We start from the raw sequence: 56,669 nt of genomic DNA on the forward strand, positions 1-56,669 counted from the left end.
CATCAATCGGCAGCGAAGCGCTGATCTACCTTGCTCGCGAAAACAAGTGGGTAGAGCACACCGTGGTCGGCTATTACGTTTGGGAAAACCATCGCCCGGACCCAAGCGTGCACCGCGTTTTCGTTCGCGTTCGCGACCACCAGGGCCACCTAAACGCACGCATGCTTGGCGATATACGCCCGGTCGACGCCGCTCTGGAGTGCAAGCCATGAAAGAGCGCCCAATCCTATTCAACGGCACCATGATCCGCGCGCTGCTGGAAGGCCGGAAGACGGTCACGCGCCGGGCGGTCAAGCATCAGCCTGGCGTACCGGTAACCGACGCAATCCCGCGCCGTGACTATCCTCACGGTCCCGCAACCGTTAATTGGTACTGGAGGCCCAAGCATGGTCACTTGAACAGAGTGCCCAGCAATGGCTGGGAGTTCAAATGCCCATTCGGCCAGCCAGGCGACCGCCTGTGGGTGCGCGAAAGCTGGCAAGACGTTCATCCCGTACAGGTGGCGGACGGCCGCTACTCACAAGCTGGACAAGCAGGTATTCCTGGCCCGCCCGGCGTCACCTACCGAACAATCTATCGAGCTGACGGGCCTTACCCAGTGGTCTATCACAGCCATGCCCACCCCTACCGCTGTCTGCAGCCCGACCCAGAACACGGCAGCAACTGGGCAGCCGAGAATGGCTACACGGGCTGGACCCCGAGCATCCATATGCCACGCTGGGCCAGCCGCATGCTTCTTGAAATCACCGACGTGCGCGTTGAACGCCTGCAGGCAATCACACCTGACCAGGCGGTAGCTGAAGGGGTCGACGGCGAGATCTGCCGCCAGCACCTGGAGACATCACCTGTCCGACACCTGTGCCGGGAAGCGGAAATCCTTGGGTTTGCGGGCCTCTGGAATTCAACGGGTGGCGACTGGGATGCCAATCCCTGGGTCTGGGTGGTCGAATTCAAGAGGGTGACGCTATGAGCCCGCGCTGGGTATTGATCAACCGTGCCGCCGAGCTCACCGGCTACTCCGAAGACGCAATTCGGCACAAGGTGAAGAACGGGACCTGGGCACAGGGCCGAATCTGGCGAAAGGCGCCCGACGGCCGCATTACCATCAACATTGCTGAGTACGACAAGTGGGCCGAGAGCGCATCACAAGTGGCCTAGAGGCCGAGCTGGCCAAACACACTGGCATCGAGATACACGGCGGCAACTTGCGGATCGTCTTCATGTGGCGCCGCATCCGCTGCCGTGAGTCCCTTGGCCTGCCGGTGACCAAGGCCAACATCAAACACGCCGCCCTGCTCAGGGCGGCAATTCTTCATGAGATCAAGACCAACACCTTCGAGTACGGGCGCCACTTCCCGAACTCGAAGCATGCCGGGAACTACAGCAGCGCGAAGGACGAGCGCCTGGAAGCCTTAGCGGAACGCTACAAGCCGCTCAAGGCGATCGACATCACCCCCATGACTGAGGAGAAATATGCCTACGCCATCGATATATGCGTCGAGCTGGTGGGTAAGGATCGACTGGCAGGCGTCCTGCTGCCCGAGGATATCCACTTACTCCGCGCACGACTGATTGAGACCCGCGCACCATCGACCGCCAACCATTACTTGGCCACCTTCGCCGGCTTTCTCACCTGGTGCGAGAGCAACAAGTATTGCGTGGCCGGGCTCGCTGCTGCGTGCACACGCTTTGCCATGAGCGAGAAAGAGCCGGATCCACTGACGCATGAAGAGTTCGACCTGCTCATAACGAAAGGCTGCCTGCACCCTCAAGATGTCGCGGCAACCACGCTTGCCATCTACACCGGCCTGAGACCTGGTGAACTCTGCGCGCTGGCCGTGGAAGACATCGACCTGCAAGCCGGAAAGATCGAAGTAACCAGGGCGATCACCGCCGACGGCACATTCAAGCTCCCCAAGACAGGCAAGCCCCGCACGGTGCTGTTGATGGAGCCCGCGATCGAGGCGTGCCGAACACTGATTGCCATCGTGGCCAAGCACCCCCAGCGGGACATTCGCGTGTACCACAACCGGCATGAATGGCGAGACGATTCGGTCACCCCACTTCTATCGCCAAGCACTCAGGCGAGGAAACGGGTAATCAATGAGTGGTTCGTTTCAACCGCGTGGAATACCAAGTGGGCAGGGATACAACGGCGTGCCGGAATTCGCCCGAGGCGGCCGTACCAGACCCGACACACCTACGCATGCTGGTGTCTGACAGCCCGTGGCAATCTAGCATTCATTGCGAAGCAGATGGGGCACAAAGACTTCACGATGCTGGTGGAGGTCTACGCAAAATGGATGGACGATGAATCGGAGGAGGAATTACGGCAAATCTGGGAAGGAATAAAACGCGCTCAACGGTAGCTGGATTAGTAAAGCCCGCAACGCGGGCTTATTTTTGAAACGTTTTAGCGTAAGCAGCCTCTAACGAGGCAATCAACTCTGCAAACGCAACATTAACTTGATAAATTGTGACGCAGTCGGGCGCAAGCGCAGTTTTCTGTGCAGCCCTCCATGCATTATGCCCAGTCACCTTATCACGGACCACAGTCGCGTCTATGCACGCACCCTGCCCTCCTGGAAGCTTGAGATGAGAAAGGGCAGTCTCAACTCGCATGAGCGCAGGATCAATTTTTGAGCTTAATTTTTGCGCCTCAGCCTGATCGTCCGTTAAGAAATACGAAACGGAGTCACCTTGAATATCTTCTAAAAGCTTAATAGTCCTATCTAAGAATTGACGCTTCTCCTTTCGCGTCTCACGCTTATCATTATCTCTGGAAACAAAAAACCATCCAATCATGACTAGAGCCGCAGGAACCAAAACCCTAGCCAGCTCCCAGTACTCAAATTGCACCGCAACACTCGCTGCCTGATCAGCCACTCTTTAAGCTCCCCGAGCGCTATCGATGCGGCGCCATATATCATCAATATAGCTCTGCAACTCGAACTTCACTTCAAGACGCTTATGTAGATCTTTAGCGGTAAATCCATGATTCCGCACAAGTCCCGCAAAGGCTTCATCTAGAAACGAAGAACCCAATGCCAAAACACCTCGCAAATCGACGATTACCTTCGATCCGGTACTGAGTGCTGGAACCAGCACGTCCTCTCGAAACTCTTGACCTGAAAAATCACCATCATCCCTGTTACGAACGCATGGCATTTTCGTAAAAGACTGGCTCACATTGATCATAATATCACTCATTTATCCCGTCCTGACCAGCGAGATTGAAGGCCGCTACAGGGACCCTCCATTGAACCACTGTACCCATGATACTTTCTGGTTCGCTGCAACCAAAAGTTCGTGCGGTAGGGCCGTCATGATTATAGACGCCCTTATTACTGTAAATACCCAAGCTTCCCACCCTTTGGGTTGTAACCACTTTCAAAATATCCTTGAGACCTTGACCACGGTGATTAAGATTGGTTCTCGACCTTCCCAACTTCATCGCAAACTTAATAAGCTGGTGATCCTCACGCTTTTTGCCAATCATGGTCTTTACAAAATTCTCCAACTCTTCGCCACGTGTCTCGGGAAGAGAGCCAGGGATGCCAACCCCGAGATCACAGATAACTAAGAATATCTCGTCATTCTCTTGCTTCGCGAAGATCCACCACTTGGTTGGAGAATCAATCTCCATACCATCTGGCCGCTTGCTTATATACGCGTGCTCGCTGGAGTTAGCCACCGCCTCCGCCATTCCGCTATTCACGGCAATACGGAGTTCCATATTTCGACCACTAGTAAGCAAGGCTGGCAAATTGCCAACAACCGAGTCTAAGTTACCCTCAGTGCCACTCTGATAGAGCCAAACTACAACCTTCTCACTGTCAATTTTTTTAATACGAGGTGGGCATCCAAGCTTTTCCAGAATAGATACGTGCTGGAATAACTGCTCGACCACTTCATCCTCTGGGTAGGTAGCAGTTATTCTTGACTTGTACCTGGGGTCCTCCAGGAATCGCTCCAACTCCGCTATCAAGAGGATGGTTCCACAAGGTAGAAGCTGGGTCACCTTGGAAAAGTCAATGGTGACCATAGAGACATCTTCGTTGCATAGATGCTCTCTAAGCGACCTCAACGCCTCCAACAGCAACCCTCTGTGAGCTGCACGGTTCAGACTGATTTCTGCCGGCAATACAACCTTACGATTGCTGAACTTTCTATTCGTTCGATCAGAAACACGCTCGCGGGCCCTCTCGCTACGGGAGCTCGATTTAGCTTTCCGCGCGAAACGCCTCCACTCCCTGAGGGGAGCAAGCCTAGTCAACCGTTTATGGCGATTCCGTTCACATTTATCGAGGCGTCTCATACGCTAACCAAGGCAAAGAAGGGTGGACTAAAATGTGCTCAATCCTACCATGCCGATTGAGGTTTGTAGCTCCCGGAGCCCCCCCTTCTCAGCTTTGCGCAAAAGAAAAGATAGCCGGTCATGGTATGATCCCCAGCCAAGCCGGAGCTTGGTCAAAAATGCAGAGCCTGAAGCTCGATACTACTCGAGCACTGCCCGCCTTAAGGTTTTTGCCCCATAATTGCCCCACGAAACCCCGAGAAAGCTTCTAAACCGCTGATGAACAAGGCAATTTCCGATTTCTCCGCACACACCCCGATGATGCAGCAGTACTGGAAGCTGAAAAACCAGCACCTGGACCAGCTGATGTTCTACCGCATGGGCGATTTCTACGAGATCTTCTACGAAGATGCGAAGAAAGCCGCGAAACTGCTGGATATCACCCTGACCGCCCGCGGCCAGTCGGCGGGCCAGTCGATCCCCATGTGCGGGATTCCGTTCCATTCGCTGGAAGGCTACCTGGCCAAGCTGGTCAAGCTCGGCGAATCGGTGGTGATCTGCGAACAGATCGGCGACCCGGCCACCAGCAAGGGCCCGGTGGAGCGCCAGGTGGTGCGTATCATCACCCCCGGCACGATCAGCGACGAGGCCCTGCTCGACGAGCGCCGGGACAACCTGATCGCCGCCCTGCTGGGCGATGAGCGCCTGTTTGGCCTGGCGGTGCTGGACATCACCAGCGGCAACTTCAGCGTGCAGGAAATCAAGGGCTGGGAGAACCTGCTGGCGGAGCTTGAGCGCATCAACCCGGTCGAACTGCTGATCCCCGATGACTGGCCCCAGGGCCTGCCGGCCGAGAAGCGCCCGGGCGCTCGCCGCCGTGCGCCGTGGGACTTCGACCGTGACTCGGCGCGCAAGAGCCTGTGCCAGCAATTTGCAACCAAGGACCTCAAGGGCTTCGGTTGCGACAAGCTGACCCTGGCCATCGGCGCTGCCGGTTGCCTGCTGACCTACGCCAAGGAAACCCAGCGTACCGCCCTGCCCCACCTGCGCAGCCTGCGCCACGAGCGCATGGACGACACCGTCATCCTCGACGCCGCCAGCCGCCGCAACCTGGAGTTGGACATCAACCTGGCCGGTGGCCGCGACAACACCCTGCAGTCGGTGCTCGACCGTTGCCAGACCGCCATGGCCAGCCGCCTGCTGACCCGTTGGCTGAACCGCCCGCTACGCGACCTCAAAGTGCTCAAGGCGCGCCAGGACTCGATCCGTTGCCTGCTCGACGGCTACCGCTTCGAAAAGCTGCAGCCGCAGCTCAAGGAGATCGGTGACCTCGAACGCATCCTGGCGCGTATCGGCCTGCGCAACGCGCGCCCACGAGACCTTGCGCGCCTGCGCGACGCCCTCGGCGCCCTGCCCGAGCTGCAGAACGCCATGGCCGAGCTTGAGGCACCACACCTCGCGCGCCTGGCCGCCATCACCGGTACCTACCCCGAACTGGCGGGCATGCTGGAGCGGGCGATCATCGACAACCCGCCGGCGGTGATCCGCGACGGCGGCGTGCTCAAGACCGGCTACGACAGCGAGCTCGACGAGTTGCTGGCGATGAGCGAGAACGCCGGCCAGTTCCTCATCGACCTGGAAGCCCGCGAAAAAGCCCGTACGGGCCTGGCCAACCTCAAGGTCGGCTATAACCGCGTGCACGGTTACTTCATCGAACTGCCGACCAAGCAGGCCGAGCAGGCGCCGGGCGATTACATTCGTCGCCAGACGCTCAAGGGCGCCGAGCGCTTCATCACCCCCGAGCTCAAGGCTTTCGAGGACAAGGCGCTGTCGGCCAAGAGCCGCGCCCTGGCCCGCGAGAAGATGCTCTACGACGCCCTGCTCGAAACCCTGATCGGCCACCTGGCACCGCTGCAGGACAGCGCTGCCGCCCTGGCTGAACTGGACGTACTGAGCAACCTCGCAGAGCGCGCGCTGAACCTGGACCTGAACTGCCCAAGCTTCGTCGACGAACCTTGCCTGCGCATCGAGCAGGGCCGCCACCCGGTGGTCGAGCAGGTACTGACCACGCCGTTCGTGGCCAATGACCTGGGGCTCGACAACAGCACGCGCATGCTGATCATTACCGGCCCGAACATGGGCGGTAAGTCCACCTACATGCGCCAGACCGCCCTGATCGTGCTGATGGCCCATATCGGCAGCTTCGTGCCTGCCGCCCGCTGCGAGCTGTCGCTGGTCGACCGCATCTTCACCCGCATCGGCTCCAGCGATGACCTGGCCGGTGGTCGCTCGACCTTCATGGTCGAGATGAGCGAGACCGCCAACATCCTGCACAACGCCACCGACCGCAGCCTGGTACTGATGGACGAAGTGGGTCGCGGCACCAGCACGTTCGACGGCCTGTCGCTGGCCTGGGCCGCCGCCGAGCGCCTGGCCCAGCTGCGCGCCTATACGCTGTTCGCCACGCACTATTTCGAGCTGACCGTGCTGCCGGAGAGCGAGCCGCTGGTGGCCAACGTGCACCTGAACGCCACCGAGCACAACGAACGTATCGTCTTCCTGCACCACGTACTGCCTGGCCCTGCCAGCCAGAGCTACGGCCTGGCCGTGGCGCAACTGGCGGGTGTACCAGGGCCGGTGATCCAACGTGCCCGTGAGCACCTGGGCCGGTTGGAAACCACCAGCCTGCCCCATGAAACGCCGATTGCCAGCAAGAGCAAGGGCGAGCCGGGCGTGCCGCACCAAAGCGACCTGTTCGCCAGCCTTCCACACCCGGCCATCGAAAAGCTGGGTAAGCTGGACCTGGACGACATGACCCCGCGCCAAGCTATCGAAATGCTATATCAACTGAAGAACCTGTTATAACGGCCACCCAAACAAGCTGGTAGAATCCGGCGCGGTTCGCGAGCGCTGCAGGTTATTAGCCTGGCCTGCAGCCACCACCGTGAACCGCGCTGCCCTGGAAGGAAGGGCAAGCTGCCGTCGCCTGAGGAGAGAATTAGAAATGACCTTCGTCGTCACCGACAACTGCATCAAATGCAAGTACACCGACTGCGTGGAAGTCTGTCCGGTGGACTGCTTCTACGAAGGCCCGAATTTCCTGGTGATTCACCCGGACGAGTGCATCGACTGTGCACTGTGCGAGCCAGAGTGCCCGGCCCAGGCCATCTTCTCTGAAGACGAAGTGCCGGCAGGCATGGAGAACTTCATCGAGCTGAACGCCGAACTGGCGGAGATCTGGCCGAACATCACCGAGCGCAAGGACGCCCTGCCCGACGCTGAAGAGTGGGACGGCAAGCCAGGCAAGATCGCCGATCTGGAGCGCTGATCGTCCAGATACGAAAAAGGCCCGCAACGGGCCTTTTTTGATTTTCAGCGGGCAAAAAAAAGGGGCGGTATGACCCGCCCACATTTTTTCCGTAGTCCCTGTATATCCCACTCATCATCCTGATGAATCGCCTCCTGCGATGTCCTGGTACTCATCCTGAGCGCCTGTGCCTGTCCGTCGGCACAGTTCGAATACTAGCGATTCCCACGGGGTCGGCAAGCGACGAATCTCTCAAGAGATTTCAGGCGACACAATCGTTAACACCAGAAAATAGCCTAATATTCAGCTACTTAGAAAAAGTACGTCAGTGAAAACGACATTGATTTACTAACCCCTACAACGATTACTTACACAACAAGTAAGCGATCGCTTACACGCGATAGCACAAGGGTAGATAACTAAACATTTAGCCTCCACGAACAAAAACGCCCCGAGATTATCGGGGCGTTTCTTGTGGCTACGTCAGTGCTACTGGAACAAGGACTCGCTGGACAAACCGTTCTTCTCGAGGATTTCGCGCAGGCGCTTGAGGCCCTCTACCTGGATCTGCCGCACCCGCTCACGGGTCAGGCCGATCTCCAGGCCTACGTCCTCCAGGGTACTGCTTTCATGGCCACGCAAGCCGAAACGACGCACCACGACCTCACGCTGCTTGTCGGTCAACTCGCCCAGCCATTGATCGATGCTTTGCGACAGATCATCGTCCTGCAGCAACTCGCAAGGGTCGGTGGGGCGGTCATCGGTGAGCGTGTCCAGCAGCGTCTTGTCGGAGTCCGGGCCCAGCGAGACGTCCACCGACGAGACCCGCTCGTTGAGACCGAGCATGCGCTTGACCTCGGCAACCGGCTTCTCCAGCAGGTTGGCGATCTCTTCCGGCGACGGCTCATGGTCGAGCTTCTGCGTCAGCTCCCGCGCAGCACGCAGGTAGACGTTGAGCTCCTTGACCACGTGAATCGGCAGGCGGATGGTGCGGGTCTGGTTCATGATCGCCCGCTCGATGGTCTGGCGGATCCACCAGGTGGCATAGGTCGAGAAGCGGAAGCCGCGCTCGGGGTCGAACTTCTCGACCGCACGAATCAGGCCCAGGTTGCCTTCCTCGATGAGGTCGAGCAGCGACAGGCCACGATTGACGTAACGACGAGCGATCTTCACCACCAGGCGCAGGTTGCTTTCGATCATGCGCTTGCGCCCTGCGGGGTCGCCTTTCTGCGACAGGCGCGCGAAATGCACTTCTTCCTCTGGCGAGAGCAAAGGCGAGAAGCCGATTTCGTTGAGATACAGCTGGGTGGCATCGAGCGCCCGGCTGTAATCGATGTACTTGTGCTGCTTGAGCGATGCGCTCTGTTTCGACTTGGTCCGAACCGAAGGTACAGCAGGTTCGTCTGACACCACATCCGTTTCCAAAACGATGCCCGTCTCCATCAGGAGGAGCTCATCGTCGATGTCAAACTCCGGCACTTCTTTACTGAGAGCCATTGTTATAGTCCTTTGCTGAGTTCGAACTCAGACTCGAGCGTCACCTCTCCGTGGCAGCGCTGGAGCCTGTCCCCTCTACGTCGGAGGAACAGGCTGGGACAAAGATCAACGGCGTGGCAGGAACTGGAGTGGGTCGACGGGTTTACCCTGGCGGCGAATCTCGAAATGCAGCTTCACCCGATCAGTGCCCGTGGATCCCATCTCTGCGATCGTCTGCCCTGCCTTGACCTGCTGCCCCTCCCGAACCAAAAGCCTGCGGTTGTGGCCGTAGGCACTGACGTAGGTATCGCTGTGCTTGATGATGATCAGCTCGCCGTAGCCCCGCAAGCCACTCCCCGCGTAAACCACTGCACCATCAGCGGCAGCAAAAACAGGCTGTCCCAAATCACCGGCGATATCAACGCCTTTATTCAAACTGCCGTTTGAAGCAAATTTTCCAATCAACACGCCGTTCGCCGGCCACGTCCAGCCGCCAACGGCGCGCTCTGCGGCGGGCACCTGGGCAACCGTTTGCGAGGAAGACGAAGACGCCGAAGTGGCCGATTTGCCATTGTTCGCCGGAGCTGGAGTGGTGCCGACAGGGCGGCGGATGACCGTGGTCTTGCTCGACGACGAGGGGCTGCTGGTGACCACCGTAGTGCTGCCACCGGTACCGCTGCTGAAGCGAATCGGCTGGCCCGGGCGAATGGTGTAGGGCGCGGGGATATTGTTGCGCGCCGCCAACTCCTTGTAATCCCAGCCGTAGCGGAAGGCGATGGAGAACAGCGTGTCGCCGGGCTTGACGACATACTGCCCCGAGGTGACGGCCGGGCGCTTGGGCGCTGCGTTGTTACGGTCGACCACACGTGCACCACTCGAGCCGGTACTGGAGCAGCCAGCCAACAGGGTTCCCATGGCCAGCGCAATCACCACAAGCTTCAAAACCGATCGTTCCTTGCGCTGCCCAATGCCTGTGTGACCCACCCGCGCTCCCCTCATGGTGCCGAAAGATGACGATGCAAAATGCAATAATGTTGCAATTATACCCGAGCCGCCTCGCTTGGGGTGGCTCGCGGTGAACCGGCGAACGCCAGATACCTCGCCAGATAGACAGGGCCCGGGCGCGGGAATTCGTTGCTGACGTAAATATTCCGTGTATTCGTCAGGCCAACGGGCCGTTGAGCAACGGCACGAAGCGCACCGCCCCCAGCACCCGGCGCGAAAAGCCGTGCTCTTCGCGCACGATCAGCATCAATTGCTGCACCTCCCCTGCCGGCCCGACCGGGATCACCATGCGCCCGCCAGGTGCCAGTTGGTCCAGCAGCGCCTGGGGCACCTCCGGCGCCACGGCAGTGACGATGATGCCGTTGTACGGCGCCAGCGCCGGCCAGCCTTCGCAGCCATCGCCCCAGCGGAACACCACGTTGCGCAGGTTGAGTTCGACCAAACGCTCCTTGGCACGGTCCTGCAGGACCTTGATGCGCTCCACCGAGAACACCCGCTCCACCAGTTGCGCCAGGATCGCGGTCTGGTAACCCGAACCGGTGCCGATCTCCAGCACCTTGTCCAGCGGCCCCGCCTCCAGCAGCAGCTCACTCATGTGCGCAACCATGAACGGCTGCGAGATGGTCTGGTTGTGGCCGATTGGCAGCGCGGTGTCTTCATAGGCACGGTGCGCCAGTGCCTCGTCGACGAACAGGTGGCGCGGGGTACGGCGAATCACGTCGAGCACCTTGGGGTTCGACACACCTTCCTCGCACAGGCGCTGGATCAGCCGCTCCCGGGTACGCTGGGAGGTCATGCCGATGCCACGGCGCATCAGATCGTCCTGTTCGCGCATCAGAGCACGCCCTCCAGCCAGCCCTCGAAGCGTTCGAAGGCGTCGTTGAAGGTGCGGTCCAGCTGCAACGGGGTGATCGACACATAGCCTTGCATCACCGCGTGGAAGTCGGTGCCCGGCCCGCCGTCTTCGGCATCGCCGGCCACGGCGATCCAGTAGCCTTCCTTGCCCCGCGGGTTGACCACCTTGGTCGGTGCCGCCGCGCGTGCCCGATGCCCCAGCCGGGTAAGCTGGATGCCGCGGATATGCTCCAGCGGCAGGCTGGGGATGTTGATGTTGAGCACGGTGCGTGGCGGCAGCTCCAGGCGTGCCTGCGCCTCGACCAGGCGACGGGCGATGTAGGCCGCCGCCGGCAGGTTGTCGGTTTGCCGCGAGAGCAGCGAGAAGGCCAGTGACGTACCACCCAGGAAGCGCCCTTCGAGGGCGGCGGCGACCGTGCCGGAATACAGCACGTCATCGCCCAGGTTGGCGCCCAGGTTGATACCGGACACCACCATGTCAGGGGTGTGCGGCAACAGGCCGTTGAGCCCCAGGTGCACGCAGTCGGTCGGCGTGCCGTTGAGGCTGATGAAGCCATTGGCCAATGTCTGCGGGTGCAGGGGCCGGTCCAGCGTCAGCGAACTGCCGGCGCCGCTCTTGTCTTGATCCGGGGCAATCACCGCGCACTCGGCGTAATCCACCAGCGCAGCATGCAGCGCGGCGAGGCCGGGTGCGGTAACACCGTCGTCATTCGAAATCAGAATACGCATGGGCTGTCCGTCTGCCCTGCCGGCACCAGATCGACGAGTTCGCGCACCACCACGGTGGCGAAGCATCCGGCCGGAAGGACGAATTCCAGTTGCAGGATATCAGGCTCGGGATAATGCCACGTCAGCCGCCCAATAGGGAGCCGCAGGATGCGCCGTTCGTGATCCATGCCCGCACGGGCCAGCCATTGGCACAGTGCCGGGTGCTGTTCGGCGAGGGCCGATTCGACCGCCAGCGTGGCGCCACTGCTCGGGGCATCGCCCTCGCCCCACAGCGGGCCGGTGGGGTGCAGGTCGAGAATCGCCAGGCGCGGATCGCTGCACTCGGCCTCCCCCGCCGGGAAGAAGCTGCGGCTGTCGGTGAAGGCCAGCAGGTCGCCAACCTGGGCACGCTGCCAGCTGCCATCGGCCACGCGGGTGGCCAGCACCTGGTTGAACAGGTAGCTGCGCCCCGCCGAAAGCAAGCGTGAACGCACGTTGCGTTGCTCCGGCAGCGCCTGGCGCGCCGCCCAGTCCTGGGCATCGTAAACGTTGCCACCGGCATGGCCGAAACGTTGGCTACCGAAGTAGTTGGGCACACCCTGCTGCTTGAGTTGCTCGAGGCGCGCATCGAGGGCCTGGTGGTCGGCCTGCAGGGCGGTCAGGCGCAGCGTGAAACCGTTGGCCGCATGGGCGCCGCGCTGCAGCTTGCGCTGGTGGCGCACTTGCTTGAGCACGCGCAGGGTTTCGTCTTCGGCACGGGACAGGTCGGGGTCGGCCTTGCCCGGCAAGTGCAGGCTGAACCACTGGCGGGTCAGGGCCTGGCGATCCTTGAGGCCGGCATAGCTGATCGAACGCACCGGCACACCGGCAGCGCGCGCCAGGCGGCGGGCGGCTTCCTCGGTGTTGAGGTCACGCTTCTCGACCCACAGCCACAGGTGCTCGCCCTGGCCGGACAACGGGATGTCGAGCACTTCGTCGACCTGGAAGTCTTCGGCCACCGCCTTGAGCACCGCGGTGCCCAGCGCGTCACCCGAGGCACGCGGCCCCAGCAGTTGCATCTCGTTCATACCGACAGCAACAGGGCAACCGCGTGCACGGCGATCCCCTCCTCACGGCCGGTGAAGCCCAGTTTTTCTTCGGTGGTGGCCTTGACGTTGACCTGGTCGAGCTCGACCTGCAGGTCTTCGGCGATGCGCTGGCGCATGGTCTCGATATGCGGGGCCATTTTCGGCGCCTGGGCGACGATGGTGGCGTCGACGTTGCCGACCTTCCAGCCCTTGTTGCGCACGACGCCGACCACATGGCGCAGCAGCACGCGGCTGTCGGCGCCCTTGAACTGCGGGTCGGTGTCCGGGAAGTGCTTGCCGATGTCACCCAGCGCCGCAGCGCCAAGCAGGGCATCGCTCAGGGCGTGCAGCAGCACGTCACCATCGGAATGGGCCAACAGGCCGTATTTGTGGGGGATACGCACCCCGCCCAGGGTAATGAAATCACCGTCGGCGAAACGGTGGACATCGTAGCCATGGCCAATACGCATAGAAAAACGCCCTGATTGAGACAGGGCGTGATTCTACCTGCTTTATGCACTATTGGGGCTGCTGTGCAGCCCTTCGCGGTGGTCCGGCACACCGGTGAACCCGCTCCCACAGGAACCGGAAAATTCTGATGCCGGCAAAATCCTGTGGGAGCGGGTTCACCCGCGAAGAATCCAATGTGTTTTTGACCTGTTACACCCTGCCCAGTGCCACCGCATGATGGCGCAGGTGCTCATCGATGAAGCTGGCGATGAAGTAGTAGCTGTGGTCGTAGCCCGGCTGCATACGCAGGGTCAGCCCATGCCCACCCTTGCGGGCCGCCTGCTCCAATGCCTCTGGCTTGAGCTGTTTCTCAAGGAAGTCGTCACGGTCACCCTGGTCCACCAGCAGCGGCGGGCATTCACCCGCCTCGGCCAGCAACGCACTGGCATCCCACTCGCGCCAGCGCGCCCGGTCTTCGCCCAGGTAGCGGCTGAAGGCCTTCTCGCCCCAAGGGCAGTCCATCGGGTTGCTGATCGGCGAGAACGCCGACACCGAGCGGTAACGCCCCGGGTTGCGCAAGGCGCAGACCAGCGCACCATGCCCGCCCATGGAGTGGCCGCTGATGCTGCGCTGATCGGACGCCGGGAAGTGCGCCTCGATCAGTGCCGGCAGCTCGTCCACCACGTAGTCATGCATACGGTAGTGCTGGGCCCAGGGCTGCTGGGTGGCGTTGAGGTAGAAGCCGGCCCCCAGGCCGAAGTCCCAGGCACCCTCCGGATCACCTGGCACCCCTTCGCCACGCGGGCTGGTATCAGGCGCAACGATGATCAGCCCAAGCTCTGCGGCCAGGCGCTGGGCGCCGGCCTTCTGCATGAAGTTCTCGTCGGTGCAGGTCAGGCCGCTGAGCCAGTACAGCACCGGCAGTCTTTCGCCCTGCTCGGCCTGGGGCGGCAGGTACACGGCGAACACCATGTCGCAGCCGAGCACCTTGGAGCTGTGCCGGTAGCGCTTGTGCCAGCCGCCGAAGCTCTTCTGGCAGGAGATGTTTTCCAGCGTCATGGCAAGGGCCTCAGAAGTGGATAACGCTACGGATGCTCTTGCCTTCGTGCATCAGGTCGAAGGCCTTGTTGATGTCCTCCAGGCCCATGGTGTGGGTGATGAAGGTATCCAGCGGGATCTCGCCCTTCTCGGCCATGTCGACGTAGCTCGGCAGTTCGCTGCGGCCACGCACGCCACCGAACGCCGAACCGCGCCACACGCGGCCGGTGACCAGCTGGAACGGACGGGTGGCGATTTCCTGGCCGGCACCGGCCACGCCGATGATCACCGACTCGCCCCAGCCCTTGTGGCAGCACTCCAGCGCCGCACGCATCAGCTGCACGTTGCCGATGCACTCGAAGGAGAAGTCCACGCCGCCGTCGGTCAGGTCGACGATGACTTCCTGGATCGGGCGGTCGTAGTCCTTGGGGTTGATGCAGTCGGTGGCGCCCAGCTGGCGGGCGATCTCGAACTTGGCCGGGTTGATGTCGATGGCGATGATGCGCGAGGCCTTGGCCTTGACGGCACCGATCACCGCCGACAAACCAATGCCGCCCAGGCCGAAGATGGCCACGGTGTCACCTGGCTTGACCTTGGCGGTGTTGAGCACGGCACCGATGCCGGTGGTCACGCCGCAGCCGAGCAGGCAGACCTTCTCCAGCGGCGCTTCCTTCTGGATCTTGGCCACGGAGATTTCCGGCAGCACTGTGTACTCGGAGAAGGTCGAGGTGCCCATGTAGTGGAACAGCTGCTGGCCCTTGTGGCTGAAACGGCTGGTGCCGTCGGGCATCAGGCCCTTGCCCTGGGTGGCGCGGATCGCCTGGCACAGGTTGGTCTTGCCCGACAGGCAGAATTTGCACTTGCCGCATTCCGGGGTGTACAGCGGGATCACATGGTCACCGACCGCTACCGAGGTGACGCCCTCGCCTACCGCCTCGACGATCGCCCCGCCCTCATGGCCGAGGATCGACGGGAAGATGCCCTCCGGGTCGGCACCGGACAGGGTGTAGGCGTCGGTGTGGCAGACCCCGGAGGCGACCACGCGCAACAGCACTTCACCGGCCTTGGGCATGGCCACGTCGACTTCGACGATTTCCAGGGGTTTCTTGGCCTCGAAGGCTACGGCAGCACGGGACTTGATCATCATGGGTCTCCAGACAGAGTGTCGATATCAGTCCCGCAGTGTAATTCATGCCTATTTGATGAATAATCCGGCCAACTAAAAAACATTATTGCCATACAGGGATAATCCATGAGCAGTCGCTGGGAAGGCATCGACGAGTTCGTCGCCGTGGCCGAGTCAGGCCAGTTCACGGCGGCCGCCGAGCGCCTGGGGGTTTCCTCGTCCCATGTCAGCCGGCAGATCGCCCGCCTTGAAGAGCGCCTGCAGACCCGCCTGCTGTACCGCAGCACCCGGCGGGTGACCTTGAGCGAGGCTGGGCAGACCTTCCTCCAGCATTGCCAGCGTCTGCAGGATGGCCGTGAAGAGGCGTTGCGCGCCATGGGCGACCTGGCCAGCGAACCGAAGGGCTTGCTGCGCATGACCTGTGCGGTGGCTTATGGCGAACGCTTCATCGTGCCGCTGGTGACGCGATTCATGGCGCAATACCCGCAATTGCGGGTCGAAGTGGAACTGAGCAACCGCACCCTCGACCTGCTGCATGAAGGCATGGACATGGCGATCCGCCTGGGCCGCCTGCAGGACTCGCGGCTGGTGGCCACGCGCCTGGCGCCGCGGCGCATGTACCTGTGTGCCTCGCCTGCCTACCTGGAACGCTATGGCCGGCCACACAGCCTGTCGGAGCTGGCGCGGCACAATTGCCTGATCGGCAGTTCCGACCTGTGGGCGCTGCAGCAGGATGGCCGTGAATTCAGCCAGCGGGTGCAGGGCAACTGGCGCTGCAACAGCGGGCAGGCGGTGCTGGATGCGGCGTTGCAAGGGATGGGCTTGTGCCAACTGCCGGACTACTACGTGCTGGAGCACCTGCACAGTGGCGCGCTGGTGTCGTTGCTGGAAGGGCATCAGCCGCCGAATACGGCGGTGTGGGCGCTGTATCCGCAGCAGCGGCATCTGTCGCCGAAGGTGCGACGGTTGGTGGACTATCTCAAGGAAGGATTGGCGCAGTTGCCGGAGTACCGGCAGGGCTGAATGACATGTGCTGGTTTTACCGGCCTCTTCGCGGGCAAGCCCGCTCCCACAGGGACCACACAGATTTCAAAACAAGTGGAGATCCCGTGGGAGCGGGCTTGCCCGCGAAAGGGCCATTGCTGCACTGAAACTTCAGCGTCGAGCGGCCCATCGCTGGCGCAACCACTCCAGGTCTTCCGGCCGGGTCACCTTGATGTTGTCGCTGCGCCCTTCGATCAAGCGTGGCGCATAGCCGGCCCATTCGATGGCGGAAGACTCATCAGTGACCGCCACATCCGACACCAGGCACTCGGCCAGCGCGCGATGCAGCATCCCCAAACGGAACATCTGCGGGGTATAGGCCTGCCAGACGGTACTGCGGTCCACCGTGGCGCTCACCCGGCCATCGGCGCCGGCACGCTTGAGCGTGTCCCGCGCCGGAACGGCCAGCAGGCCACCCACCGGGTCATCGGCAAGCTCTGTCAACAACCGGTCCAGATCGCTGCGCGCCAGGTTCGGCCGCGCCGCATCGTGCACCAGGACCCAGTCGTCGTCCGACGCCCCCTGGGCATGCAGCAACAGCAAGGCATTGAGCACCGAATCGGCACGCTCGCGCCCACCCGGGGCACGCTGGATGCGCCCGTCGCTGGCACAGGGCAGGCCGGGCCAGTACGGGTCGTCGTCGGCAATGCTGACCACCACGCCCTTGAGCGCGGGGTGGCCTAGAAAACAGTCGAGGCTATGCTCGAGGATCGTCTGCCCGCCCAATTGCAGGTACTGCTTGGGCCGGTCGGCAGCCATGCGGGCACCAACGCCCGCGGCGGGAATCACGGCCCAGAAGGCCGGCAATTGCTGGGTCATTTTTGCGGCAGCTGGTAGAGGGTTTCGCCCTCCTTGACCATCCCCAGTTCATGACGAGCCCGTTCTTCCACGGTCTCCATACCTTTCTTCAGCTCCAGGACTTCCGCATCGAGCACGCGATTACGCTCCAGCAGCCGTTCGTTCTCGGCGTGCTGTTCGTCAATCTGCTGCTTGAGCTCGGTCACTTGCGCCAGGCTGCCATTACCCACCCAAAGGCGATATTGCAGGCCGCCGAGCAGCAGGAGCAGAACGAGAAACAACCAATAGGGACTGCGCATGAAGATATCCAGGGTATAAGGCCGCCGCAGCGAGCTTCCGATAGCACGAAGCCTGGCCGAGGCCAGGCTTCGTCGACAGAAACCCGTGTGAAGCATCTGAACATTCAGTACGAATGTTCAGGCTGCCTCGGCTGCTGCCTTTTTACCATCTCTTGCTCAGCCGCGAAACTCGGCGCGGCCACGGTAGACGGCCTTGGCACCCAGTTGCTCTTCGATACGCAGCAGCTGGTTGTACTTGCTGACGCGGTCGGAGCGGCACAGCGAGCCGGTCTTGATCTGGCCAGCAGCGGTACCGACGGCCAGGTCGGCAATGGTCGAGTCCTCGGTTTCACCCGAACGGTGCGAGATCACCGCGGTGTAGCCGGCGGCCTTGGCCATCTGGATGGCTTCCAGGGTTTCGGTCAGCGAGCCGATCTGGTTGAACTTGATCAGGATCGAGTTACCGATGCCCTTCTCGATACCTTCCTTGAGGATCTTGGTGTTGGTGACGAACAGGTCGTCGCCCACCAGCTGGACCTTCTTGCCGATCTTGTCGGTGAGGATTTTCCAGCCAGCCCAGTCGGACTCGTCCAGGCCGTCTTCGATCGAGATGATCGGGAAACGCTCGGTCAGGCCTTTGAGGTACTCGGCGAAGCCTTCGGCGTCGAACGACTTGCCTTCACCGGACAGGTTGTACTTGCCGTCTTCGTAGAACTCGGAAGCGGCGCAGTCCAGGGCCAGGGTCACGTCGGTGCCCAGCTTGTAGCCGGCTTTCTCGACGGCTTCGGCGATGGCGGCCAGGGCGTCTTCGTTGGATGCCAGGTTCGGCGCGAAGCCACCTTCGTCACCGACGGCGGTGTTCAGGCCACGGGCCTTCAGTACAGCCTTGAGGTGGTGGAAGATCTCGGTGCCCATGCGCAGGCCGTCGGAGAAGGTCTTGGCGCCAACCGGCTGCACCATGAACTCCTGGATGTCGACGTTGTTGTCGGCGTGCTCGCCGCCGTTGATGATGTTCATCATCGGAACTGGCATGGAGTACTGGCCAGGGGTGCCGTTGAGGTTGGCGATGTGGGCGTACAGCGGCAGGTCCAGGTCCTGGGCGGCGGCCTTGGCGGCAGCCAGCGAGACGGCCAGGATGGCGTTGGCGCCCAGCTTGGCCTTGTTCTCGGTACCGTCCAGTTCGATCATGGCGCGGTCCAGGGCTTTCTGGTCCGATGGGTCCTTGCCCAGCAGCAGCTCGCGGATCGGGCCGTTGATGTTGGCGACGGCCTTCAGCACGCCCTTGCCCAGGTAACGGCTCTTGTCGCCATCACGCAGCTCCAGCGCTTCGCGCGAGCCAGTGGAAGCACCCGACGGCGCGCAGGCGCTGCCGATGATGCCGTTGTCGAGCAGCACGTCGGCTTCCACGGTGGGGTTGCCACGGGAATCGAGAACTTCACGACCTTTGATGTCGACGATCTTTGCCATTGTTGTAAGCACTCCAGAATTGACGAAACGAACGCAACTTTTGGGAATTCTTGCCGTTCACCAGGCGACATGGCACGGGCAGGCCTGGCGAAGGGAGCCCCTGACCGATAGGTCAGGGGGTGGAACGGGCGGTACTTTACCCGAGAAATGAGCTTTACGCGGTTTCTACCGTCGGAAAACTTTTCACCAGGTCGTCCAGCTGCTTGAGCTGGGCGAGGAACGGCTCGAGCTTGTCCAGGCGCAGGGCGCACGGGCCGTCGCACTTGGCGTTGTCCGGGTCCGGGTGGGCTTCGAGGAACAGCCCGGCCAGGCCCTGGCTCATGCCGGCCTTGGCCAGGTCGGTGACCTGGGCACGGCGGCCACCGGCGGAGTCGGCACGGCCGCCCGGGGTCTGCAGCGAGTGGGTGACGTCGAAGAACACCGGGTACTCGAACTGCTTCATGATGCCGAAGCCGAGCATGTCCACCACCAGGTTGTTGTAGCCGAAGCTCGAACCGCGCTCACACAGGATGAGCTGGTCGTTGCCGGCCTCGACGCACTTGGCGAGGATGTGCTTCATCTCGTGGGGCGCCAGGAACTGCGCCTTCTTGATGTTGATCACCGCACCGGTCTTGGCCATCGCCACCACCAGGTCGGTCTGGCGCGAGAGGAAGGCCGGCAGCTGGATGATGTCGCACACCTTGGCCACCGGCTCGCACTGGTAAGGCTCGTGCACGTCGGTGATCACCGGCACGTTGAAGGTCTGCTTGATCTCTTCGAAGATCTTCAGGCCTTCTTCCATGCCCGGGCCACGGTACGAGGTCACCGACGAGCGGTTGGCCTTGTCGAAGCTGGCCTTGAACACGTACGGGATGCCGAGTTTCTCGGTCACCCGCACGTACTCCTCGCAGACCTTCAGGGCCAGGTCACGGGACTCCAGAACGTTCATGCCGCCGAACAGGACGAACGGCTTGTCGTTGGCGATCTCGATGTTACCGACGCGAATGATCTTCTGAGTCATGGATCAGGCCTTGTTCTTCTGTGCCAGGGCTGCCTTGACGAAGCCGCTGAACAGCGGGTGGCCGTCACGTGGCGTCGAGGTGAACTCCGGGTGGAACTGGCAGGCGACGAACCATGGGTGGTCCTTGGACTCGACCACTTCGACCAGCGCGCCGTCTTCGGAGCGGCCAGAAACGACCAGGCCAGCCTCAACCAGCTGTGGCAGCAGGTTGTTGTTCACTTCGTAGCGGTGGCGGTGACGCTCGGTGATGATGTCCTTGCCGTAGCAGTCATGCACCTTGGAGCCGGCGGCCAGCTGGCAGTCCTGTGCGCCCAGGCGCATGGTGCCGCCCAGGTCGGAGGCTTCGGTACGGGTCTCGACCGCGCCGGTGGCGTCTGCCCACTCGGTGATCAGGCCGACGACCGGGTGGCCGCTGTTGCGGTCGAACTCGGTGGAGTTGGCGTCTTTCCAGCCCATCACGTTACGGGCGAACTCGATCACGGCCACCTGCATGCCGAGGCAGATGCCCAGGTACGGGACCTTGTTCTCACGGGCGTACTGCACCGCGGTGATCTTGCCTTCCACGCCGCGCAGGCCGAAACCGCCCGGGACCAGGATGGCATCGGCGCCTTCGAGCAGGCTGGTGCCCTGGTTCTCGATGTCTTCGGAGTCGATGTAGCGCAGGTTGACCTTGGTGCGGTTGGTGATGCCAGCGTGGCTCATCGCTTCGATCAGCGACTTGTACGCGTCCAGCAGCTCCATGTACTTGCCGACCATGGCGATGGTCACTTCCTGCTCAGGGTTGAGCTTGGCATCGACCACCTTGTCCCACTCGGACAGGTCAGCGCTGTTGCACTGCAGGGCGAAGCGCTCGACGACGAAGTCGTCCAGGCCTTGAGCGTGCAGTACGCCAGGGATCTTGTAGATGGTGTCGACGTCTTCCAGCGAAATCACCGCACGTTCTTCGACGTTGGTGAACAGCGCGATCTTGCGACGCGACGAGGCGTCGACCGGGTGGTCGGAACGGCAGATCAGCACGTCAGGCTGCAGGCCGATGGAGCGCAGCTCCTTGACCGAGTGCTGGGTCGGCTTGGTCTTGGTTTCGCCGGCGGTGGCGATGTACGGCACCAGCGTCAGGTGCATCAGCATGGCGCGCTTGGAGCCCACTTCGACGCGCAGCTGGCGGATGGCCTCGAGGAACGGTTGCGACTCGATGTCACCCACGGTGCCGCCGATCTCGACCAGCGCGACGTCGGCATCGCCGGCGCCCTTGATGATGCGGCGCTTGATTTCGTCGGTGATGTGCGGGATGACCTGGATGGTCGCGCCCAGGTAGTCACCACGGCGCTCTTTGCGCAGCACGTGCTCGTAGATACGGCCGGTGGTGAAGTTGTTGTTCTGGGTCATCGTGGTGCGGATGAACCGCTCGTAGTGGCCCAGGTCGAGGTCGGTCTCGGCGCCGTCGTGAGTGACGAATACTTCACCGTGCTGGAACGGGCTCATGGTGCCCGGGTCGACGTTGATGTACGGGTCCAGCTTGAGCATGGTGACTTTGAGCCCCCGCGCTTCCAGGATGGCCGCCAGGGAAGCCGAGGCAATGCCTTTCCCCAATGAAGAAACAACACCGCCCGTGACGAATATGTAGCGCGTCATGAAAAACCCTAGAAGTCTGCGTTAAGGCGGCACGCGCCGCCGGAGAAAGCGAAGGAAGGCCGAAGCCCCCGATCACCTGCGTCAATCACAGTGCATCTCGAACAACTGCCGCGTCTGTACAGACCAGGGGTATCCCCGGCATGGAGCTCGCTCGTCATTTTAAGAATCAGCCCAGCAAAAAACTGCTTGGTAATCGGCAACCCCTGTGTTTTCGAGGAACCCACAGAAGTTGTATCAAGAAGGGAGGGTAGTCTACCGGAATGTACCCTTCAGCTCAAACCTTGCACGCGGGTCGGTGGCTGCCAGTGCAACTGGCAATTGGCCTGCCCCAGCCCGGGCAGGTTGGCCACCGCCAGCAAGCGCTCGCCCTGATACAGCAACGGCAGGCGCGGGCGCACGAAATGCGGGATCTGCAACTCATTGAGCAGGCGCTTGAGGTCGCGCCGACCTCGGCCGGGAAGGTCCAGGACTTCGCCGCCCTGGCGATAGGTGATGCGCAGGCCCTCGGCGGCCGAGTGCGCCACCAGCCGCACGTGGCCATTGCCCGGCAGCACCAGTGGCTGGGCCGGGTCCTGCCAGGCCAGCTCACCCACAGGCGTGCCCAGCCACTCGCCATTCAACCACCAGAGGCGTCCATGGCTACGCTGCAACTCGCCGTCGGTCAGGTGCCACACCGGCCGGGCGTCGCCGGCCGCGTCACGCAGGTCGGCCCAGCCCGCCCAGTGACGACTGTCGGGCAACCGGGTGCGCTGGCTGAGCCAGTACTGCAGGGCATTGCGCTGGCGCGCCGGTGACAACGCCGCGAGGGTGGCGAGGTCGAGGGAGTCCAGCCCGAGCCAGGGCAGCGGCGCATTGCCGCAGGCCGTCGCCAGGTCGGCTGCGGCCAGTTCATCCAGAAGGCCCAAGGCCTCCCCCAGGTGTTCGGCGCTGCGCGCCAGGTTGCCTTCGGCCTGGGGCCAGCGCTGGCGCAGCAGCGGCAAGACATCACCGCGCAGGAAATTGCGGGCAAACGTGGTGTCAGTGTTGGAGGGGTCGTCGACCCACACCAGCCCCTTGCTCCGGGCATAGGCCTGCAATTGCTCGCGCGACAGTTTCAGCAGCGGGCGCACGAGGCTGCCCTGCCCCAGCGGCCGCGCCTCGGGCATGGCCGACAGGCCTCGCAAGCCGGCGCCGCGCAGCAGACGCAGCAGCAAGGTCTCGGCCTGATCGTCACGGTGCTGGCCGGTGAACAGCACGGCGCCTGGGACGAGCAGCTTTTTGAACGCTGTGTATCGGGCATCGCGGGCAGCCTGCTCAAGACTGGCACCCGGGGCTACCTGAACGTGAATAACCTCGAGCTCGATGCCCAGGGCATCACAGACGGTCTTGCAGTGGGCGGGCCATGCATCGGCGACAGCTTGCAGACCATGATGCACATGGACGGCACGCAGCGGCGGTGCGGGGTGGTTGCGGGTGTAGTCGGCCAGCAGGTGCAGAAGGACGGTGGAGTCGAGGCCGCCGGAGAAGGCGATGTACCAGGCGGGGGCTGAAAGCCAGGGGGTGAGGTTGAGCATCAGGGCCTCACTTGACTTGAGATCGCTGGGGGCGCTTTGCGCCCCTTTCGCGGCACGAGTCCGCTCCTACAAGGGATCGCGATGATCTGTAGGAGCGGCCTTGTGCCGCGAAAGGGCCGCAGAGCGGCCCCGTACCAATCAGAGGCCGTAGCTCATCAGGCGATCGTAACGGCGCTTGAGCAGCGCGTCGTTGTCGAGCTTGCCGAGCATGTCCAGCTGCTCGATCAGGTCGGCGCGGATGCTTGCAGAGACCTTGGCCGGGTCGCGGTGGGCGCCGCCCAGCGGCTCCTGGATGACCTTGTCGACGATGTTCAGGCTCTTCAGGCGCTCAGCGGTGATGCCCATGGCTTCGGCTGCATCGGCGGCCTTGTCGGCGGTCTTCCACAGGATCGAAGCACAGCCTTCCGGCGAGATCACCGAGTAGGTCGAGTACTGCAGCATGTTCAGCTGGTCGCACACGCCAATGGCCAGTGCACCGCCGGAACCACCCTCACCGATCACGGTGGCGATGATCGGGGTCTTCAGGCGCGCCATCACCCGCAGGTTCCAGGCAATGGCTTCGCTCTGGTTGCGCTCTTCGGCGTCGATGCCCGGGTAGGCGCCCGGGGTATCGATGAAGGTCAGGATCGGCATCTTGAAGCGTTCGGCCATTTCCATCAGACGGCACGCCTTGCGGTAGCCCTCAGGGCGCGGCATGCCGAAGTTGCGGCGAACCTTCTCGCGCACTTCGCGGCCCTTCTGATGACCGATGACCATCACCGGCTTGTCGTTGAGGCGCGCGGTACCACCAACAATGGCGGCGTCGTCGGCGAAATGACGGTCGCCGTGCAGCTCTTCGAACTCGGTGAAGATGTGGTCGATGTAGTCGAGGGTATACGGACGGCGCGGGTGACGGGCCAGGCGAGCGATCTGCCAGCTGGTCAGGTTGCCGAAGATGCTCTCGGTCAGGGTGCTGCTCTTGTCCTGCAGACGGGCAATTTCATCGCTGATGTTCAGCGAGTTGTCGTTGCCCACCAGGCGCAGCTCTTCGATCTTGGCTTGCAGGTCGGCAATCGGCTGTTCGAAATCGAGGAAATTCGGGTTCATAGGCTTCCGTCTTGGGTCTACGGCCAGGCGGCCGGCCGGTTGATCCGTGTGGCGCCCTACCTTAAGGGATCAGGCGCATAAAGGTCGAGATTAAAATGCGTCGTTTCAACGGTATTGCAGGAAGACGTTCTCACGCCCGAACTGGTCACGCAGCGCCTGAATCAGGCCGTCGGCCGGGTCGATGCACCACTGGTCGCCGAACTGCAGCATGGCTTTGGCGTCGCTGCCGGTGTACTCCAGGGTGATCGGGCAGCCCCCGCGGTGACGGGTGATCAGCTCGCCCAGCCACTTCAGCCGATCGCCCTTGAGCGCCTCATGGGCGACTTTCAGGCGCAGGCTCTCGGCCAGCTTGGTACGTGCATCCTCCATGGTCATCACCGTCTTGACCCGCAGGCGCAGGCCGCCGGAGAAGTCGTCGTTGCTGACCTCCCCTTCCACCACCACCATGGCGTCGGTCTGCAGCAGCGCTTGCGCGGCCATGAAAGCGTCGGCGAACAGCGAGGCTTCGATACGCCCGGAGCGGTCGTCCAGGGTCACGAAGCCCATCTTGTCGCCCTTCTTGTTCTTCATCACCCGCAGGGCAATGATCATCCCGGCGATGGTCTGGGTGTCACGGGCCGGCTTGAGGTCGATGATGCGCTGGCGGGCGAAGCGGCGGATCTCGGTCTCGTATTCGTCGATCGGGTGGCCGGTGAGGTACAGGCCAAGGGTGTCCTTTTCGCCCTTGAGGCGCTCCTTGAGCGTCAGCTCGCGCACCTTGCGGTGGTTGGCGTAGACATCGACATCCGCCGCGTCGAACATGCTGCCGAACAGGTCGACATGGCCACTGTCGGCGGTATGCGCCGCCTGCTCGGCAGCCTTGACGGCCTCGCCCAGCGCCGACAGCAGGGTGGCGCGGTTGATGTCGATGTTGGCCTGGTAGGCCTTGATCTCGTCATGGAAGTGCGGGCCCAGGCGGTCCAGGGCGCCGCTGCGGATCAGCGCGTCGAGGGTACGTTTGTTGACCCGCTTGAGGTCGATACGTTCGCAGAAGTCGAACAGGTCCTTGAACGGGCCACCTTGCGCCCGCGCCTCGACGATCGCCTCCACCGGCCCCTCGCCCACGCCCTTGATCGCCCCCAGGCCATAGACGATGCGGCCATCGTCGTTGACCGCGAACTTGAAGTCGGAGAAGTTCACGTCCGGCGCATCGAGACGCAGCTTCATGCTGCGCACTTCCTCGACCAGCACCACCACCTTGTCGGTGTTGTGCATGTCCGCCGACAGTACCGCGGCCATGAACGGCGCCGGGTAGTGGGTCTTCAGCCAGGCGGTCTGGTAGGACACCAGGCCATAGGCTGCGGAGTGGGATTTGTTGAAGCCGTAACCGGCGAATTTCTCTACCAGGTCGAAGATGTTACCGGCCAGGTCCGCATCGATGTTGTTGCCGACGCAACCCTCGATGAAACCACCGCGCTGCTTGGCCATCTCCTCGGGCTTTTTCTTACCCATCGCCCGACGCAGCATGTCGGCGCCGCCGAGGGTGTAACCGGCCATCACCTGGGCGATCTGCATCACCTGTTCCTGGTACAGGATGATGCCGTAGGTGGGCGCCAGTACCGGCCTGAGGCCTTCGTACTGGTAGTCGGCGTGCGGGTAGGCCAGCTCGGCGCGGCCGTGCTTGCGGTTGATGAAGTCGTCCACCATGCCCGACTGCAGCGGGCCCGGGCGGAACAACGCCACCAGTGCGATCAGGTCTTCCAGGCAGTCGGGCTTGAGCTTCTTGATCAGCTCTTTCATGCCCCGGGATTCGAGCTGGAACACCGCGGTGGTCTCGGCCTTCTGCAGCAGCTCGTAGGTCTTGCGGTCATCCAGCGGGATGAAGTCGATGTTCACGTCGGGCAGATTGTTCTTTTTCTGCTCGCGGTTGATGATCTCCATCGCCCACTTGATGATGGTCAGCGTGCGCAGGCCGAGGAAGTCGAACTTCACCAGGCCCGCGGCCTCGACGTCGTCCTTGTCGAACTGGGTCACCAGGCCGCCGCCCTCTTCGTCACAGGCGATCGGCGAGAAATCGGTGAGCTTGGTGGGCGCGATCACCACACCACCGGCGTGCTTGCCGGTACCGCGGGTGACCCCCTCGAGCTTGAGGGCCATGTCCCAGATCTCGCGGCCGTCCTCGTCACTCTTGAGGAAGTCGCGCAGGAGTTCTTCCTGCTCGTAGGCCTTCTCCAGGGTCATGCCCACTTCGAACGGGATCATCTTCGACAGGCGGTCGGCCAGGCCGTACGACTTGCCCTGCACCCGCGCCACGTCGCGTACCACCGCCTTGGCGGCCATGGTACCGAAGGTGATGATCTGGCTGACCGCGTTGCGCCCATAGGCCTCGGCCACGTAGTCGATCACCCGGTCGCGGCCATCCATGCAGAAGTCGACGTCGAAGTCGGGCATGGAAATACGTTCAGGGTTGAGGAAACGTTCGAACAGCAGGTCGTAGGCCAGCGGGTCGAGGTCGGTGATCTTCAGCACATAGGCCACCAGCGAACCGGCACCCGAACCCCGGCCAGGGCCAACCGGCACGTCGTTGTTCTTGGCCCACTTGATGAAGTCCATAACGATCAGGAAGTAACCGGGGAAGCCCATCTGGATGATGATGTCCAGTTCGAACTTCAGGCGGTCCAGGTAGACCTGGCGCTTCTCTTCGTAGTTGGGCGTGGTCTCCTTCGGCCAGAGCACCGCCAGGCGCTCTTCGAGGCCTTCGTGGGAGACATGGCGCAGGTAGTCGTCGATACCCATGCCGTTGGGCGTGGGGAAATCGGGCAGGAAGTACTTGCCCAGCTGCACGGTGATGTTGCAGCGCTTGGCGATTTCCACGGTGTTGGCGATGGCGTCGGGCAGGTCGCTGAACAGCTCGGCCATCTCTTCGGCGGACTTGAGGTACTGCTGGTCGCTGTAGCCACGTGGCCGACGGGGGTCATCGAGGGTCCAGCCTTCGCCGATGCACACCCGGGTTTCGTGGGCGTCGAAGTCCGACTGCTTGATGAAGCGCACGTCGTTGGTGGCCACCAGCGGCGCGCCGAGCTTGTCGGCCAAGGCCACGGCGGCGTGCACGTATTCTTCGTCACCGGCGCGGTTGGTGCGCTGCACCTCGACGTAGAAGCGCTCCGGGAACATGCTCATCCAGTCGCCGAGCAAGGCCTCGGCTTCGTCCTGGCGGCCAGCCATCAACGCCGCGCCGATATCGCCTTCCTTGCCCGCGGACAGGGCGATGAGCCCCTCGCTGGCCGGGGCGATCCACTCGCGCTGAATGATCACCAGGCCATTGCGCTGGCCATCGGTCCAGCCCCTGGAGATCAGCTCGGTGAGATTGCGGTAGCCCTGGGGGTTCATGGCCAGGAAACAGATTCGCGACAGCGGCGCCTCAGGGTCACTGCCGGCCAGCCACAGGTCGGCGCCACAGATCGGCTTGATACCGGCGCCCATGGCGGTCTTGTAGAACTTCACCAGCGAGCACATGTTGCTCTGGTCGGTGATCGCCACCGCCGGCATGTTCATCCCGGCCAAGGCCTTGGCCAGCGGCTTGATCCGCACCAGGCCGTCGACCAGGGAGAATTCGGAATGCACGCGAAGGTGAATGAAGGAGACCGACATGGAAAGTCCTGTAGCAGTGCTGAACGACAAGGGCGGGATTGTAGCGTAATTAGGCGGAATGTTTGGGGCCGCTGCGCCCCCCTTCGCGGGTAAACCCGCTCCTACAGGGATACGCGAGACCTGTGGGAGCGGGTTTACCCGCGAAGGGGCGCACAGCGGCCCCAATGTGTCAGATCAACGAGCTGGAGATGCCTTCACGCGCTTCCCACGCCGCCCGCACCGGCGCGAACGAGCGCCGGTGAATCGGCGTCGGCCCAAGCCGTGCCAGTGCCTCCAGGTGCACCGGCGTCGGGTAGCCCTTGTGCCCACCGATCCCGTAGCCCGGGTAGATCAGCTCGAACGCGCTCATCTCACGGTCACGGGTCACCTTGGCCAGGATCGACGCGGCAGCAATGGCCGGCACCTGGGAGTCTCCCTTGACCACCGGCGCCGCTGGCACCGACAGTTTCGGGCAGCGGTTGCCATCGATCAGCGCCAGTTTAGGCGTGACGTGCAAACCCTCGACCGCGCGCTGCATGGCCAGCATGGTGGCTTGCAGGATGTTCAGGCGGTCGATTTCCTCGACCTCGGCACGAGCGATGCAGAAGCTCAGGGCTTTCTCGCAGATCTCGTCGAACAACGCCTCGCGCTTGGCTTCGGTGAGTTTCTTCGAGTCGTTCAGGCCAAGGATCGGACGCTGCGGGTCGAGGATCACCGCTGCAGTGACCACCGCGCCGCACAGCGGGCCGCGGCCGACTTCGTCGACACCGGCGACCAGGTCCTCGACCAGGTTGAAATCCAGTCCCATCTGCATGTCAGCGGTCCTTCAACAGGGCAAGCACCGCGTCAGCCGCCTGATTGGAGGCGTCGCGGCGCAGGGTACGGTGGATCTGGTCGAAGCTTTCGGTCTGCTGCGAGCCATCCTTGACCAGCGGCGCCAGGGTCTGGGCCAGGGCTTCGCTGGTGGCGGCGTCCTGCAGCAACTCCGGCACCAGCAGGCGCTGGGCCAGCAGGTTGGGCAGCGATACGTAGGGGCTTTTGACCATGCGTTTGAGGATCCAGTACGTCAGCGGCGCCAGGCGATAAGCCACCACCATCGGGCGCTTGTACAGCATCGCCTCCAGCGTGGCAGTACCGGACGCGATGAGCACCGCGTCGCAGGCCGCCAGGGCCGTGTGCGACTGGCCGTCCAGCAGGGTCAACGGCAGCTCGCGCCCGGCGAGCATCTGCTCGATCTGGGCACGCCGCGCGGCATTGGCGCAGGGCAGCACGAAGCGCACGCCCGGCAGCAAATCGACCAGACGCTGGGCGGCCTCAAGGAACAGTGCGCCCAGGCGCCCTACTTCGCCGCCACGGCTGCCCGGCATCAGCGCCACCACTGGCCCGTCGGCCAGCCCAAGTTCGTTGCGGGCTGCAGCGCGATCTGCATCCAGCGGGATGGTGTCGGCCAGCGGATGGCCGACGAAACGCACCGGCACGCCCTGCTCTTCATAGAAGCGTGCCTCGAAGGGCAGCAGGGTCAGCATCAAGTCGCAGCCTTCGCGAATCTTCAGCACGCGCTTCTGCCGCCAGGCCCATACCGATGGGCTGACGTAGTGCACGGTCTTGATTCCGGCCTGGCGCAGCTTGAGCTCGATGTTGAGGGTGAAGTCGGGGGCATCGATGCCGATGAACACGTCGGGCCGTTCATCGATCAGCGTCTGGATCAGCAGCTTGCGTCGCTTGAGCAGCTCGCGCAGGCGCCCCAGCACTTCGACCAGGCCCATCACCGCCAGGCGCTCCATGGGGAAGTAGGAGACCATGCCTTCGGCTTCCATCAAGGGCCCACCCACACCGATGAAGCGTACATCGGGGTGGCGGGCCTTGATGGCGCGCATCAGGCCGGAGCCGAGGATATCGCCGCTGGCCTCACCCGCGACCAGCGCAACACAGAGTTGGGCCATGTCAGCGGGTGATGCCGCGGGCGGAATCGACGATCGACTTGCGGAACACTTCGACCTCAGGGAACTGGCCGGCCAATTCCTCGAGTTCCTTCAGCGCTTCTTCGACGGTCAGCCCCTGGCGATAGACCACCTTGTAGGCGCGGCGCAGGGCATGCAGCACTTCGTCGCTGAAACCGCGACGGCGCAGGCCTTCGAAGTTCATGCTGCGGGCCTCGGCCGGGCTGCCGAATACCGTGACGAAGGCCGGGACGTCCTTGCCGATCGCCGTCCCCATGCCGGAAAAGGCGTGGGCACCGATGTGGCAGTACTGGTGCACCAGCGTATAGCCGGAGAGGATCGCCCAATCGCCCACATGCACATGCCCGGCCAACGCGGTGTTATTGACCAGGATGCAGTGGTTGCCGATCACGCTGTCGTGGCCGATATGCGCATAAGCCATGATCAGGTTGTGGTCGCCCAGGGTGGTTTCCGAGCGGTCCTGTACGGTACCGCGATGGATGGTGACACCCTCACGGATCACATTGTGATCACCGATCACCAGGCGGGTGAGTTCACCCTTGTATTTCAGGTCCGGGGTGTCTTCACCGATGGAGCTGAACTGGTAGATACGGTTGTGCTTGCCAATGCGGGTAGGCCCCTTGAGCACCACGTGAGGACCAATGACGGTACCCTCGCCGATCTCTACATCAGGGCCTACGATCGACCAAGGGCCGACCTCGACGCCGTCGGCCAGCTTGGCCGAAGGGTCGATGATCGCCCGAGGGTCAATCGAATTCATAGGGACTGTTCCGCGCAAGTGATTTCTGCCGAGCAGACGGCCTTGCCGTCAACCAGTGCACGGCATTCGAACTTCCAGATCATGCGCTTGCGGCTGATGAATTTGGCTTCCAGCACCAGCTGGTCGCCCGGCAGTACCGGCTGACGGAAGCGCAGCTTGTCGGAACCGACGAAGTAGTACAGGGTGCCATCAGCCGGTTTGGCGTCGAGCATCTTGAAACCGAGAATCCCGGCCGCCTGGGCCATGGCCTCGATGATCAGCACGCCCGGCATGATCGGGTGCTGCGGGAAATGGCCGTTGAAGAACGGCTCGTTGATGCTGACATTCTTGTAGGCACGAATGCTCTGGGCCTCGAAGTCCAGATCCGTCACCCGGTCCACCAGCAGGAACGGGTAACGGTGAGGCAGGTATTCGCGAATCTCGTTGATGTCCATCATTTCGGGGGGAAGCCTGTAATAAGAATAGGGAGCGCAGGTGCTGACCACACGCTCCTTTTGCAGATCCAAAGAGGAGCCAGCTAGCGATTGTGAACGCTTGCTCAGAAAAAGCCATTAGCCTTCTGATGTCGGCTGGCCACCTGAGGTCACTGTATCGACTTGTTTTTCCAGCTGCTGCAGGCGCTTGGCCATTTCGTCCAACTGGCGAATCCGCGCGGCACTCTTGCGCCAGTCAGCCAGTGGTTGCATGGCCGTGCCAGAAGAATAGCCGCCCGGCTCGGTAATCGAACGGGTGACCATGGTCATACCGGAAACGAACACGTTGTCGCACACGTCAATGTGCCCGACCATGCCGACGCCGCCGGCAATCATGCAATGCTTGCCGATCTTGGTGCTGCCGGAAATACCGACACAAGCCGCCATCGCGGTGTGGTCACCGACCTGCACGTTGTGGGCGATCTGGATCTGGTTGTCGAGCTTGACGCCGTTGCCGATCAGGGTGTCCGACAGCGCGCCGCGGTCGACGGCGGTGTTCACGCCAATCTCCACGTCATCGCCCAGCGTCACGCCACCGATCTGGGCAATCTTCTGCCACACGCCCTTCTCGTTGGCGAAGCCGAAGCCCTCGCCACCGATCACGGCGCCAGACTGGATGACCACACGCTTGCCGATAGTCACGTCGTGATACAGCGTGACCCGCGGTGCAAGCCAACCGCCCTCACCGATGACGCAACGGGCGCCGATGAAGCAGTGCGCCCCCACCGACACGTTCGCGCCGATGCGAGCACCGGCCTCGATCACCGCGAACGGGCCGATGCTGGCGCTGGTGTCCACCTGGGCGTCCTCGGCTACCACGGCGCTGGGATGAATTCCCGCTACAGCCTTGGGTTTGCGGTCGAACAGGTGCGAAACACGGGCATAGGCCAGGTACGGATCGGGCACGATCAGTGCGTTGCCGGCAAAGGCTGCGGCATCCTCGGCCTTGAGCAGCACCGCACCGGCCTTGGCATCGTCCAGGTACTTGCGGTACTGCTTGTTGGCGAGGAAGCTCAACTGCCCGGGCCCGGCCTCCTGCAAGGTGGCCAGCCCGCTGATCTGCAGCGCCTCGGGGCCTTTGAGCTCTGCCCCGAGGGCCTCGGCCAGCTGGCCGAGCGTCATGGTCAGGGTCATATCAACGGGCTTGGTTCATGCGCTCGATGACCTGGCGGGTGATGTCGTACTGCGGTTTGACATCGATGACCGCGCCACGCTCGAGCACCAGATCAAAGCCACCCTTCTTGATCACTTCCTCGACAGCGCCGTCCAGCTTCGGCTTGAGCTGCTTGAGCATGTCGCGGTCGGCCACGGCCTTGGCTTCGTTGAGTTCCTTGGACTGGAACTGGAAGTCACGGGCCTTCTGCTTGAATTCGAGCTCCAGGCGCTCACGCTCAGGCTGAGCCATCTTGTCGCCGCCCTTGATCAGGCGGTCCTGGATGCCTTTGGCGCTGCTTTCCAGGCCCTTGAGCTTGGTCAGTTGCGGGCCGAACTTCTTCTCGGCGTCAACGGCGTACTTCTTGGCCGCGTCGGACTCGAGCAGGGCCATCTGATAGTTCAGCACGGCAACCTTCATTTCGGCGAAAGCCGGGGTGGCGACCAGCGCCGCAGCCACGAGGGCCAGTTGGGTCAACTTACGCACGATGCACTCCTGGATAAACCGTTGTCGTTATGCAAGGGCCGACCTTAGAAGGTCTGGCCCAGAGAGAATTGGAACACCTGGGTATCGGCGTTGTCCGGCTTCTTGACCGGCATCGCCAGGCTGAAGCTCAACGGGCCCAGCGCGGTGATCCAGGTCACACCCAGGCCAACGGAGCTGGCCATGTCGGAGAAGCCGACCTTCGAGCAATCCGGCTTGGAGCCGCAATTGGTGTCGAATACGTTACCCACATCCCAGAACACGGAGGTGCGCAGGGAGCGCTGGTCCTTGACGAACGGCAGCGGGAACAGCAGTTCTACACCACCCTGCACCAGTACGTTGCCACCGAACGGCAGCGGATCCTGGTCCGGGTCGGCGATGGTGCCTTGGTTGCCCGTAACGGCTGCACCACGGCTTGGCGTGCTGCGCGGCCCCAGGCTGCTGTCCTTGAAACCGCGCACGGAGTTGAAACCACCGGCGTAATAGTTCTCGTAGAACGGCAGGCCCGACGTGCTGCCGAAGCCATCACCATAGCCCAGCTCGGTGTGCAGGCGCAGGGTATAGTCGTTGTTGATTGGCTTGAACAGCTGGCCGCGGTAGTCGAGCTTGTAGAACGACAGGTCGCTGCCCGGCACGGTGGTTTCCAGGGTCAGGCTTTGCGAGTGACCACGGGTTGCCAGCACACCTTTGTTCAGGGTCGATTCGGACCAGCCGATCGAGGCCTTGAAGTTGAGGAAGCTGTCACCCTCGTCCTGGATGAACTTGAAGATCTCGTCCACGGTGTAACGGCCGGTCTTGAGCTTGTCCTGCTGCACGGTCAGGCCGTAGGTCAGGCGCGAAGTCTCGCTGATCGGGTAGCCGAGGCTGACGCCGGCACCAAGGCTGTCGACCGCATAGCTGGCCACGTCGACGTCGAGGTCGTCGTAGTTGGTGCTGCGGTAGAAGGCGTTGTAGCCCAGGCTCACACCGTCGGCAGTGAAGTAGGGGTCAACGAAGCCGAAGTTGTAGCGGGTCTGGTATTCCGAACGGGTCAGGCCGATGGATACCTTGTTACCGGTACCCAGGAAGTTGGTCTGGCTGATCGAACCACCCAGGATCAAACCGGCGCTCTGGGCAAAACCGACGCTGGCGGTGATCGAGCCGGAGGCCTGCTCCTCGACGCTGTAGTTGACGTCGACCTGGTCGTCGGTGCCTGGCACCGCCGGGGTCTCGACGTTGACCTCCTTGAAGAAGCCCAGGCGCTCGAGGCGGGTCTTGGACTGGTCGATCAGGTAGGTCGAAGCCCAGCCACCTTCCATCTGGCGCATTTCGCGACGCAGCACTTCGTCTTCGGTCTTGGTGTTGCCGCGGTAGTTGATGCGGTTGACGTAGGCACGCTTGCCCGGATCGACGACGAACATGATGTCGACGGTGTGATCCTGGTCGTTGGGCTGTGGCACGCCGTTGACGTTGGCGAAGGTATAGCCCTCGTTACCCAGGCGGCGGGTAATGAGGTCGGAAGTGGTGGTCATCACCTTGCGCGAGAACACCTGGCCCGGCTGTACCAGCAACAGCGACTTGACCTGGTCTTCCGGTACCTTGAGGTCGCCGGAGAGCTTCACGTCACGGACGGTGTACTTCTCGCCTTCATTGATGTTGACGGTGATGTAGACGTGCTTCTTGTCCGGGGTGATGGACACCTGGGTGGAAGCGATATCCATGTTGATGTAGCCGCGGTCCAGGTAGTAGGAGCGCAGGCGCTCGAGGTCACCGGACAGTTTTTCGCGGGCGTACTTGTCGTCGTTCTTGAAGAACGACAGCCAGTTGGTGGTTTTCAGCTCGAACAGCTGACCCAGGGTTTCGTCATCGAAGACCGTGTTGCCGACCACGTTGATGTGCTGGATCGCAGCGACGGTGCCTTCGTTGATCTTGATCTTCAGGCCAACCCGGTTGCGCGGCTGCGGCACGACTTCGGCGTCGACTTCGGCCGAGTAGCGGCCCTGGGCCACATACTGGCGTTGCAGTTCGTTACGCACGCCTTCGAGCGTCGCACGCTGGAAGATCTCGCCTTCGGCCAGGCCCGACTGTTTCAGGCCCTTCATCAGGTCTTCGGTGCTGATGGCCTTGTTGCCTTCGATTTCGATGCTGGCAACCGACGGGCGCTCGACCACATTGATGATCAGGACATTGCCGTCGCGATTCAGCTGGATGTCCTGGAAGAAGCCGGTCTTGAACAGCGAGCGGGTGGAATCGACCAGACGGCGGTCATCGACCTGATCGCCGACGTTCAGCGGCAAGGCGCCGAACACGCTGCCGGCGGAAACCCGCTGCAGGCCGTTGACACGAATATCGGAGATGGTGAAGGACTCGGCGTGAACTTCAGCGATCATCAGTGCGGAGAGGACCGCAGTTAGCAGCAGACGTTTCATGAAGTCCTTTTATTCCAACTGGCAATAAACAACCCGCCGCGATGAGGCAGCAGGTTTCGCGATTGAGCGAAGCTTTTATAGTCGACCCAGATCGTTGATCAGGGCGAGCAACATCACCCCTATGACCAAACTGATACCGATCTGGACCCCCCAACCCTGCACCCGATCCGAGAGCGGACGACCGCGCGCCCACTCGATCAGGTAAAACAGCAAATGCCCCCCATCCAGTACTGGAATAGGCAGCAGATTCAAAACCCCCAGGCTTATGCTCAGGTAGGCCAGGAAATTCAGGAAATCCCCAACGCCCGACTGGGCTGAAGCGCCCGCCACTTTAGCAATGGTTATCGGTCCGCTCAAGTTTTTTACCGAGAGCTCCCCGAACAGCATTTTCTTCAGCGATTCAAGGGTCAGGACGCTCATGCTCCAGGTCCGCGACAGCCCCTCGCCAACGGCTTCCAGCGGCCCATAGCTGACCTCGCGGAGCATCTCAGACGGCCATTGCGCGCCTTTCACACCTGCGCCCAGATAACCGCCGGCCGCCTGCCCCTCACCCTTGCGCGCCAGGGTTACCGGCACATCCAACTGCGCACCGTCTCGTTCGATGCGCAAACCGACCTTTTGTTCAGGGCGGGCGCGAACGGCATCGACCACCTGCTGCCAGTCGCTCAATGCCACACCATCGAGGGCCAGCAATTTGTCGCCGGTCTTGAGCCCAGCCGCTGCGGCAGGGCCCTTGGGATCGATCTCGGCCAGCACCGGCGTCACCGCCGGGCGCCACGGGCGCAGGCCCAGTGACTGGATCGGGTCGGGCTCATCGACGCCCTTGAGCCAATGGCTCAGCTGGATATCACGCTGCTGCGGGGCGGTTGCGCCTTCATCGAGCACGCCGATGCGCAGGGTGCCGCTCTCGCCCAGGCGCCGCACCAACTGCAGGTTGACCGCCGACCAGCCATTGGTCGCCTCACCGTCAACCGACACTATTTCCTGACCAACGCTCAAGCCAGCGACTGCCGCCAGGCTGCCGGACTCGACCGCACCAATGACCGGGCGCACCTGCTGGGTGCCGAGCATGGCAATGACCCAGAAGAACACAATGGCGAGCAGGAAGTTGGCGATGGGGCCGGCGGCAACGATGGCGATGCGCTGGCGCACCGACTTGCGATTGAACGATTGCTCGATCAGCGCTGGCGGCACCTCGCCCTCACGCTCGTCGAGCATCTTGACGTAGCCACCCAAGGGGATGGCCGCCACCACGAACTCGGTGCCCTGCTTGTCATGCCAGCGCAACAACGGCGTGCCAAAGCCTACCGAGAAGCGCAGCACCTTGACACCACAGCGCCGTGCCACCCAGAAGTGACCGAACTCGTGAAAGGTGACCAGCACACCCAATGCCACCAGGGTGCCAACAATCATGTACAGCGCAGTCATGTGCTATCTCCGCAAGACGTTCGGTACTACCGCTCAGCGGCCGTGGCGCCTCAGCCACTCACGGGACAGCTCCCGCGCACGCTGATCGGCGGCGAACACCGCATCGAGCGTTGCAACTGGCACCACAGGCTCCCGGTCGAGCACCTGTTCGATCATACCCGCGATTTCCGGGAAGCGGATACGCCGCGCCAGGAACGCGTCCACCGCCACTTCGTTGGCGGCATTGAGCACCGCGGGTGCACTGTTGCCCGCCTCGGCAGCCTGACGTGCCAGGCGCAGACAAGGGAAGCGCTGTTCGTCGGGGGCCTGGAAATCCAGACGGGCGATGGCGAACAGGTCCAGTGGCGCAACCCCCGAATCGATACGTTCCGGCCAGGCCAGCGCGTTGGCGATCGGGGTGCGCATGTCCGGGTTGCCCAGTTGGGCGAGCACCGAGCCGTCGACATAGTCGACCAGCGAATGAATCACGCTTTGCGGGTGCACCACCACCTCCACGGTCGCAGGCGCTGTATTGAACAGCCAGCAGGCCTCGATCAGCTCCAGGCCCTTGTTCATCATGCTGGCCGAGTCGACCGAAATCTTGCGCCCCATGGACCAGTTGGGATGGGCACAAGCTTGTTCAGGCGTGACATCGACCAGCGCCGCCGCAGGCATTTCGCGGAACGGGCCGCCCGAGGCAGTCAGCAGGATGCGCCGCACCCCCACCGCACTCAGGCCGCGGGCGTAATCGCCAGGCATGCACTGGAAGATCGCATTGTGCTCGCTGTCGATCGGCAACAACACGGCGCCACTGCGACGCACGGCGTCCATGAACAGCGCGCCGGACATCACCAGGGCTTCCTTGTTGGCCAGCAGCACTTTCTTGCCCGCCTCGACCGCCGCCAGGGTTGGACGCAAGCCAGCAGCGCCAACGATGGCCGCCATCACTGCATCCACTTCCGGCGCGGCCGCGACCTGGCACAAGCCCGCCTCGCCCTCGAGCACCTCGGTGGCGCAGCCCGCAGCAGCCAGCCCCTCGCGCAGGCGCATGGCCGATTCGGCGCTCGGCACCACGGCGAACGCCGGACGATGGCGCTCGCACAGCGCGAGCAGCTCGTCGACGCGGGAGTAGCCGGTCAGCGCGAAGACCTGATAGCGCTCGGGGTGCCGGGCAATGACATCCAGGGTACTCAGGCCGATGGAGCCGGTAGCGCCCAGTACCGTGATGCGCTGCACCACACTCACAGCACACCCCACTCGGCGGCCCAAAGCAGCACGGCGAACATTGGAATGGCCGCGGTCAGGCTGTCGATACGGTCAAGCACACCACCATGGCCAGGCAGCAAATTGCTGCTGTCCTTGATCCCTTCGCGGCGCTTGAACATGCTCTCGGTCAGGTCACCGACCACCGAGGACATGACCACCACCACCGCGCCGAGCAAGCCCAGCAGCAGCTGGCCAACGCTCCAGTCGCGGTACAGGGCGACGCCCAGGCTGATCAGCAGGCTGACGGCCAGCCCGCCATAAACGCCTTCCCAGCTCTTGCCCGGGCTGACCTGCGGTGCCAGCTTGCGCTTGCCGAAGGCACGGCCCGAGAAATAGGCGCCGATATCGGCAGCCCAGACCAGCACCATGACCGCCAGGATCAGCCAGTTGCCCTGCGGCCAGTGCTTGAGCAGCACCAGCCCTTGCCAGGCCGGCAACAGGATCAGCAGGCCGATCAGCAGACGGCAGGCGGCACTGGCCCACAACTCGTTGCTGCGCGGATAGGTCAGCACCAGCCAGGTGGCCAGCGCCCACCAGATCACCGAGGCACCCAACACCCAGGGCGCAAGGTCGGGCATGAGGTAGAGCAGCATCAGCGCGCCAGCGACCACCGCGGCATAGGCAATGCGCAACGGCTGGGCCACCAGCCCGGCCAGGCGCGCCCACTCCCAGGCACCCAGCGTGACCACGAAGCCGATGAACAAGGCGAAATCCCCACCGTTGAGCAGGAAGAAACCACCCAGCGCGACCGGCAACAGGATCAGCGCAGTAATGATGCGTTGTTTAAGCATTAAGCACGGGCTCCGGCTTCGACCTGCTCGCTGGTCTTACCGAAGCGGCGCTGGCGCGAAGCGAAATCGGCCAGCGCGGTACGCATGGCCTCGTGTTTGAAGTCCGGCCAGAACAGGTCGGAGAAGTACAGCTCGGCGTAGGCCAGCTGCCACAGCAGGAAGTTGCTGATGCGACGCTCGCCACCGGTGCGGATGCACAGGTCGGGCAGCGGCAGATCACCGGTGGCCAGGCACGTCTGCAGCAGCTCGGGGGTGATGTCGTCCGGGCGCAGATGACCGGCCTGGACTTCCCGCGCCAGGCGTTGGGCTGCCTGGGCGATATCCCACTGGCCACCGTAGTTGGCGGCGATCTGCAAGATGAACCTGTTGCTGCCGGCGGTGGCCGCCTCGGCCTCGCGCATCGCTGCCTGCAGCTCAGGGTGGAAGCGCGAACGATCACCAATGATGCGCAGGCTGATGTTGTTGTCATTCAGCCGCTTGGCCTCGCGGCGCAATGCAGAGAAGAACAGCTCCATCAACGCACCGACCTCTTCGGCCGGGCGCTGCCAGTTTTCGCTGGAGAAGGCGAACAGGGTCAGTACTTCAACCCCGGATTCGGCGCAGACTTCGATGACCGCACGCACGGCATCGACACCCGCCTTGTGCCCGGCAACGCCGGGCAACAGGCGTTTCTTCGCCCAGCGATTGTTGCCATCCATGATGATCGCGACGTGACGCGGCACCGAGGACGGTGCCGCCAGCTTGGTCTTTTCCATTAAAAAACCTCGGCCTTAGACGGCCAACAGGTCCTTTTCCTTGGCTTTGTACGCGGCGTCGACTTCGGCGACGAACTTGTCGGTCAGCTTCTGGATTTCATCAGCGGCGCGACGCTCTTCGTCTTCGCTGATTTCCTTGTCCTTGGTCAGCTTCTTCAGGTCGGCAAGGGCATCGCGACGCACGTTGCGCACGGCGACCTTGGCATCTTCGGCAACGCCGCTGGCCTGCTTGGTGTAACCCTTGCGGGTTTCCTCGGTCAGGGCCGGCATCGGTACACGGATGGTGGTACCGGCGCTGGAGGGGTTCAGGCCCAGGTCGGAAGTCAGGATGGCCTTCTCGATGGCTGCGCTGAGGTTCTTGTCGTGCGCGACGATCTTCAGGGTGCGAGCGTCTTCGACGGTGATCGCGGCCACCTGGTTCAGCGGCATGTCGCTACCCCAGGCCGAGACTTTGACGCTATCCAGGATGCTTGGGTGGGCACGGCCGGTGCGGATGGCAGCCAGGTGGCGACCCAGCGCCTCGATGGACTTGCCCATGCGGTCCTGGGCGTCTTTCTTGATGTCGTTGATCATTTCTGAACTTCCTCGATCAGGGTTCCTTCAGCGCCGCCGTGCACGATGTTCAGCAGGGCGCCGGGCTTATTCATGTTGAAGACGCGCAGCGGCATCTTGTGGTCGCGGCACAGGCAGATTGCCGTCAGGTCCATTACCCCCAGCTTGCGATCCAGCACTTCATCGTAGGTCAGATGATCGAACTTCTCGGCATGCGGGTCCTTGAATGGATCTGCAGTGTATACACCATCGACCTTGGTTGCTTTCAATACTACGTCGGCATCGATTTCGATGGCGCGCAGGCAAGCGGCGGAATCGGTGGTGAAGAACGGGTTGCCGGTACCGGCGGCGAAGATGACGACTTCCTTCGCGTTCAGGTGGCGCATGGCCTTGCGACGATCATAGTGATCGGTCACACCGACCATGGAGATGGCCGACATGACGATGGCGGTGATGTTCGCACGCTCCAGCGCGTCGCGCATGGCCAGGGCGTTCATCACGGTTGCCAGCATGCCCATGTGGTCGCCGGTGACACGGTCCATGCCGGCTGCACTGAGCGCCGCACCACGGAACAGGTTGCCGCCACCGATCACCAGGCCCACCTGGACACCGATGCCGACCAGCTGGCCAACTTCCAGCGCCATGCGATCCAGGACCTTGGGGTCGATCCCGAACTCTTCCGAGCCCATCAGGGCCTCGCCGCTAAGTTTGAGTAGAATGCGTTTATAGCGAGCCTGATAACCACTGCCCTGCTGAGCCATTGCGAATCTCTCCTGCGGCGTTTGTAAAATTCTGGCGGGCTGTTTCAAGCCTGCGTGTAACTCTGGTGTGACACAGCTTCTGCGTCAGCGAGCAGCGGTTTTGTAAACCGCTGGCGCTTTGACAAAGAGGCTGCGCGCGTGAGCGGGCAGCCTCTTTGGGGCGACAGACGAGTCTGTCTTACTGCTTGGCAGCAGCCAGCTGAGCAGCAACTTCTTCAGCGAAGTTGTCGACTGGCTTCTCGATGCCTTCGCCTACTTTGAAGTAGGTGAAGGAAACGATTTCAGCACCGGCTTTCTTGGCCAGCTCGCCGACCTTGACTTCCGGGTTCATGACGAAGGCTTGCTCGACCAGCGAGGCTTCGGCCAGGAACTTCGAGATACGGCCCTTGACCATGTTCTCGACGATGTTTTCCGGCTTGCCGGCGATCTTGTCAGCGTTCAGCTGCATGAAGACGCCCTTCTCGCGCTCGATGGCTTCGGCCGAGACTTCCGACGGCAGCAGGAACTCAGGGTTCGACGCTGCAACGTGCATGGCGATGTTCTTGGCCAGCTCGACGTCGCCGCCTTTCAGGACAACGACAGCACCGATCTTGTTGCCGTGCAGGTAGGCACCGACAACGTCACCCTCAACGCGCACCAGGCGACGGATGTTGACGTTCTCGCCGCACTTGGCAACCAGGGCTTCACGAGCAGCTTCGCGGGAAGCGATCAGCGGAGCGGCGTCGGTCAGTTTCTGGGCGAAGGCTTCTTCAACGCTTTCAGCGACGAAGTTCTTGAAGTCGTCTTGCAGGGCCAGGAAGTCGGTCTGCGAGTTCACTTCCAGCAGAACGGCGGCTTTACCGTCGGTCTTGACGGCGATAGCGCCTTCAGCGGCAACGTTGCCGGCTTTCTTGGCGGCCTTGATGGCGCCCGAAGCACGCATGTCGTCGATGGCTTTTTCGATGTCGCCGCCGGCCTTTTCCAGGGCCTTCTTGCAATCCATCATGCCTTCGCCGGTACGCTCGCGCAGTTCTTTGACCAGCGCTGCAGTAATTGCTGCCATTTCAAAATCCTCTTGGAAAGTTTTTCAACCATTCCACCCGTTCTTCACGGGCGTTAAATACTGCAAATCCGCTGCCTTCATGCATCAGCGCACCCATGATGCGGGGATGTTGCTGACAGCAGGATTTCAAGGTGGCAAAAAGGGGGCCGAGCCCCCTTTTTGCGTGCCAAGTAGACGCTAAGCGTCAATTACTCAGCAGCAGGTGCAGCCGCTTCTTCAACGTAGACTTCGGTGCCACCAGCAACATTGTTGCGGCCGCGGATGACGGCGTCAGCCATCGAAGTCATGTACAGCTCGATGGCGCGGATAGCGTCGTCGTTACCTGGGATGACGTAGTCAACACCTTCCGGGCTGCTGTTGGTATCGACAACGCCGATAACCGGGATGCCCAGCTTGTTGGCTTCGGTGATCGCGATGCGCTCGTGATCAACGTCGATAACGAACAGTGCGTCAGGCAGACCGCCCATGTCCTTGATACCACCCAGGCTGCGGTCCAGTTTTTCCAGATCGCGCGAACGCATCAGGGCTTCTTTCTTGGTCAGCTTGGCAAAGGTGCCATCTTCGGCCTGGACTTCCAGGTCGCGCAGACGCTTGATCGAAGCACGGATGGTTTTGTAGTTGGTCAGCATGCCGCCCAACCAGCGGTGGTCAACGTATGGCGAACCGCAACGAGCAGCTTGCTCGGCGACGATCTTGCCGGCGGAACGCTTGGTGCCGACGAACATGATCTTGTTCTTGCCCTGGGCCAGGCGCTCGACGAACGACAGAGCGTCGTTGAACATCGGCAGGGTTTTTTCCAGGTTGATGATGTGAATCTTGTTGCGCGCGCCGAAAATGTACTTGCCCATTTTCGGGTTCCAGTAACGGGTCTGGTGGCCGAAGTGCACACCGGCCTTCAGCATATCGCGCATGTTGACTTGGGACATGATAGTTCCTTGATAAGTCGGGTTGGGCCTCCACGCATCCCAATGACCAACCCGCGAATCCGTGGATCCGGGGCACCCAGGTCATCGTGTCGACACGTGTGTGGGTTTGAGCTTACGGAGGTCATCCCCCGAAAGCGGCGCATTTTATACCACAGAGTGCGGACGAACGGAACCCGCATGATGCTTCGTCCGTCAGCGGCTTTTGCAGCAGCCCCGCTTTGGGGCCAGAATGCCTTCAATAGACCGCCGGAACTACCGGTTTATCCCGACAGATCGCCACCGCGCTCTGTTAGAATCCGGCCTTTCCCGTTTGTTTGCGCCGTACGCGGTGCCGTAGAGAGCCTGTTCATGACCGTTACCATCAAGACTGCAGAAGACATCGAGAAGATGCGCATTGCCGGCCGCCTGGCCGCCGAAGTGCTGGAAATGATCGAAGCGCACGTCAAGCCCGGTGTCACCACCGAAGAGCTCGACCGCCTGTGCCATGACTACATCGTCAACGTCCAGCAGGCGATCCCGGCGCCGCTCAACTACAAAGGCTTCCCCAAGTCGATCTGCACCTCGATCAACCATGTGGTGTGCCACGGCATCCCCAACGAGAAGCCGCTCAAGGACGGTGACACCATCAACATCGATGTCACCGTGATCAAGGACGGCTACCACGGCGATACCAGCCGCATGTTCCACGTCGGCACCGTCCCGGTCTGGGCCGAGCGCCTGTCGCAGGTCACCCAGGAATGCCTGTACAAGGCCATCGAACTGGTCAAGCCGGGCTGCCGCCTGGGCGATATCGGCGAGGTGATCCAGAAGCACGCCGAGAAGAACGGTTTCTCGGTGGTTCGCGAGTTCTGCGGCCACGGCATCGGCAAGGTGTTCCACGAAGAGCCGCAGATCCTGCACTACGGCCGCGCCGGCACCGGCATGGAACTCAAAGAGGGCATGACCTTCACCATCGAGCCGATGATCAACCAGGGCAAGGCCGACACCAAGGTGCTGGGCGACGGCTGGACCGCCATCACCAAGGACCGCAAGCTCTCCGCCCAGTGGGAACACACCCTGGTGGTGACCGCCACCGGCTACGAGGTGTTCACCCTGCGCAAGGACGACACCCTCCCGCGCACCTCGGCCTGATCTTCATACACAGGAACGCGACTCGATGCCCCAGGTGGATCCCGAGCTGTTCGACCGCGGCCAGTTCCAGGCGGAACTGGCCCTCAAGGCAAGCCCCATCGCCGCCTTCAAGAAAGCCATTCGCATGGCCGGCGAAGTGCTCGACAAGCGTTTCCGTGAAGGCCGCGAGATTCGCCGGCTGATCGAGGACCGCGCCTGGTTCGTCGACAACATCCTGCAACAGGCCTGGCACCAGTTCGCCTGGGGCCAGGCGGACGGCATCGCCCTGGTGGCGGTCGGCGGCTACGGGCGTGGCGAGCTGCACCCTTGGTCGGATATCGACCTGCTGATCCTGCTCGACGCCGCCGAGCACGAGCAGTACCGCGACGCCATCGAACGCTTCCTGACCCTGCTGTGGGACATCGGCCTGGAAGTCGGCCAGAGCGTGCGCACCGTGGACGAGTGCGCCGAGCAGGCCCGGGCCGACCTCACGGTCATCACCAACCTGATGGAAAGCCGCACCATTGCCGGCCCCGAGCCGCTGCGCCAGCGCATGCTGGAAGCCACCAGCACCGCGCACATGTGGCCGAGCAAGGAATTCTTCCTGGCCAAGCGCGCCGAACTCAAGGCACGCCACCACAAGTACAACGACACCGAGTACAACCTCGAACCCAACGTCAAGGGTGGGCCCGGTGGCCTGCGCGACATCCAGACCGTGCTGTGGGTGGCTCGCCGCCAGTACGGCACCCTGAACCTGCATGCACTGGCTGGCGAAGGCTTCCTGCTGGAAAGCGAAAACGAATTGCTGGCCTCGTCGCAGGCCTTCCTCTGGCGCGTGCGCTACGCCCTGCACATGCTCGCCGGGCGCGCCGAAGACCGCCTGCTGTTCGACCACCAGCGCAGCATCGCCGCGCTGCTGGGCTACAGCGACGAAAACCCCAAGCGCGCCATCGAGCAGTTCATGCAGCAGTACTACCGGGTGGTGATGAGCATCAGCCAGTTGTGCGACCTGATCATCCAGCACTTCGAGGAAGTGATCCTCGCCGATGACGACAGCGGCACCACCACACCGCTCAACGCCCGCTTCCGCCTGCACGACGGTTATATAGAAGCGGTAAGCCCCAACGTGTTCCGCCGCACGCCGTTCGCCATGCTCGAAATCTTCGTGCTGATGGCCCAGCACCCCGAGATCAAGGGCGTGCGCGCCGACACCGTGCGCTTGCTGCGTGAACACCGTCACCTGATCGACGACAAGTTCCGCCACGACATTCGCAACACCAGCCTGTTCATCGAGCTGTTCAAGTGCGAGATCGGCATCCACCGCAACCTGCGGCGCATGAACCGCTACGGCATTCTTGGCCGCTACCTGCCGGAGTTCGGCCTGATCGTCGGGCAGATGCAGCACGACCTGTTCCACATCTATACGGTCGATGCGCACACCCTCAACCTGATCAAGCACTTGCGCAAACTGCAATACACCCCGGTGTCGGAGAAATTCCCGCTGGCCAGCAAGCTCATGGGGCGCCTGCCCAAACCCGAGCTGATCTACCTGGCCGGGCTGTACCACGACATCGGCAAAGGGCGCCAGGGCGACCATTCCGAGCTGGGCGCCGTCGATGCGCAAGCGTTCTGCGCGCGCCACCAGCTGCCGGCCTGGGACAGCCGCCTGATCGTCTGGCTGGTGCTCAACCACCTGGTGATGTCCACCACTGCCCAGCGCAAGGACCTCTCCGACCCGCAGGTGATCAACGACTTCGCCCTGCATGTCGGCGACGAGACACGCCTGGACTACCTCTACGTGCTGACCGTGGCCGACATCAACGCCACCAACCCCAGCCTGTGGAACTCCTGGCGCGCCAGCCTGCTGCGCCAGCTCTACACCGAGACCAAGCGCGCCCTGCGCCGCGGCCTGGAAAACCCGCTGGACCGCGAAGAGCAGATCCGCCAGACCCAAACCGCGGCGCTGGACATCCTGGTGCGCGAAGGCACCGACCCGGACGACGTGGAGCAGCTCTGGTCGCAGCTGGGCGATGACTATTTCCTCAAGCACAACGCCGCCGACGTGGCCTGGCACACCGATGCGATCCTCCAGCAGCCGGCCGACGGCGGCCCGCTGGTGCTGATCAAGGAGACCACCCAGCGCGAGTTCGAGGGCGGCACGCAGATCTTCATCTACGCCCCCGACCAGCACGATTTCTTCGCCGTGACCGTAGCCGCGATGTCGCAGCTCAACCTGAACATCCACGACGCCCGCATCATCACCTCGAGCAGCCAGTTCACCCTCGACACCTACATCGTGCTCGACAACGACGGCGGCTCGATCGGCGATAACCCACAGCGGGTCAAGCAGATCCGTGATGGCCTGACCGAAGCCCTGCGCAACCCCGAGGACTACCCGACCATCATCCAGCGCCGGGTGCCGCGCCAGCTCAAGCATTTCGACTTCCCACCCCAGGTGACCATCCTCAACGACGCCCAGCGCCCGGTGACCGTTCTCGAGATCACCGCCCCAGACCGCCCCGGCCTGCTGGCGCGGATCGGGCGGATCTTCCTGGAGTTCGACCTGTCGTTGCAGAACGCCAAGATCGCCACCCTGGGCGAACGCGTGGAAGACGTGTTCTTCATCACCGATGCCGACAACCAGCCGCTGTCCGACCCACAGCTGTGCAGCCGCCTGCAGGAAGCCATCGTCCAGCAGCTGCAGGCCGGCCAGGCCAGTGACGCCAGCCCTACCCGCATGACCTTTTGACGATTACGAGACCTTGCGCCGATGAACCATGCCTTGACCCAGCTTCAGCCCTACCCGTTCGAGAAACTGCGCGCCCTGCTGGGCACGGTAAAACCGGCAGCGGACAAACGCGCCATTGCCCTGTCGATCGGTGAGCCGAAGCATGCATCGCCGGCCTTCGTCGCCCAAGCCATGGCCGACAACCTCGACAAGCTGGCGGTGTACCCGAGCACCATCGGCCTGCCCGCCCTGCGCCAGGCCATCGGCCAGTGGTGCGAGCGGCGCTTTGGCGTGCCGGCCGGCTGGCTCGATGCCGAGCGCCATATCCTGCCGGTCAACGGCACCCGCGAGGCGCTGTTCGCCTTCACCCAGGCCGTGGTCAACCGCGCCGATGACGGCCTGGTGGTCAGCCCCAACCCGTTCTACCAGATCTACGAAGGTGCGGCGCTGCTGGCCGGTGCCACCCCGCACTACCTGCCGTGCCTGGAAAGCAACGGCTTCAACCCCGACTTCGACGCCGTGCCGGCCGAGGTGTGGAAGCGCTGCCAGATCCTGTTCCTGTGCTCGCCGGGCAACCCCACCGGTGCGCTGGTGCCGATGGACACCCTGAAGAAGCTGATCGCCCTGGCCGACCAGCACGATTTCGTGATCGCCGCCGACGAGTGCTACAGCGAGCTGTACTTCGACGAAGACGCACCGCCACCGGGTCTGCTGAGCGCCTGCGCCGAGCTTGGCCGCAGTGATTTTGCACGCTGCGTGGTGTTCCACAGCCTGTCCAAGCGCTCCAACCTGCCGGGCCTGCGCTCGGGCTTCGTGGCGGGTGATGCCAGCATCATCAAGCCGTTCCTGCTGTACCGCACCTACCACGGCTGCGCCATGCCGGTGCAGACCCAGCTGGCCAGCGTCGCCGCCTGGCAAGACGAAGCCCATGTACGCGAGAACCGCGACCTTTACCGTGCCAAGTACGATGCCGTGCTCGACATCCTGCAGCCGGTGATGGACGTCCAGCGCCCGGACGGCAGCTTCTACCTGTGGGCCAAGGTGCCGGGCAGCGACGCCGACTTCACCCGCGACCTGTTCGAAGCCGAGCATGTGACCGTGGTGCCGGGCTCGTACCTGTCCCGTGAAGTGGATGGCGTCAACCCGGGTGCCGGGCGCGTGCGCATGGCGCTGGTCGCGCCGCTGGCCGAGTGCATCGAGGCGGCCGAGCGGATTCGCGCCTTCCTGCAGCGCCGCTGATCGGCCGGGGGCCGCGCTGCGGCCCTATCGCCGGCAAGCCGGCTCCCACAGGGATCGCGCCCTTCCAAAGACAAGCGCTGTAGCTGTGGGAGCGGGCTTGCCCGCGAACACGGGCGCAGCCCGTGCCAGGCACCGAAGTTCCAGTCAGCTAGCGAACCTGCCCCAGCTTCGCCTCGCTCAGGTCCAGCTCGCCCAGCACCTGGCGCACCACCTCATCCCCCACTCGATGCTGGCGGTGCAAGTTGTAAAGCTCCAGCCGCTGGGCGCGCAGCGCCCGAATGCGCAGCCGCCGCTCCAGCAGGTCCATCTGCTCGGCCAGGGCACGGGCCTCGGCACTGTCGTTGTAACTGTCCAGCTCATCCCGGTACTCGGCCATCAGCCGCGCCTTGAGCTCGACCGCCAGGGCGGCCTGTGCGGCGTCCTGCGGCGCATTGGCATGCGTTACCTCTTCCGCCTCCAATGCATGAATCGCCGCCTCCGCGGTGCGGCGCCAGGCTTCCTGAACTTCCTGGCGCAGGCGCTCATCGGGGCTGCGGGTAACGCCGCGCAGCAAGATGGGCAAGGCAATCACGGCACAGACCAGCGACAACAGGATCACCCCGGCGGCAATGAAGATCAGCAGGTCACGCTCAGGGAAGGCCTGGCCGGCCCCGATCAACAACGGGATCGACATCACGCCGGCCAGGGTCACCGCCCCGCGTACACCACCCAGGGTCAACAACCAACAGGACCGTGCGGTCGGCATCAACACCAGCGCCGGCTTGCCGCGCCAGCGCCGCACCACGCCGATGGCACGCCAGATGCTCTGCACCCAGACGAAGCGCAGCAACACCAGCGCGGCGAAAATCGCCAGTACGTCCAGGCAGCGCCAGGCCAACGCCGGCCAGACGGTCGGCTCGTGGCTGACCACGGCCTTGATGATGTCCGGTAATTGCAGGCCCAGCAGCAGGAAGATCAGGCCATTGAAGGCGAATTCGAGCAACGACCAGACACTGCGGTTGAGCAGGCGCGTGCTGGTCTGGCGTGGTAGCAGGTCGAGCCAGCTCTGCATCATGCCGGCGGCCACCGCCGACAGAATGCCCGACACCTCAAGGCGCTCGGCCAGCACATAGGCGGCGAACGGCAGCAGCAACATGAACACCACGTGGGTGGCCGGGTCGTCCCAGCCGCGGGTGATCATCCACATGCGCAGGCGCCCCACCAGCCAGCTCAGCACCACCCCCACCGCCAGGCCGCCAAGGGCGACAAGGACGAAGGTGAGGCTGGCTTCGGTCAGGGAGAACACCCCGGTAATGGCCGCGACCAGGGCAAACTTGAAGGTCACAAGGCCCGAGGCGTCATTCATCAGCGCCTCCCCCTGGAGCATGTGCATCAGCGGCGTTGGCAGGCGGTCCTGGGCGATGGCCGAGACCGCCACGGCATCGGTGGGCGACAACACCGCCGCCAGGGCGAAAGCGACGGCCAACGGAATACTCGGCAGCAGCCAGTGGATGAAGTAACCGGCGCCGACCACAGTGAACAACACCAGCCCTACCGCCAGCGCCACCACCGGCCCGCGGATACGCCACAGCTCGCGCTTGGGCATGCGCCAACCATCGGCGAACAGCAGCGGCGGCAGGAACAGAAACAGAAACAGCTCCGGGTCCAGCGCCACATGCAGGCCCAGCGTGGGCCAGGCCAGCAAGGCGCCTGCGCCGATCTGCACCAGCGGCAACGGTAGCGGTATCACGCGCCCCACCAGTTTCGACAGGCTCACCAGCATCAGCAGGATAAGGACGGTATAGGCTGACTGCATCGGCAAGGCTTCCTGTGTAATCGAAACAACGACAGCGGGGGGCGAAACTTCGCCTTTGAAACAATATGTTAGCGGCCATGGAACACGTAAGGCCGCTGCACGATGGTCGCAGACGGCCCGAGAATGTGTAACACAATGCTACCTCATCGCTGTTGACAGCCATCAACCGGTGCCTCCCGGCCCTCAGCCGTGGCGTCAACCCAATCGATACCGCATAATCGGCCCCACCCAATCTTCAAGGAGTATTGAGGACGCCAGGCTTGGCCCGGCAGCCTCAGGCATTCAATGGCTTACACTCTCTACGGCATCAAAGCCTGCGACACCATGAAAAAGGCCCGTACCTGGCTTGAAGAAAAGGCCATCGGCTTCGAATTCCACGACTACAAGACCCAGGGCATCGACCGCGACAGCCTGAACCGCTGGTGCACCGAGCACGGCTGGGAAGTCGTGCTGAACCGCGCCGGCACCACCTTCCGCAAACTCGACGACGCCAGCAAGGCCGACCTCGACCAGGCCAAGGCGGTCGAGCTGATGCTCGCCCAACCCTCGATGATCAAGCGCCCGGTGCTCGACCTTGGCGGCCGCACCCTGGTCGGCTTCAAGCCCGACCTGTACGCCGCGGCGCTGGCCTGAACCCGAATCACGCTTCACCCCTATTTCGCATGAGGTAATTGCATGTCTCAATCCCTGTTCAGCCTGGCCTTCGGTGTCGGCACCCAGAACCGCCAGGGCGCCTGGCTGGAAGTCTTCTACGCGCAGCCTTTGCTCAACCCATCCGCCGAGCTGGTCGCCGCCATCGCGCCGATCCTTGGCTATGAAGGTGGCAACCAGGCCATCGCCTTCAGCAACGCCCAGGCCGCTCAGCTGGCCGAAGCCCTGAAAAGTGTCGACGCCGCCCAGGCCGCCCTGCTGACCCGCCTGGCCGAGAGCCACAAGCCGCTGGTCGCCACCGTACTGGCCGAAGACGGCGCCCTGGCCTCCACCCCAGAGGCCTACCTCAAGCTGCACCTGCTGTCGCACCGCCTGGTCAAGCCGCACGGTGTCTCGCTGGCCGGCATCTTCCCGCTGCTGCCGAACGTGGCCTGGACCAACCAGGGCGCAGTCGACCTGGCCGAGCTGGCCGAACTGCAACTGGAAGCGCGCCTGAAAGGCGAGCTGCTGGAAGTGTTCTCGGTGGACAAGTTCCCGAAAATGACCGACTACGTCGTGCCGGCCGGCGTGCGTATCGCCGACGCCGCCCGTGTGCGCCTGGGCGCCTACATCGGCGAAGCCACCACCATCATGCACGAAGGTTTCGTCAACTTTAACGCCGGCACCGAAGGCCCTGGCATGATCGAAGGCCGCGTGTCCGCTGGCGTGTTCGTCGGCAAGGGTTCGGACCTGGGCGGCGGCTGCTCGACCATGGGCACCCTGTCCGGTGGCGGCAACATCGTCATCAAGGTCGGTGAAGGCTGCCTGATCGGCGCCAACGCCGGTATCGGCATCCCGCTGGGCGACCGCAACACCGTGGAAGCCGGCCTGTACATCACCGCTGGCACCAAGGTGAACCTGCTGGACGAGAACAACCAGCTGGTCAAGGTGGTCAAGGCCCGTGACCTGGCCGGCCAGACCGACCTGCTGTTCCGCCGCAACTCGCTCAACGGCGCAGTGGAGTGCAAGACCCACAAGTCGGCCATCGAGCTGAACGAGGCGCTGCACGCCCACAACTGAGAACCTCTAGGTTCGAAGTGATAAGATCGGGGCTGGCCGCAAGGTCAGCCCCGATTTTTCATTCCAGGCCCCGCGAACATGTTCCAGCCCTCCCCCTGGCGTGCCGACTTCCCCGCCATCGCCGCCCTGCAACGCCAGCACCAGACCTACCTGGACAGCGCCGCCACCACGCAGAAACCGCAGGCCCTGCTCGACGCCTTGAGCCACTATTACGGCCATGGCGCAGCCAACGTGCACCGGGCCCAGCACCTGCCGGGCGCCCTCGCCACCCAAGCCTTCGAAGCCACCCGCGACAAGGTCGCCGCCTGGCTCAATGCCGCTGACTCGCGGCAGATCGTCTTCACTCATGGCGCCACTTCAGCGTTGAACCTGCTCGCCTATGGCCTGGAGCACCGCTTCGAGGCCGGAGACGAAATCGCCGTCAGCGCCCTGGAACACCACGCCAACCTGCTGCCCTGGCAGCAACTGGCACAGCGTCGGCAACTGCGCCTGGTGGTGTTGCCGGTGAATGAACACGGCCTTGTCGACCTGGACCGGGCCCTGCAGATGATCGGCCCACGTACCCGACTGCTCGCCATCAGCCAACTGTCCAACGTGCTTGGTACCTGGCAACCCCTGGCCCCTTTGCTGGCACACGCCCAGGCCCAGGGTGCACTCACCGTGGTCGATGGCGCCCAGGGCGTGGTGCATGGCCGGCATGACGTGCAGCAACTGGGCTGCGACTTCTACGTATTCTCCAGCCACAAACTGTACGGCCCCGACGGTGTCGGCGTGCTGTATGGCCGGCAACAGGCCATGGCGCTGCTGCGCCACTGGCAGTTCGGTGGCGAGATGGTGCAATTGGCCGACTACCAGAGCGCCAGCTTCCGCCCGGCGCCGCTGGGCTTCGAGGCCGGTACACCGCCAATCGCCAGCGTGATCGCCTTGGGGGCGACCCTGGATTACCTGGCCAGCCTCGATGACGAGGCCGTCGCCCGTCATGAAGCCAGCCTGCACCAGCAGTTGCTGCGGGGCCTGGGGGACCGCGAAGGTATTCGCGTGCTGGGCTCACCACAGGCGGCGCTGGCCAGCTTCATCATCGAAGGTGTGCACAACGCCGATATCGCCCACCTGCTGACCGAACAGGGCATCGCCGTGCGTGCCGGGCATCATTGCGCCATGCCGTTGCTCAAGGGCATGGGGCTGGAAGGTGCGATCCGCGTGTCGCTCGGGCTGTACAACGACAGCGATGACCTGCAGCGTTTCTTCGACGCGCTCGACCAAGGCCTGGAGTTGCTGCGATGAGCCTGGCGCCAGAAGCCAGCCAGGCGCTGGAGAGCTTCGAGCAGGCGCGCGGCTGGGAGCAGCGGGCACGGCTGCTGATGCAGTGGGGGGGTCGGCTGCAACCGCTGGATGACAGCGAGAAGATTGAGGCCAACCGAGTCCACGGGTGCGAGAGCCTGGTGTGGCTGGTGGCCGCTCAAGATAACGGGCAATGGCGGTTCAAGGCCGGCAGCGATGCGCGGCTGTTGCGCGGTTTGCTGGCGCTGCTGCTGGTCAGGGTGCAGGGATTGAACAGCGCCGAACTGAGTGCGTTGGCGCTGGGCGAATGGTTCACCCAGCTAGGCCTGGAGCGCCAGCTGTCACCCTCGCGCAGCAATGGGCTGCATGCGGTGTTGCAGCGGATGAGTGAGCTGGCGAAGAGCTAATCACCGAGGTTCACGCAATCACTATAGGAGCGGCCTTGTGCTGCTCCTACAGGGGATCAGCGCCTTTACTCGGGCTTGACCCGCTCCGACGGCCGCCGCGCGCCGGCCACCAGTTTTTCCACCGCTTTGCTCGCCGCCACCATGCCGAACGTCGCGGTCACCATCATCACCGCGCCAAAACCGCCCGAACAATCCAGCCGCACGCCCTCACCGACGAAGCTCTTCTGCAAACACACACTGCCATCGCCCTTGGGGTAGCGCAGCTGTTCGCTGGAGAACACACACGGCACCTGGTAATTGCGGCTGGTATTGCGCGAGAAGTTGTAGTCCCGGCGCAGGGTCGAGCGCACCCGCGAGGCCAGCGGGTCGTTGAAGGTCTTGTTCAGGTCGCCGACCTGGATGCGCGTCGGGTCGATCTGCCCACCGGCGCCACCGGTGGTGATGATGGCGATCTTGCGCCGCTTGCACCAGGCGATCAGCGCGGCCTTGGCCATCACGCTGTCGATGCAGTCGATCACGCAATCCATCTGTTCGGTGATGTACTCGGCCATGGTCTCGCGGGTGACGAAGTCGGCCACCGCATGTACCGTGCAAGCCGGGTTGATCGCCCGCAGGCGTTCGGCCATCACCTCGACCTTGGGCCGCCCTACCTGCCCTTCCAGCGCATGGGCCTGGCGGTTGGTATTGCTGACGCAGACATCGTCGAGGTCGAACAGGCTGATTTCGCCCACGCCGCTGCGGGCCAGGGCCTCGGCCACCCACGAGCCCACCCCGCCGATGCCGACGATGCCCACATGGGCCTGGCGCAGGCGTTGCAGCCCGTCATCGCCGTACAGCCGGGCGACGCCGGCAAAGCGTGGATCTTCTGTGCTCATGTTCCAACCCTCAAGCCGATACCTCAAAAAACGGCGCGCAGTATAAGCCAAGCGCCCGGATTAAGGGCTGCCGTTGGCAAGTGTCCTACCAAGCCTGCTTTAATGTCCTATCAGACAAAAAGATCTGGACGACAACCGGGCGGTCACAGAACTTCATCCCCTGTCGAAAATCCAACGCGTTGCCCACTTCGGCAAGCGTAGGACCGACGCACCGAAGACACCGCCCCGCCCTCAGCTTCGGAACCTCGAATCCTTATGTCATCACGCAAATTCGGCCTCAACCTGGTGGTGGTCCTGGCCATCGCCGCGCTGTTCAGCGGGTTCTGGGCGCTTATCAACCGCCCGGTGTCCGCCCCTGCCTGGCCGGAGCAGATCTCCGGTTTTTCCTACTCGCCGTTCCGCCTGGGTGAAAGCCCGCAGAAGGGCCAGTACCCCAGCGACGACGAAATCCGCCAGGACCTCGAACAGCTGAACAAGCTGACCGACAATATCCGTATCTACACCGTCGAAGGCACCCAGGCCGAGATTCCGCGGCTGGCCGAAGAGCTGGGTCTGCGTGTGACCCTGGGGATCTGGATCAGCAAGGACCTGGAGCGTAACGAGCGCGAGATCGAAAAGGCCATCGGCCTGGCCAACACCTCGCGCAGCGTGGTGCGGGTGGTGGTCGGCAACGAAGCGTTGTTCCGTGAAGAAGTCACCCCCGAGGAGCTGATCGGCTACCTCGACCGGGTCCGCGCCGCGGTCAAGGTGCCGGTAACCACCAGCGAGCAGTGGCATATCTGGAAGGAACACCCGGAGCTGGCCAAGCACGTCGACCTGATCGCCGCGCACATCCTGCCCTACTGGGAATTCGTGCCGATGAACGAGTCGGTGCAGTTCGTCCTCGACCGCGCCCGCGACCTGCGCAAGCAGTTCCCGCGCAAGCCGCTGCTGCTGTCGGAAGTCGGCTGGCCAAGCAACGGCCGCATGCGCGGCGGTGCCGACGCCACCCAGGCCGACCAGGCCATCTACCTGCGCACCCTGGTCAACACCCTCAACCGCCGCGGCTACAACTACTTCGTCATCGAAGCCTACGACCAGCCGTGGAAGGCCAGCGACGAAGGCTCGGTGGGCGCCTACTGGGGCGTGTACAACGCCGAGCGCCAGCAGAAATTCAACTTCGAGGGGCCGATCGTCGCCATCCCGCAATGGCGCGCCCTGGCGGTGGCCTCAGTGGTGCTGGCGATGATCGCCCTGGCGGTGCTGCTGATCGATGGCTCGGCGCTGCGCCAGCGCGGGCGCACCTTCCTCACCTTCATCACCTTCCTGTGCGGGTCGGTGCTGGTGTGGATCGCCTACGACTACAGCCAGCAATACAGCACCTGGTTCAGCATGACCGTGGGCGTGCTGCTGGCGCTGGGTGCGCTGGGGGTGTTCATCGTGCTGCTGACCGAGGCCCATGAACTGGCGGAAGCTGTGTGGACGCACAAGCGCAGGCGCGAATTCCTGCCGGTGCAGGCCGACAGCGCGTACCGGCCCAAAGTGTCTGTGCATGTGCCGTGCTACAACGAGCCGCCCGAGATGGTCAAGCAGACCCTCGACGCCCTCGCCGCGCTGGACTACCCGGACTACGAGGTGCTGGTGATCGACAACAACACCAAGGACCCGGCCGTGTGGGAGCCGCTCAAGGCGCACTGCGAAAAGCTCGGCTCGCGCTTTCGCTTCTTCCACGTCGCCCCCCTGGCCGGCTTCAAGGGCGGCGCGCTGAACTACCTGATCCCGCACACCGCCAAGGACGCCGAAGTGATCGCGGTGATCGACTCGGACTACTGCGTCGACCGCAACTGGCTCAAGCACATGGTGCCGCACTTCGCCGACCCGAAAATCGCCGTGGTGCAGTCGCCCCAGGACTACCGCGACCAGCATGAGAGCACCTTCAAGAAGCTCTGCTACAGCGAATACAAAGGCTTCTTCCATATCGGCATGATTACCCGCAACGACCGCGACGCGATCATCCAGCACGGCACCATGACCATGACCCGGCGCACCGTGCTCGAAGAGCTGGGCTGGGCCGAATGGTGCATCTGCGAAGACGCCGAGCTGGGCCTGCGGGTGTTCGAGAAAGGCCTGTCGGCGGCCTACGCACACAACAGCTATGGCAAGGGCCTGATGCCCGACACCTTCATCGACTTCAAGAAGCAACGCTTCCGCTGGGCCTATGGCGCGATCCAGATCATCAAGCACCACGCCAGTGCCCTGCTGCGCGGTAAAGGCAGCGAGCTGACCCGTGGCCAGCGCTATCACTTCCTGGCCGGCTGGCTGCCGTGGATCGCCGATGGCATGAACATCTTCTTCACCGTCGGCGCACTGCTGTGGTCGGCAGCAATGATCATCGTGCCGCACCGGGTCGACCCGCCCTTGATGATGTTTGCCATTCCACCGCTGGCGCTGTTCTTCTTCAAAGTCGGCAAGATCCTGTTCCTCTACCGCCGTGCGGTGGGGGTCAACATGAAAGACGCCTTCGCCGCCGCCCTGGCGGGGCTTGCGCTGTCGCACACCATCGCCAAGGCGGTGCTGTACGGTTTCTTCACCAGCAGCATGCCGTTCTTCCGCACGCCGAAAAACGCCGACAGCCATGGTGTGCTGGTGGCGATCGCCGAAGCGCGCGAAGAGCTGTTCATCATGTTGCTGCTGTGGGGCGCGGCGCTGGGGATCTACCTGGTGCAGGGGCTGCCGAGCTCGGACATGAAGTTCTGGGTGGCGATGCTGCTGGTGCAGTCGCTGCCCTATGTGGCGGCGCTGGTGATGGCGTTGTTGTCGTCGTTGCCCAAGCCTGTAGAGAAGGCTGCCGAGGCGCAGCAGGCTTGAGCTTTTGAGGGCTGCTTTGCAGCCCAATCGCTGGCAAGCCAGCTCCCACATGGATAGCGCCATCAACAAGGGTGGCGCTGTACCTGTGGGAGCTGGCTTGCCAGCGATTGGGCCGTGCCCGTGGTAATCATTTGATATAAGAT

51 protein-coding genes (1 of these 51 running past the window's edge) are annotated in these 56,669 nt (G+C 62.9%); 15 read left to right on the forward strand and 36 right to left on the reverse strand.

All coding sequences use genetic code 11. The features are described from left to right. The 4 genes in view from L6D77_RS04055 to L6D77_RS04070 are tightly spaced (each overlapping or abutting the next) and all read left to right on the forward strand, a layout consistent with a single transcriptional unit that may run on beyond the window. Nucleotides 1-212, forward strand: the 3' portion of a protein-coding gene (locus tag L6D77_RS04055) for a hypothetical protein (RefSeq protein ID WP_232880484.1). Its footprint begins 331 nt before the window's first position; 212 of the gene's 543 nt are visible here — the last part of the coding sequence; its start codon lies beyond the left edge, outside the window; its stop codon occupies nt 210-212. Beyond that, nucleotides 200-970 carry a hypothetical protein gene (locus L6D77_RS04060; RefSeq protein WP_373870565.1) on the forward strand — a complete coding sequence of 257 codons (771 nt, stop codon included), beginning with the start codon at nt 200-202 and terminating at the stop codon, nt 968-970. The genes L6D77_RS04055 and L6D77_RS04060 overlap by 13 nt, the downstream gene beginning before the upstream one ends. After that, nucleotides 967-1,158 (forward strand): excisionase, encoded by a 192-nt coding sequence (locus tag L6D77_RS04065; RefSeq protein ID WP_232880479.1) that lies wholly within the window; start codon nt 967-969, stop codon nt 1,156-1,158. The genes L6D77_RS04060 and L6D77_RS04065 overlap by 4 nt, the downstream gene beginning before the upstream one ends. Further along, the gene (locus tag L6D77_RS04070) at nt 1,128-2,369 is read left to right on the forward strand and encodes a site-specific integrase (protein ID WP_232880477.1); all 1,242 of its coding nucleotides are present in this window, start codon (nt 1,128-1,130) and stop codon (nt 2,367-2,369) included. Before L6D77_RS04065 ends, L6D77_RS04070 begins: the two co-directional genes overlap by 31 nt. 28 nt (nt 2,370-2,397) lie before the next feature. Here the strand turns inward: L6D77_RS04070 and L6D77_RS04075 are convergent, their stop codons facing one another. From L6D77_RS04075 to L6D77_RS04085, 3 genes are read right to left on the reverse strand one after another with little or no spacing between them, the layout of a single operon-like run. After that, nucleotides 2,398-2,886, reverse strand: a complete 489-nt coding sequence (locus L6D77_RS04075; protein WP_232880474.1) for a hypothetical protein — start codon at nt 2,884-2,886, stop codon at nt 2,398-2,400. Between the two features lie 3 nt (nt 2,887-2,889). Next, nucleotides 2,890-3,210 (reverse strand): STAS-like domain-containing protein, encoded by a 321-nt coding sequence (locus tag L6D77_RS04080; RefSeq protein ID WP_232880471.1) that lies wholly within the window; start codon nt 3,208-3,210, stop codon nt 2,890-2,892. Then, nucleotides 3,203-4,045, reverse strand: coding sequence for a hypothetical protein (locus L6D77_RS04085; protein WP_232880468.1), 843 nt, complete (start codon nt 4,043-4,045; stop codon nt 3,203-3,205). The genes L6D77_RS04080 and L6D77_RS04085 overlap by 8 nt, the downstream gene beginning before the upstream one ends. 543 nt (nt 4,046-4,588) lie before the next feature. Here L6D77_RS04085 and mutS point away from each other — a divergent pair. Both mutS and fdxA read left to right on the forward strand, forming a co-directional pair. Further along, nucleotides 4,589-7,162 (forward strand): DNA mismatch repair protein MutS, encoded by a 2,574-nt coding sequence (gene mutS / locus L6D77_RS04090; RefSeq protein WP_232881038.1) that lies wholly within the window; start codon nt 4,589-4,591, stop codon nt 7,160-7,162. A gap of 139 nt (nt 7,163-7,301) precedes the next feature. After that, nucleotides 7,302-7,625 carry a ferredoxin FdxA gene (gene fdxA, locus L6D77_RS04095; RefSeq protein ID WP_016392282.1) on the forward strand — a complete coding sequence of 108 codons (324 nt, stop codon included), beginning with the start codon at nt 7,302-7,304 and terminating at the stop codon, nt 7,623-7,625. A 468-nt stretch (nt 7,626-8,093) separates the two neighbouring features. On the opposite strand, the gene rpoS is transcribed toward fdxA, so the two are convergent. The 8 genes from rpoS to L6D77_RS04135 form a co-directional block, all read right to left on the reverse strand. After that, nucleotides 8,094-9,101 (reverse strand): RNA polymerase sigma factor RpoS, encoded by a 1,008-nt coding sequence (gene rpoS / locus L6D77_RS04100; protein WP_232880465.1) that lies wholly within the window; start codon nt 9,099-9,101, stop codon nt 8,094-8,096. Between the two features lie 105 nt (nt 9,102-9,206). Beyond that, nucleotides 9,207-10,064, reverse strand: coding sequence for a peptidoglycan DD-metalloendopeptidase family protein (locus L6D77_RS04105; RefSeq protein ID WP_232880462.1), 858 nt, complete (start codon nt 10,062-10,064; stop codon nt 9,207-9,209). Nucleotides 10,065-10,242: 178 nt separating this feature from the next. Further along, the gene (locus L6D77_RS04110) at nt 10,243-10,881 is read right to left on the reverse strand and encodes a protein-L-isoaspartate(D-aspartate) O-methyltransferase (protein WP_232881027.1); all 639 of its coding nucleotides are present in this window, start codon (nt 10,879-10,881) and stop codon (nt 10,243-10,245) included. Between the two features lie 38 nt (nt 10,882-10,919). Further along, a complete protein-coding gene (gene surE, locus L6D77_RS04115) occupies nt 10,920-11,669 on the reverse strand; it encodes a 5'/3'-nucleotidase SurE (RefSeq protein ID WP_232880460.1) in 750 nt (249 codons plus the stop codon). Beyond that, complete coding sequence (gene truD, locus L6D77_RS04120; RefSeq protein ID WP_232880459.1) at nt 11,657-12,715, reverse strand: tRNA pseudouridine(13) synthase TruD; 1,059 nt, start codon at nt 12,713-12,715, stop codon at nt 11,657-11,659. Before truD ends, surE begins: the two co-directional genes overlap by 13 nt. Beyond that, entirely contained in the window at nt 12,712-13,185 is a 474-nt protein-coding gene (gene ispF / locus L6D77_RS04125) for a 2-C-methyl-D-erythritol 2,4-cyclodiphosphate synthase (protein ID WP_232880458.1), read from the reverse strand. Before ispF ends, truD begins: the two co-directional genes overlap by 4 nt. Nucleotides 13,186-13,375: 190 nt before the next feature. Beyond that, the gene (gene fghA, locus L6D77_RS04130) at nt 13,376-14,224 is read right to left on the reverse strand and encodes an S-formylglutathione hydrolase (protein ID WP_232880456.1); all 849 of its coding nucleotides are present in this window, start codon (nt 14,222-14,224) and stop codon (nt 13,376-13,378) included. Nucleotides 14,225-14,234: 10 nt separating this feature from the next. Beyond that, on the reverse strand, nt 14,235-15,347 hold the full coding sequence (locus L6D77_RS04135) for an S-(hydroxymethyl)glutathione dehydrogenase/class III alcohol dehydrogenase (RefSeq protein WP_232880452.1): 1,113 nt from the start codon (nt 15,345-15,347) through the stop codon (nt 14,235-14,237). 108 nt (nt 15,348-15,455) lie between these two features. Here L6D77_RS04135 and L6D77_RS04140 point away from each other — a divergent pair, with 108 nt between their 5' ends. Then, entirely contained in the window at nt 15,456-16,352 is an 897-nt protein-coding gene (locus L6D77_RS04140; RefSeq protein ID WP_232880449.1) for a LysR substrate-binding domain-containing protein, read from the forward strand. Nucleotides 16,353-16,484: 132 nt separating this feature from the next. Here the strand turns inward: L6D77_RS04140 and ispD are convergent, their stop codons facing one another. The 23 genes from ispD to rpsB form a co-directional block, all read right to left on the reverse strand. Then, nucleotides 16,485-17,192 (reverse strand): 2-C-methyl-D-erythritol 4-phosphate cytidylyltransferase, encoded by a 708-nt coding sequence (gene ispD / locus L6D77_RS04145; RefSeq protein WP_232880446.1) that lies wholly within the window; start codon nt 17,190-17,192, stop codon nt 16,485-16,487. After that, nucleotides 17,189-17,470, reverse strand: a complete 282-nt coding sequence (gene ftsB / locus L6D77_RS04150; RefSeq protein WP_110992403.1) for a cell division protein FtsB — start codon at nt 17,468-17,470, stop codon at nt 17,189-17,191. The genes ispD and ftsB overlap by 4 nt, the downstream gene beginning before the upstream one ends. 156 nt (nt 17,471-17,626) lie before the next feature. Beyond that, nucleotides 17,627-18,916 carry a phosphopyruvate hydratase gene (gene eno / locus L6D77_RS04155; RefSeq protein ID WP_232880445.1) on the reverse strand — a complete coding sequence of 430 codons (1,290 nt, stop codon included), beginning with the start codon at nt 18,914-18,916 and terminating at the stop codon, nt 17,627-17,629. A 154-nt stretch (nt 18,917-19,070) separates the two neighbouring features. Then, nucleotides 19,071-19,916 (reverse strand): 3-deoxy-8-phosphooctulonate synthase, encoded by an 846-nt coding sequence (gene kdsA, locus L6D77_RS04160; protein ID WP_125859890.1) that lies wholly within the window; start codon nt 19,914-19,916, stop codon nt 19,071-19,073. Nucleotides 19,917-19,919: 3 nt separating this feature from the next. Next, nucleotides 19,920-21,548, reverse strand: a complete 1,629-nt coding sequence (locus tag L6D77_RS04165; RefSeq protein ID WP_232880444.1) for a CTP synthase — start codon at nt 21,546-21,548, stop codon at nt 19,920-19,922. 269 nt (nt 21,549-21,817) lie between these two features. Then, nucleotides 21,818-23,101, reverse strand: coding sequence for a tRNA lysidine(34) synthetase TilS (gene tilS / locus L6D77_RS04170; protein ID WP_232880440.1), 1,284 nt, complete (start codon nt 23,099-23,101; stop codon nt 21,818-21,820). Nucleotides 23,102-23,239: 138 nt separating this feature from the next. After that, complete coding sequence (locus tag L6D77_RS04175) at nt 23,240-24,187, reverse strand: acetyl-CoA carboxylase carboxyltransferase subunit alpha (RefSeq protein ID WP_232880435.1); 948 nt, start codon at nt 24,185-24,187, stop codon at nt 23,240-23,242. A 105-nt stretch (nt 24,188-24,292) separates the two neighbouring features. Continuing rightward, nucleotides 24,293-27,817 carry a DNA polymerase III subunit alpha gene (gene dnaE, locus L6D77_RS04180; protein WP_232880433.1) on the reverse strand — a complete coding sequence of 1,175 codons (3,525 nt, stop codon included), beginning with the start codon at nt 27,815-27,817 and terminating at the stop codon, nt 24,293-24,295. Nucleotides 27,818-27,986: 169 nt separating this feature from the next. Next, nucleotides 27,987-28,610 carry a ribonuclease HII gene (rnhB, locus tag L6D77_RS04185; protein WP_232880430.1) on the reverse strand — a complete coding sequence of 208 codons (624 nt, stop codon included), beginning with the start codon at nt 28,608-28,610 and terminating at the stop codon, nt 27,987-27,989. 1 nt (nt 28,611) lies between these two features. Then, a complete protein-coding gene (gene lpxB, locus L6D77_RS04190) occupies nt 28,612-29,739 on the reverse strand; it encodes a lipid-A-disaccharide synthase (protein ID WP_232880427.1) in 1,128 nt (375 codons plus the stop codon). A 1-nt stretch (nt 29,740) separates the two neighbouring features. After that, nucleotides 29,741-30,517 carry an acyl-ACP--UDP-N-acetylglucosamine O-acyltransferase gene (lpxA, locus tag L6D77_RS04195; RefSeq protein ID WP_110992412.1) on the reverse strand — a complete coding sequence of 259 codons (777 nt, stop codon included), beginning with the start codon at nt 30,515-30,517 and terminating at the stop codon, nt 29,741-29,743. After that, nucleotides 30,514-30,954, reverse strand: coding sequence for a 3-hydroxyacyl-ACP dehydratase FabZ (gene fabZ, locus L6D77_RS04200; protein WP_110992413.1), 441 nt, complete (start codon nt 30,952-30,954; stop codon nt 30,514-30,516). The genes lpxA and fabZ overlap by 4 nt, the downstream gene beginning before the upstream one ends. Before the next feature lie 114 nt (nt 30,955-31,068). Further along, the gene (gene lpxD, locus L6D77_RS04205; protein WP_232880423.1) at nt 31,069-32,124 is read right to left on the reverse strand and encodes a UDP-3-O-(3-hydroxymyristoyl)glucosamine N-acyltransferase; all 1,056 of its coding nucleotides are present in this window, start codon (nt 32,122-32,124) and stop codon (nt 31,069-31,071) included. Nucleotide 32,125: 1 nt separating this feature from the next. Continuing rightward, nucleotides 32,126-32,629: an OmpH/Skp family outer membrane protein gene (locus tag L6D77_RS04210; protein WP_110992415.1), complete on the reverse strand. Its 504-nt coding sequence runs from the start codon at nt 32,627-32,629 to the stop codon at nt 32,126-32,128. A gap of 44 nt (nt 32,630-32,673) precedes the next feature. Continuing rightward, nucleotides 32,674-35,034, reverse strand: coding sequence for an outer membrane protein assembly factor BamA (gene bamA, locus L6D77_RS04215; protein ID WP_232880418.1), 2,361 nt, complete (start codon nt 35,032-35,034; stop codon nt 32,674-32,676). Between the two features lie 75 nt (nt 35,035-35,109). Next, entirely contained in the window at nt 35,110-36,462 is a 1,353-nt protein-coding gene (rseP, locus tag L6D77_RS04220) for an RIP metalloprotease RseP (protein ID WP_232880414.1), read from the reverse strand. Between the two features lie 33 nt (nt 36,463-36,495). After that, nucleotides 36,496-37,686 (reverse strand): 1-deoxy-D-xylulose-5-phosphate reductoisomerase, encoded by a 1,191-nt coding sequence (gene ispC, locus L6D77_RS04225; protein WP_232880411.1) that lies wholly within the window; start codon nt 37,684-37,686, stop codon nt 36,496-36,498. Next, complete coding sequence (locus L6D77_RS04230) at nt 37,683-38,498, reverse strand: phosphatidate cytidylyltransferase (RefSeq protein ID WP_232880404.1); 816 nt, start codon at nt 38,496-38,498, stop codon at nt 37,683-37,685. The genes ispC and L6D77_RS04230 overlap by 4 nt, the downstream gene beginning before the upstream one ends. Then, nucleotides 38,498-39,253: a polyprenyl diphosphate synthase gene (gene uppS, locus L6D77_RS04235; RefSeq protein WP_232880402.1), complete on the reverse strand. Its 756-nt coding sequence runs from the start codon at nt 39,251-39,253 to the stop codon at nt 38,498-38,500. Before uppS ends, L6D77_RS04230 begins: the two co-directional genes overlap by 1 nt. Nucleotides 39,254-39,268: 15 nt before the next feature. Further along, entirely contained in the window at nt 39,269-39,826 is a 558-nt protein-coding gene (frr, locus tag L6D77_RS04240) for a ribosome recycling factor (protein ID WP_232880398.1), read from the reverse strand. Then, nucleotides 39,823-40,566, reverse strand: coding sequence for a UMP kinase (pyrH, locus tag L6D77_RS04245; RefSeq protein WP_016392310.1), 744 nt, complete (start codon nt 40,564-40,566; stop codon nt 39,823-39,825). Before pyrH ends, frr begins: the two co-directional genes overlap by 4 nt. Before the next feature lie 178 nt (nt 40,567-40,744). Continuing rightward, nucleotides 40,745-41,608 carry a translation elongation factor Ts gene (gene tsf / locus L6D77_RS04250; RefSeq protein ID WP_232880389.1) on the reverse strand — a complete coding sequence of 288 codons (864 nt, stop codon included), beginning with the start codon at nt 41,606-41,608 and terminating at the stop codon, nt 40,745-40,747. A gap of 188 nt (nt 41,609-41,796) precedes the next feature. Beyond that, nucleotides 41,797-42,534 (reverse strand): 30S ribosomal protein S2, encoded by a 738-nt coding sequence (gene rpsB, locus L6D77_RS04255; protein ID WP_110992423.1) that lies wholly within the window; start codon nt 42,532-42,534, stop codon nt 41,797-41,799. Nucleotides 42,535-42,882: 348 nt separating this feature from the next. On the opposite strand from rpsB, the gene map reads away from it, so the two are divergent. The 3 genes from map to dapC are packed head-to-tail and all read left to right on the forward strand — an operon-like array spanning nt 42,883 to nt 47,611. After that, entirely contained in the window at nt 42,883-43,665 is a 783-nt protein-coding gene (map, locus tag L6D77_RS04260; RefSeq protein WP_232880377.1) for a type I methionyl aminopeptidase, read from the forward strand. 25 nt (nt 43,666-43,690) lie between these two features. Then, the gene (locus tag L6D77_RS04265; protein ID WP_232880374.1) at nt 43,691-46,393 is read left to right on the forward strand and encodes a [protein-PII] uridylyltransferase; all 2,703 of its coding nucleotides are present in this window, start codon (nt 43,691-43,693) and stop codon (nt 46,391-46,393) included. A gap of 21 nt (nt 46,394-46,414) precedes the next feature. After that, nucleotides 46,415-47,611, forward strand: a complete 1,197-nt coding sequence (gene dapC, locus L6D77_RS04270; RefSeq protein WP_232880363.1) for a succinyldiaminopimelate transaminase — start codon at nt 46,415-46,417, stop codon at nt 47,609-47,611. Between the two features lie 148 nt (nt 47,612-47,759). Here dapC and L6D77_RS04275 read toward each other — a convergent pair whose 3' ends face one another. Next, nucleotides 47,760-49,406: a Na+/H+ antiporter gene (locus L6D77_RS04275; RefSeq protein ID WP_232880352.1), complete on the reverse strand. Its 1,647-nt coding sequence runs from the start codon at nt 49,404-49,406 to the stop codon at nt 47,760-47,762. A 285-nt stretch (nt 49,407-49,691) separates the two neighbouring features. Between L6D77_RS04275 and L6D77_RS04280 the strand changes: the two genes are divergently transcribed. The 4 genes from L6D77_RS04280 to L6D77_RS04295 all read left to right on the forward strand — a co-directional run bounded on the left by L6D77_RS04280 (nt 49,692) and on the right by L6D77_RS04295 (nt 52,804). Then, nucleotides 49,692-50,039: an ArsC family reductase gene (locus tag L6D77_RS04280; protein ID WP_232880343.1), complete on the forward strand. Its 348-nt coding sequence runs from the start codon at nt 49,692-49,694 to the stop codon at nt 50,037-50,039. A 42-nt stretch (nt 50,040-50,081) separates the two neighbouring features. Continuing rightward, entirely contained in the window at nt 50,082-51,116 is a 1,035-nt protein-coding gene (gene dapD / locus L6D77_RS04285) for a 2,3,4,5-tetrahydropyridine-2,6-dicarboxylate N-succinyltransferase (protein WP_232880340.1), read from the forward strand. Nucleotides 51,117-51,194: 78 nt separating this feature from the next. Further along, the gene (locus tag L6D77_RS04290; RefSeq protein ID WP_232880328.1) at nt 51,195-52,400 is read left to right on the forward strand and encodes a cysteine desulfurase; all 1,206 of its coding nucleotides are present in this window, start codon (nt 51,195-51,197) and stop codon (nt 52,398-52,400) included. Next, nucleotides 52,397-52,804 carry a SufE family protein gene (locus L6D77_RS04295; protein ID WP_232880324.1) on the forward strand — a complete coding sequence of 136 codons (408 nt, stop codon included), beginning with the start codon at nt 52,397-52,399 and terminating at the stop codon, nt 52,802-52,804. Before L6D77_RS04290 ends, L6D77_RS04295 begins: the two co-directional genes overlap by 4 nt. A 65-nt stretch (nt 52,805-52,869) precedes the next feature. Here L6D77_RS04295 and tcdA read toward each other — a convergent pair whose 3' ends face one another. Further along, nucleotides 52,870-53,679, reverse strand: coding sequence for a tRNA cyclic N6-threonylcarbamoyladenosine(37) synthase TcdA (gene tcdA, locus L6D77_RS04300; protein ID WP_232880313.1), 810 nt, complete (start codon nt 53,677-53,679; stop codon nt 52,870-52,872). Nucleotides 53,680-53,934: 255 nt separating this feature from the next. Here tcdA and L6D77_RS04305 point away from each other — a divergent pair, with 255 nt between their 5' ends. Next, nucleotides 53,935-56,526 carry a glycosyltransferase gene (locus L6D77_RS04305; RefSeq protein ID WP_236169971.1) on the forward strand — a complete coding sequence of 864 codons (2,592 nt, stop codon included), beginning with the start codon at nt 53,935-53,937 and terminating at the stop codon, nt 56,524-56,526. The last annotated feature ends 143 nt before the right edge of the window (nt 56,527-56,669 follow it).

It is taken from the genome of Pseudomonas parasichuanensis, from assembly GCF_021601385.1.
Classification (GTDB): Bacteria; Pseudomonadota; Gammaproteobacteria; order Pseudomonadales; family Pseudomonadaceae; genus Aquipseudomonas; species Aquipseudomonas parasichuanensis.

What these genes read in the sequence shown, in the direction of transcription:
- tilS (WP_232880440.1), bottom strand. Translation starts at nt 23,101, where the DNA reads ATGCTCAACCTCACCCCCTGGCTTTCAGCCCCCGCCTGGTACATCGCC.
- ispD (WP_232880446.1), bottom strand. Translation starts at nt 17,192, where the DNA reads ATGACCCAGCAATTGCCGGCCTTCTGGGCCGTGATTCCCGCCGCGGGC.
- L6D77_RS04290 (WP_232880328.1), top strand. Translation starts at nt 51,195, where the DNA reads ATGTTCCAGCCCTCCCCCTGGCGTGCCGACTTCCCCGCCATCGCCGCC.
- rpsB (WP_110992423.1), bottom strand. Translation starts at nt 42,534, where the DNA reads ATGTCCCAAGTCAACATGCGCGATATGCTGAAGGCCGGTGTGCACTTC.
- surE (WP_232880460.1), bottom strand. Translation starts at nt 11,669, where the DNA reads ATGCGTATTCTGATTTCGAATGACGACGGTGTTACCGCACCCGGCCTC.
- fabZ (WP_110992413.1), bottom strand. Translation starts at nt 30,954, where the DNA reads ATGATGGACATCAACGAGATTCGCGAATACCTGCCTCACCGTTACCCG.
- L6D77_RS04065 (WP_232880479.1), top strand. Translation starts at nt 967, where the DNA reads ATGAGCCCGCGCTGGGTATTGATCAACCGTGCCGCCGAGCTCACCGGC.
- rseP (WP_232880414.1), bottom strand. Translation starts at nt 36,462, where the DNA reads ATGACTGCGCTGTACATGATTGTTGGCACCCTGGTGGCATTGGGTGTG.
- L6D77_RS04280 (WP_232880343.1), top strand. Translation starts at nt 49,692, where the DNA reads ATGGCTTACACTCTCTACGGCATCAAAGCCTGCGACACCATGAAAAAG.
- rpoS (WP_232880465.1), bottom strand. Translation starts at nt 9,101, where the DNA reads ATGGCTCTCAGTAAAGAAGTGCCGGAGTTTGACATCGACGATGAGCTC.
- L6D77_RS04175 (WP_232880435.1), bottom strand. Translation starts at nt 24,187, where the DNA reads ATGAACCCGAATTTCCTCGATTTCGAACAGCCGATTGCCGACCTGCAA.
- kdsA (WP_125859890.1), bottom strand. Translation starts at nt 19,916, where the DNA reads ATGACTCAGAAGATCATTCGCGTCGGTAACATCGAGATCGCCAACGAC.
- uppS (WP_232880402.1), bottom strand. Translation starts at nt 39,253, where the DNA reads ATGGAAAAGACCAAGCTGGCGGCACCGTCCTCGGTGCCGCGTCACGTC.
- L6D77_RS04110 (WP_232881027.1), bottom strand. Translation starts at nt 10,881, where the DNA reads ATGACCTCCCAGCGTACCCGGGAGCGGCTGATCCAGCGCCTGTGCGAG.
- pyrH (WP_016392310.1), bottom strand. Translation starts at nt 40,566, where the DNA reads ATGGCTCAGCAGGGCAGTGGTTATCAGGCTCGCTATAAACGCATTCTA.
- L6D77_RS04135 (WP_232880452.1), bottom strand. Translation starts at nt 15,347, where the DNA reads ATGATCAAGTCCCGTGCTGCCGTAGCCTTCGAGGCCAAGAAACCCCTG.
- lpxD (WP_232880423.1), bottom strand. Translation starts at nt 32,124, where the DNA reads ATGACCCTGACCATGACGCTCGGCCAGCTGGCCGAGGCCCTCGGGGCA.
- lpxB (WP_232880427.1), bottom strand. Translation starts at nt 29,739, where the DNA reads ATGGCCCAACTCTGTGTTGCGCTGGTCGCGGGTGAGGCCAGCGGCGAT.
- truD (WP_232880459.1), bottom strand. Translation starts at nt 12,715, where the DNA reads ATGAACGAGATGCAACTGCTGGGGCCGCGTGCCTCGGGTGACGCGCTG.
- ispF (WP_232880458.1), bottom strand. Translation starts at nt 13,185, where the DNA reads ATGCGTATTGGCCATGGCTACGATGTCCACCGTTTCGCCGACGGTGAT.
- lpxA (WP_110992412.1), bottom strand. Translation starts at nt 30,517, where the DNA reads ATGAATTCGATTGACCCTCGGGCGATCATCGACCCTTCGGCCAAGCTG.
- dnaE (WP_232880433.1), bottom strand. Translation starts at nt 27,817, where the DNA reads ATGTCGGTCTCCTTCATTCACCTTCGCGTGCATTCCGAATTCTCCCTG.
- bamA (WP_232880418.1), bottom strand. Translation starts at nt 35,034, where the DNA reads ATGAAACGTCTGCTGCTAACTGCGGTCCTCTCCGCACTGATGATCGCT.
- tcdA (WP_232880313.1), bottom strand. Translation starts at nt 53,679, where the DNA reads ATGAGCACAGAAGATCCACGCTTTGCCGGCGTCGCCCGGCTGTACGGC.
- L6D77_RS04295 (WP_232880324.1), top strand. Translation starts at nt 52,397, where the DNA reads ATGAGCCTGGCGCCAGAAGCCAGCCAGGCGCTGGAGAGCTTCGAGCAG.
- L6D77_RS04080 (WP_232880471.1), bottom strand. Translation starts at nt 3,210, where the DNA reads ATGAGTGATATTATGATCAATGTGAGCCAGTCTTTTACGAAAATGCCA.
- dapD (WP_232880340.1), top strand. Translation starts at nt 50,082, where the DNA reads ATGTCTCAATCCCTGTTCAGCCTGGCCTTCGGTGTCGGCACCCAGAAC.
- tsf (WP_232880389.1), bottom strand. Translation starts at nt 41,608, where the DNA reads ATGGCAGCAATTACTGCAGCGCTGGTCAAAGAACTGCGCGAGCGTACC.
- fdxA (WP_016392282.1), top strand. Translation starts at nt 7,302, where the DNA reads ATGACCTTCGTCGTCACCGACAACTGCATCAAATGCAAGTACACCGAC.
- L6D77_RS04275 (WP_232880352.1), bottom strand. Translation starts at nt 49,406, where the DNA reads ATGCAGTCAGCCTATACCGTCCTTATCCTGCTGATGCTGGTGAGCCTG.
- L6D77_RS04140 (WP_232880449.1), top strand. Translation starts at nt 15,456, where the DNA reads ATGAGCAGTCGCTGGGAAGGCATCGACGAGTTCGTCGCCGTGGCCGAG.
- eno (WP_232880445.1), bottom strand. Translation starts at nt 18,916, where the DNA reads ATGGCAAAGATCGTCGACATCAAAGGTCGTGAAGTTCTCGATTCCCGT.
- L6D77_RS04305 (WP_236169971.1), top strand. Translation starts at nt 53,935, where the DNA reads ATGTCATCACGCAAATTCGGCCTCAACCTGGTGGTGGTCCTGGCCATC.
- map (WP_232880377.1), top strand. Translation starts at nt 42,883, where the DNA reads ATGACCGTTACCATCAAGACTGCAGAAGACATCGAGAAGATGCGCATT.
- frr (WP_232880398.1), bottom strand. Translation starts at nt 39,826, where the DNA reads ATGATCAACGACATCAAGAAAGACGCCCAGGACCGCATGGGCAAGTCC.
- fghA (WP_232880456.1), bottom strand. Translation starts at nt 14,224, where the DNA reads ATGACGCTGGAAAACATCTCCTGCCAGAAGAGCTTCGGCGGCTGGCAC.
- L6D77_RS04165 (WP_232880444.1), bottom strand. Translation starts at nt 21,548, where the DNA reads ATGACGCGCTACATATTCGTCACGGGCGGTGTTGTTTCTTCATTGGGG.
- ftsB (WP_110992403.1), bottom strand. Translation starts at nt 17,470, where the DNA reads ATGCGCAGTCCCTATTGGTTGTTTCTCGTTCTGCTCCTGCTGCTCGGC.
- L6D77_RS04230 (WP_232880404.1), bottom strand. Translation starts at nt 38,498, where the DNA reads ATGCTTAAACAACGCATCATTACTGCGCTGATCCTGTTGCCGGTCGCG.
- rnhB (WP_232880430.1), bottom strand. Translation starts at nt 28,610, where the DNA reads ATGCAGATGGGACTGGATTTCAACCTGGTCGAGGACCTGGTCGCCGGT.
- L6D77_RS04085 (WP_232880468.1), bottom strand. Translation starts at nt 4,045, where the DNA reads ATGGTCACCATTGACTTTTCCAAGGTGACCCAGCTTCTACCTTGTGGA.
- dapC (WP_232880363.1), top strand. Translation starts at nt 46,415, where the DNA reads ATGAACCATGCCTTGACCCAGCTTCAGCCCTACCCGTTCGAGAAACTG.
- L6D77_RS04265 (WP_232880374.1), top strand. Translation starts at nt 43,691, where the DNA reads ATGCCCCAGGTGGATCCCGAGCTGTTCGACCGCGGCCAGTTCCAGGCG.